Source organism: Rhodococcus sp. BS-15 (genome assembly GCF_000813105.1).
Taxonomy (GTDB): Bacteria; Actinomycetota; Actinomycetes; order Mycobacteriales; family Mycobacteriaceae; genus Rhodococcoides.
This window is the reverse complement of sequence record NZ_BAOX01000006.1, coordinates 1-49,296: the sequence shown is the minus strand read 5'-3', so window position 1 is coordinate 49,296 and position 49,296 is coordinate 1. Positions and strand designations below refer to the sequence as shown.

General features: G+C 63.5%; 47 protein-coding genes and 10 pseudogenes. 26 read left to right on the top strand and 31 right to left on the bottom strand.

Going from position 1 to position 49,296, the window contains the following annotated elements:
- Positions 1-145: 145 nt before the first annotated feature.
- From RHBS_RS01880 to RHBS_RS01870, 3 genes and pseudogenes are all read right to left on the bottom strand, one after another.
- Positions 146-1,111 (bottom strand): endonuclease/exonuclease/phosphatase family protein, encoded by a 966-nt coding sequence (locus tag RHBS_RS01880; RefSeq protein ID WP_128644709.1) that lies wholly within the window; start codon positions 1,109-1,111, stop codon positions 146-148.
- A 15-nt stretch (positions 1,112-1,126) separates the two neighbouring features.
- Positions 1,127-2,255, bottom strand: a pseudogene (locus tag RHBS_RS01875) (lipase family protein).
- Positions 2,256-2,482: 227 nt separating this feature from the next.
- Positions 2,483-3,721: an HNH endonuclease signature motif containing protein gene (locus RHBS_RS01870; protein ID WP_236745328.1), complete on the bottom strand. Its 1,239-nt coding sequence runs from the start codon at positions 3,719-3,721 to the stop codon at positions 2,483-2,485.
- Between the two features lie 172 nt (positions 3,722-3,893).
- On the opposite strand from RHBS_RS01870, the gene RHBS_RS01865 reads away from it, so the two are divergent.
- Both RHBS_RS01865 and RHBS_RS01860 read left to right on the top strand, forming a co-directional pair.
- Positions 3,894-5,138, top strand: a complete 1,245-nt coding sequence (locus tag RHBS_RS01865) for a molybdopterin-dependent oxidoreductase (protein ID WP_121872802.1) — start codon at positions 3,894-3,896, stop codon at positions 5,136-5,138.
- Between the two features lie 120 nt (positions 5,139-5,258).
- Entirely contained in the window at positions 5,259-5,870 is a 612-nt protein-coding gene (locus RHBS_RS01860; RefSeq protein WP_237668935.1) for a hypothetical protein, read from the top strand.
- On the opposite strand, the gene RHBS_RS01855 is transcribed toward RHBS_RS01860, so the two are convergent.
- A complete protein-coding gene (locus tag RHBS_RS01855; RefSeq protein ID WP_121871532.1) occupies positions 5,867-6,676 on the bottom strand; it encodes a class I SAM-dependent methyltransferase in 810 nt (269 codons plus the stop codon). The two genes, RHBS_RS01860 and RHBS_RS01855, sit on opposite strands and share 4 nt — an antisense overlap.
- 49 nt (positions 6,677-6,725) lie before the next feature.
- On the opposite strand from RHBS_RS01855, the gene RHBS_RS01850 reads away from it, so the two are divergent.
- On the top strand, positions 6,726-7,976 hold the full coding sequence (locus tag RHBS_RS01850) for an Nramp family divalent metal transporter (RefSeq protein ID WP_121871533.1): 1,251 nt from the start codon (positions 6,726-6,728) through the stop codon (positions 7,974-7,976).
- On the opposite strand, the gene RHBS_RS01845 is transcribed toward RHBS_RS01850, so the two are convergent.
- Together RHBS_RS01845 and RHBS_RS01840 are read right to left on the bottom strand one after the other, a co-directional pair.
- On the bottom strand, positions 7,973-8,416 hold the full coding sequence (locus RHBS_RS01845) for an SRPBCC family protein (protein ID WP_121871534.1): 444 nt from the start codon (positions 8,414-8,416) through the stop codon (positions 7,973-7,975). The two genes, RHBS_RS01850 and RHBS_RS01845, sit on opposite strands and share 4 nt — an antisense overlap.
- A 53-nt stretch (positions 8,417-8,469) precedes the next feature.
- Positions 8,470-9,423 carry a D-2-hydroxyacid dehydrogenase gene (locus RHBS_RS01840; protein WP_121871535.1) on the bottom strand — a complete coding sequence of 318 codons (954 nt, stop codon included), beginning with the start codon at positions 9,421-9,423 and terminating at the stop codon, positions 8,470-8,472.
- Between RHBS_RS01840 and RHBS_RS29610 the strand changes: the two are divergent.
- Positions 9,422-9,805, top strand: a pseudogene (locus RHBS_RS29610) (GNAT family N-acetyltransferase); the annotation flags it as partial. The gene RHBS_RS01840 and the pseudogene RHBS_RS29610 overlap by 2 nt on opposite strands.
- Positions 9,806-9,967: 162 nt before the next feature.
- Complete coding sequence (locus RHBS_RS29605; protein ID WP_121871537.1) at positions 9,968-10,528, top strand: sugar O-acetyltransferase; 561 nt, start codon at positions 9,968-9,970, stop codon at positions 10,526-10,528.
- A 2-nt stretch (positions 10,529-10,530) separates the two neighbouring features.
- Here the strand turns inward: RHBS_RS29605 and RHBS_RS01830 are convergent, their stop codons facing one another.
- Together RHBS_RS01830 and RHBS_RS01825 are read right to left on the bottom strand one after the other, a co-directional pair.
- Positions 10,531-12,102 carry an ABC transporter permease gene (locus RHBS_RS01830; protein WP_237668934.1) on the bottom strand — a complete coding sequence of 524 codons (1,572 nt, stop codon included), beginning with the start codon at positions 12,100-12,102 and terminating at the stop codon, positions 10,531-10,533.
- Complete coding sequence (locus RHBS_RS01825; RefSeq protein ID WP_121871539.1) at positions 12,099-12,899, bottom strand: ABC transporter ATP-binding protein; 801 nt, start codon at positions 12,897-12,899, stop codon at positions 12,099-12,101. Before RHBS_RS01825 ends, RHBS_RS01830 begins: the two co-directional genes overlap by 4 nt.
- A gap of 36 nt (positions 12,900-12,935) precedes the next feature.
- On the opposite strand from RHBS_RS01825, the gene RHBS_RS01820 reads away from it, so the two are divergent.
- Positions 12,936-13,739, top strand: a complete 804-nt coding sequence (locus RHBS_RS01820; protein WP_121871540.1) for an SDR family oxidoreductase — start codon at positions 12,936-12,938, stop codon at positions 13,737-13,739.
- A 6-nt stretch (positions 13,740-13,745) separates the two neighbouring features.
- On the opposite strand, the gene RHBS_RS01815 is transcribed toward RHBS_RS01820, so the two are convergent.
- Both RHBS_RS01815 and RHBS_RS01810 read right to left on the bottom strand, forming a co-directional pair.
- On the bottom strand, positions 13,746-14,528 hold the full coding sequence (locus tag RHBS_RS01815; RefSeq protein WP_121871541.1) for a pirin-like bicupin family protein: 783 nt from the start codon (positions 14,526-14,528) through the stop codon (positions 13,746-13,748).
- Between the two features lie 30 nt (positions 14,529-14,558).
- The gene (locus tag RHBS_RS01810; protein WP_121871542.1) at positions 14,559-15,077 is read right to left on the bottom strand and encodes a VOC family protein; all 519 of its coding nucleotides are present in this window, start codon (positions 15,075-15,077) and stop codon (positions 14,559-14,561) included.
- An 86-nt stretch (positions 15,078-15,163) separates the two neighbouring features.
- Between RHBS_RS01810 and RHBS_RS01805 the strand changes: the two genes are divergently transcribed.
- Both RHBS_RS01805 and RHBS_RS01800 read left to right on the top strand, forming a co-directional pair.
- Positions 15,164-15,616, top strand: coding sequence for a MarR family winged helix-turn-helix transcriptional regulator (locus RHBS_RS01805; protein ID WP_121871543.1), 453 nt, complete (start codon positions 15,164-15,166; stop codon positions 15,614-15,616).
- Entirely contained in the window at positions 15,613-16,335 is a 723-nt protein-coding gene (locus RHBS_RS01800) for a pirin family protein (RefSeq protein WP_121871544.1), read from the top strand. The genes RHBS_RS01805 and RHBS_RS01800 overlap by 4 nt, the downstream gene beginning before the upstream one ends.
- Before the next feature lie 76 nt (positions 16,336-16,411).
- Here RHBS_RS01800 and RHBS_RS01795 read toward each other — a convergent pair whose 3' ends face one another.
- The 5 genes and pseudogenes from RHBS_RS01795 to RHBS_RS01775 form a co-directional block, all read right to left on the bottom strand.
- A complete protein-coding gene (locus tag RHBS_RS01795) occupies positions 16,412-16,897 on the bottom strand; it encodes an N-acetyltransferase (protein WP_121871545.1) in 486 nt (161 codons plus the stop codon).
- On the bottom strand, positions 16,897-17,838 hold the full coding sequence (locus RHBS_RS01790; protein ID WP_121871546.1) for a DUF808 domain-containing protein: 942 nt from the start codon (positions 17,836-17,838) through the stop codon (positions 16,897-16,899). Before RHBS_RS01790 ends, RHBS_RS01795 begins: the two co-directional genes overlap by 1 nt.
- Before the next feature lie 109 nt (positions 17,839-17,947).
- Positions 17,948-19,050: pseudogene (locus RHBS_RS30045) on the bottom strand (NADH:flavin oxidoreductase/NADH oxidase).
- A gap of 287 nt (positions 19,051-19,337) precedes the next feature.
- Positions 19,338-20,557 (bottom strand): annotated as a pseudogene (locus tag RHBS_RS01780) (pyridoxal phosphate-dependent aminotransferase).
- Entirely contained in the window at positions 20,554-21,495 is a 942-nt protein-coding gene (locus RHBS_RS01775; protein WP_128644707.1) for a DMT family transporter, read from the bottom strand. The pseudogene RHBS_RS01780 and the gene RHBS_RS01775 overlap by 4 nt, the downstream one beginning before the upstream one ends.
- Between RHBS_RS01775 and RHBS_RS01770 the strand changes: the two genes are divergently transcribed.
- Positions 21,494-22,888 (top strand): PLP-dependent aminotransferase family protein, encoded by a 1,395-nt coding sequence (locus RHBS_RS01770; protein ID WP_121871549.1) that lies wholly within the window; start codon positions 21,494-21,496, stop codon positions 22,886-22,888. The genes RHBS_RS01775 and RHBS_RS01770 overlap by 2 nt on opposite strands.
- Here the strand turns inward: RHBS_RS01770 and RHBS_RS01765 are convergent.
- Positions 22,881-23,156, bottom strand: coding sequence for a PLD nuclease N-terminal domain-containing protein (locus RHBS_RS01765; protein WP_121871550.1), 276 nt, complete (start codon positions 23,154-23,156; stop codon positions 22,881-22,883). The genes RHBS_RS01770 and RHBS_RS01765 overlap by 8 nt on opposite strands.
- A 278-nt stretch (positions 23,157-23,434) precedes the next feature.
- Here RHBS_RS01765 and RHBS_RS01760 point away from each other — a divergent pair, with 278 nt between their 5' ends.
- Positions 23,435-23,686 (top strand): hypothetical protein, encoded by a 252-nt coding sequence (locus tag RHBS_RS01760; protein ID WP_121871551.1) that lies wholly within the window; start codon positions 23,435-23,437, stop codon positions 23,684-23,686.
- A gap of 29 nt (positions 23,687-23,715) precedes the next feature.
- Here the strand turns inward: RHBS_RS01760 and RHBS_RS01755 are convergent, their stop codons facing one another.
- Positions 23,716-24,441: an HD domain-containing protein gene (locus RHBS_RS01755; protein WP_128644706.1), complete on the bottom strand. Its 726-nt coding sequence runs from the start codon at positions 24,439-24,441 to the stop codon at positions 23,716-23,718.
- Positions 24,428-25,048, bottom strand: a complete 621-nt coding sequence (locus RHBS_RS01750; RefSeq protein ID WP_128644705.1) for a TetR/AcrR family transcriptional regulator — start codon at positions 25,046-25,048, stop codon at positions 24,428-24,430. The genes RHBS_RS01755 and RHBS_RS01750 overlap by 14 nt, the downstream gene beginning before the upstream one ends.
- 56 nt (positions 25,049-25,104) lie before the next feature.
- Between RHBS_RS01750 and RHBS_RS01745 the strand changes: the two genes are divergently transcribed.
- Positions 25,105-25,539, top strand: a complete 435-nt coding sequence (locus RHBS_RS01745) for a PaaI family thioesterase (RefSeq protein WP_121871554.1) — start codon at positions 25,105-25,107, stop codon at positions 25,537-25,539.
- Positions 25,540-25,579: 40 nt separating this feature from the next.
- Positions 25,580-26,037: pseudogene (locus RHBS_RS32035) on the top strand (DUF6194 family protein).
- Here the strand turns inward: RHBS_RS32035 and RHBS_RS01735 are convergent.
- The gene (locus RHBS_RS01735) at positions 26,038-26,937 is read right to left on the bottom strand and encodes a transketolase family protein (protein WP_128644704.1); all 900 of its coding nucleotides are present in this window, start codon (positions 26,935-26,937) and stop codon (positions 26,038-26,040) included.
- Positions 26,937-27,575 (bottom strand): transketolase, encoded by a 639-nt coding sequence (locus RHBS_RS01730; protein ID WP_237668933.1) that lies wholly within the window; start codon positions 27,573-27,575, stop codon positions 26,937-26,939. Before RHBS_RS01730 ends, RHBS_RS01735 begins: the two co-directional genes overlap by 1 nt.
- Positions 27,576-27,707: 132 nt before the next feature.
- Between RHBS_RS01730 and RHBS_RS01725 the strand changes: the two genes are divergently transcribed.
- The 8 genes from RHBS_RS01725 (at position 27,708) to RHBS_RS01690 (ending at position 33,150) form a co-directional block, all read left to right on the top strand.
- Positions 27,708-28,079: a VOC family protein gene (locus tag RHBS_RS01725; protein WP_128644702.1), complete on the top strand. Its 372-nt coding sequence runs from the start codon at positions 27,708-27,710 to the stop codon at positions 28,077-28,079.
- Positions 28,080-28,100: 21 nt separating this feature from the next.
- Positions 28,101-28,421, top strand: coding sequence for a hypothetical protein (locus tag RHBS_RS01720; RefSeq protein ID WP_128644701.1), 321 nt, complete (start codon positions 28,101-28,103; stop codon positions 28,419-28,421).
- A gap of 1 nt (position 28,422) precedes the next feature.
- On the top strand, positions 28,423-28,932 hold the full coding sequence (locus RHBS_RS01715; protein WP_128644700.1) for a putative immunity protein: 510 nt from the start codon (positions 28,423-28,425) through the stop codon (positions 28,930-28,932).
- Between the two features lie 39 nt (positions 28,933-28,971).
- Positions 28,972-29,307 carry a hypothetical protein gene (locus RHBS_RS01710; RefSeq protein ID WP_128644699.1) on the top strand — a complete coding sequence of 112 codons (336 nt, stop codon included), beginning with the start codon at positions 28,972-28,974 and terminating at the stop codon, positions 29,305-29,307.
- A 14-nt stretch (positions 29,308-29,321) separates the two neighbouring features.
- Positions 29,322-29,795 (top strand): N-acetyltransferase, encoded by a 474-nt coding sequence (locus RHBS_RS01705; RefSeq protein ID WP_128644698.1) that lies wholly within the window; start codon positions 29,322-29,324, stop codon positions 29,793-29,795.
- Between the two features lie 23 nt (positions 29,796-29,818).
- Positions 29,819-30,574, top strand: coding sequence for a class I SAM-dependent methyltransferase (locus tag RHBS_RS01700; protein ID WP_128644697.1), 756 nt, complete (start codon positions 29,819-29,821; stop codon positions 30,572-30,574).
- 92 nt (positions 30,575-30,666) lie between these two features.
- Positions 30,667-30,951: a DUF1490 family protein gene (locus tag RHBS_RS01695; protein WP_068049254.1), complete on the top strand. Its 285-nt coding sequence runs from the start codon at positions 30,667-30,669 to the stop codon at positions 30,949-30,951.
- A gap of 18 nt (positions 30,952-30,969) precedes the next feature.
- Positions 30,970-33,150, top strand: a complete 2,181-nt coding sequence (locus RHBS_RS01690; protein ID WP_128644696.1) for a cation-translocating P-type ATPase — start codon at positions 30,970-30,972, stop codon at positions 33,148-33,150.
- Here the strand turns inward: RHBS_RS01690 and RHBS_RS01685 are convergent, their stop codons facing one another.
- Positions 33,151-34,395, bottom strand: a complete 1,245-nt coding sequence (locus RHBS_RS01685) for a KasA/KasB family beta-ketoacyl-ACP synthase (protein WP_128644695.1) — start codon at positions 34,393-34,395, stop codon at positions 33,151-33,153. It abuts the gene before it with no gap.
- A 40-nt stretch (positions 34,396-34,435) separates the two neighbouring features.
- On the opposite strand from RHBS_RS01685, the gene RHBS_RS01680 reads away from it, so the two are divergent.
- Complete coding sequence (locus tag RHBS_RS01680; protein ID WP_128644694.1) at positions 34,436-35,014, top strand: TetR family transcriptional regulator; 579 nt, start codon at positions 34,436-34,438, stop codon at positions 35,012-35,014.
- On the opposite strand, the gene RHBS_RS01675 is transcribed toward RHBS_RS01680, so the two are convergent.
- On the bottom strand, positions 34,929-36,185 hold the full coding sequence (locus RHBS_RS01675) for an MFS transporter (protein ID WP_128644693.1): 1,257 nt from the start codon (positions 36,183-36,185) through the stop codon (positions 34,929-34,931). The genes RHBS_RS01680 and RHBS_RS01675 overlap by 86 nt on opposite strands.
- Before the next feature lie 113 nt (positions 36,186-36,298).
- On the opposite strand from RHBS_RS01675, the pseudogene RHBS_RS01670 reads away from it, so the two are divergent.
- Positions 36,299-36,707: pseudogene (locus RHBS_RS01670) on the top strand (winged helix-turn-helix transcriptional regulator).
- 243 nt (positions 36,708-36,950) lie between these two features.
- Here RHBS_RS01670 and RHBS_RS01660 read toward each other — a convergent pair.
- The 7 genes and pseudogenes from RHBS_RS01660 to rpsF all read right to left on the bottom strand — a co-directional run bounded on the left by RHBS_RS01660 (position 36,951) and on the right by rpsF (position 44,147).
- Positions 36,951-37,208, bottom strand: coding sequence for a DUF3297 family protein (locus tag RHBS_RS01660; protein ID WP_094611446.1), 258 nt, complete (start codon positions 37,206-37,208; stop codon positions 36,951-36,953).
- A 77-nt stretch (positions 37,209-37,285) separates the two neighbouring features.
- Positions 37,286-39,461: pseudogene (dnaB, locus tag RHBS_RS01655) on the bottom strand (replicative DNA helicase).
- A gap of 521 nt (positions 39,462-39,982) precedes the next feature.
- Positions 39,983-42,261: pseudogene (locus RHBS_RS01650) on the bottom strand (SulP family inorganic anion transporter).
- Positions 42,262-42,494: 233 nt separating this feature from the next.
- Positions 42,495-42,950 (bottom strand): 50S ribosomal protein L9, encoded by a 456-nt coding sequence (gene rplI, locus RHBS_RS01645; protein WP_032378698.1) that lies wholly within the window; start codon positions 42,948-42,950, stop codon positions 42,495-42,497.
- A 15-nt stretch (positions 42,951-42,965) separates the two neighbouring features.
- Positions 42,966-43,208 carry a 30S ribosomal protein S18 gene (rpsR, locus tag RHBS_RS01640; protein ID WP_032396926.1) on the bottom strand — a complete coding sequence of 81 codons (243 nt, stop codon included), beginning with the start codon at positions 43,206-43,208 and terminating at the stop codon, positions 42,966-42,968.
- Between the two features lie 42 nt (positions 43,209-43,250).
- Positions 43,251-43,802 carry a single-stranded DNA-binding protein gene (locus tag RHBS_RS01635; RefSeq protein ID WP_032378699.1) on the bottom strand — a complete coding sequence of 184 codons (552 nt, stop codon included), beginning with the start codon at positions 43,800-43,802 and terminating at the stop codon, positions 43,251-43,253.
- A 57-nt stretch (positions 43,803-43,859) separates the two neighbouring features.
- Positions 43,860-44,147: a 30S ribosomal protein S6 gene (gene rpsF, locus RHBS_RS01630; protein ID WP_008711385.1), complete on the bottom strand. Its 288-nt coding sequence runs from the start codon at positions 44,145-44,147 to the stop codon at positions 43,860-43,862.
- A gap of 161 nt (positions 44,148-44,308) precedes the next feature.
- Between rpsF and RHBS_RS01620 the strand changes: the two are divergent.
- The 3 genes and pseudogenes from RHBS_RS01620 to RHBS_RS01610 form a co-directional block, all read left to right on the top strand.
- Positions 44,309-45,670, top strand: a pseudogene (locus RHBS_RS01620) (hypothetical protein); the annotation flags it as partial.
- A 58-nt stretch (positions 45,671-45,728) separates the two neighbouring features.
- On the top strand, positions 45,729-46,409 hold the full coding sequence (locus RHBS_RS01615) for a response regulator (RefSeq protein ID WP_121872806.1): 681 nt from the start codon (positions 45,729-45,731) through the stop codon (positions 46,407-46,409).
- A 369-nt stretch (positions 46,410-46,778) separates the two neighbouring features.
- Positions 46,779-47,144, top strand: a complete 366-nt coding sequence (locus tag RHBS_RS01610) for a response regulator transcription factor (RefSeq protein ID WP_128644692.1) — start codon at positions 46,779-46,781, stop codon at positions 47,142-47,144.
- Between the two features lie 24 nt (positions 47,145-47,168).
- Here RHBS_RS01610 and RHBS_RS01605 read toward each other — a convergent pair whose 3' ends face one another.
- Together RHBS_RS01605 and RHBS_RS01600 are read right to left on the bottom strand one after the other, a co-directional pair.
- Positions 47,169-48,266 (bottom strand): DUF475 domain-containing protein, encoded by a 1,098-nt coding sequence (locus tag RHBS_RS01605; protein WP_128644691.1) that lies wholly within the window; start codon positions 48,264-48,266, stop codon positions 47,169-47,171.
- Positions 48,267-48,358: 92 nt separating this feature from the next.
- Positions 48,359-48,934, bottom strand: a complete 576-nt coding sequence (locus RHBS_RS01600; protein ID WP_128644690.1) for a TerD family protein — start codon at positions 48,932-48,934, stop codon at positions 48,359-48,361.
- Between the two features lie 52 nt (positions 48,935-48,986).
- Here RHBS_RS01600 and RHBS_RS01595 point away from each other — a divergent pair.
- Positions 48,987-49,296 (top strand): annotated as a pseudogene (locus tag RHBS_RS01595) (hypothetical protein); the annotation flags it as partial.

Sequence of the window (49,296 nt, the reverse complement as noted above, 5' to 3'; positions counted from 1 at the left end):
GGGGGACTTTGCAATCACGTACGTGGACGACTCGAGTCCTGGGTGGACAACCCTCAGCAGGTCGACCGGACACTCTCCGAGATAATCGGCGCTGCTACGACATTCGGGCAGTGGGCGCAGCGCAACGTCGATTTGTTCCGTTGATCTAGCGGGAGAACTCGATCTCCCCGATCAACCCGTGGTGGTCCGATCCGGGGAGATCGATTCGCTCCAGAGACCGAGCGTGGCCGGTGTTGGTGAGGATGTGGTCGATGCCGACGACTGCGGGTGTCCCTTTGTCCGTGGGATACGTGGGAATCAGTCCCTTCCCCAACTGCGCTGCGGCGTCGGAATATCCGGCATCGAGCAGGTTACGGAACTTCTTGTGCGAATACGTCGTGTTGAAGTCGCCGCTGACGATCACCGGCCCGCCGACCGACGCCGCCTCCAAATCGTTTCGGAGCGTGTCCAATTCGGCGGTCCAGATGTCGGCCGGGGTGATGTAGGCGGGACCGGGATGCACGGCCAGCAGCGTGACCGGTTCGGAACCGGGAATCTCTACCTCGGTGGCAAGATTCACCGGGCCGTATCCGTCGAGTTCACGGTTGCCCGAAATCGGGAGTCGGCTGTAGATTCCGGCTCCGCCGCCGCCGGTCACGTGCGGCTGCAGATAGCTGTAGGGGAAGAGTTCCTCCATGCCCGCGTCGCGGAGGCCGACCACCGACGCGTCGGTCAATTCCTGAATCGTGACGATATCGACGGCGCTGTCGCGAGCCTGACCGACCACGACAGTCGGATCGGCCAGCCCGATCATCAGATTCGCCTGCATCACGCGCAAACGCACGCCCTCCGACTCCTCGGGTGCCGCGTCCGCCACGTAGAGCGGTGCGTAGGCGAATGCGCCTGCAGCAAGCACCAGCGCGGACACTCCCGCCAGAACCCAGCGCCGACCGATCAACGCCACCAGGGCACCGACCACGACGGCGGCGAACATCAACGGAACGAACGACGCGAGCGCGATCAGGACATTGACCCCGGTGTCGGTGTAGTAGACGCCCAGAGCCACGAGCCCGGTGACGATGCCCAGAATGGCGATCGTGCCGGTGAGTATTCGTATCCAGGTTCGTTTCATCGGTCTTCAGGGTAGCTACGCCCGGATGCCGACGACCAACGCTGTGATGGTTGTCCAGGTCAGCGACAACAATCCGCGCACCGCCGAGAGCGAGAACGCTGTGGACCACACCGTTCGCGTCGACGGTTCTTCGACCGGCAGTCCGGCGAATCGATCGGCCAGCCAGTCCAATGTCAGCGGTGCACTGAGCGGGTGCAGCGACAGGTGTTCGCTCAGCCGATCCCGTAGATAGGTCACGTGGCTCCGGCCTCGATGTACCGATCCACCTGCCCGTCCACGTCGTCGACGGCGATGATCTGATCGTGCACCGACTGAACGACCAGCAGCGGTGCCGTCGGAGCCGTTTTTCCCGGCTGAATGTCCTGGAACACCTGCACGATCTCGGGCAGAGCCAGCAGATCGGCCAACGGAACGTCGATGTAGTGATCCAGATCGTGCCGCGCGAGGCGGGGGACAGCGCGGACGGTGGTCATCTTCTCGACGGAATCGAGAATGCGCATCCCGTCCTCGTTGACGTACTGGCGGATGACCCGGTCCAGCTCCGGATAGGTGCGCCGCAGACCCGCAACCACCAATGTCGCAGCGCCGAGTGGAACGTTGCGTTCAGCCTGGTGAACGCCGAGCCGGGATCTCCGACGGGGGAGCCGAGGGCGGCACCGACCACTTCGATCTCCGGTGCGTATTCCGGTGCCATCTCCGCCGCCCAGGACGTCGCGAGTCCGCCGCCCGAGTAGCCCCACAGCGCTACCGGCGTGCTCGAATGCAGGTCCAGCGGCTCGAACGACAACGCCGCGCGAACGGCGTCGAGCGTGCAGAACCCGGGTTCCTGCGGCGAACCCCAATGTCCGTCGGGACCCTCGTGATCGGGGATCGAGATGGTCCACCCACGGCGGAGGGCATGCAGGACAAGCAGGAACTCGAACTGCGGTACTGCACCGAACGCCCGCGAGCCACGCCGAAGCGCGTACGACGGGAAACACGAGGATGCGACGCCGTCGATCGCACACTGATATGACAGCAGTACCGGCTCGGCGTCCCGCGGGCGCAAGACCGTCGTGACGCTGGCCTGGGGAAAGCCACCGAGATCAGCGGTGCGGTAGAGCAGCTGCCACGCGTCGACTCGCTGGCGCACACGACCGAACATCGCGACCTCGACCGGCCGCACTCTGAGAATCGTCCCGGGTAGCGCTGCTTCGTACCCCTCGGGCGCGGCGTAGAAGGAGTCGTCCTCGGGCCTGGTCGCGTCGCTCCGGCTCGGTGCTCGTTCCACCGGCAGGGTGCTTCGTCCCCCAATGATCTGTCGACGCTCATGTCCCACCGCTTCTTGTCCGAGTCTCGTCGTCACACTAACTTGCCCGCGACGAGCCCATTTCATGCAGCCTGCTGCCAATTGGTGATCAGGACATCGGTCGCATAGCTGAGGTCGAGGCCTTCACCACCCCAGTTCGGGACGATGGCGTCGGGTGCGATCCCGTCGTATCGTCGCCTGATCTCGTCTGCGTCTCCCGACACTGCGGGAGCATGGATGATCTCGGTTCCCGATGGATGGTGAAACGAGAAGCGTTGGTATCCAAGGGCTTCGATGAAGAAGTAGCCGTCGTGCAACGCTCGATGGTGTTCGCCGCAGAGCAGGACCAGGTTGTCCAGTGACGTCGCCCCGCCCCGTGAGCGGTAGGTGACGTGGTGCGCATGCAGAAATCGGGTGCGCCCGCACCCGGGCACCGTGCAGCATCGATCCCGAATGATCAACTGACGCATCTGGGTTCGGCTCGGGGCTTTCGCAGTTGGACTCCACCGCACGGTCTTACCCAGCCGGCCGTGGCCGACAGTCCGCATGACCGCAGAGCACAGCACCTGAGCGAGAGTCTCGTCGTCGAGGCCGGGCCCGTCGTCGAAATGAGCATGATCGCATCCGGCTTCGGTGCTGTTGCCGAGATGGACCAGCACTTCCGCGGCCGGTGAGACGACCGGTGAATCGACGGCAGCGCACACCATCTCGGCCATCGCGATGATCGCCGGCACCGGGTTGGGCGGGGCCGGGGCGGCCCGGTCACCCTCGGATTCGCCCTCGACTCGGGTCCGCTCGTACTCCGCCCTCGTCAATGCAGCGAGAAACCGCTTGCCGTCCTCGGGCCGAAAGCGTGCCGTCAGCACGAGCGAGCCGTCGTTCTCGTCCCAGCGCCACCGCCCCGTGCACGGATCGACGTCGACGCCGTTACCCCTGGTCGGACGCATCGCCTTCTTCAGACCACGGCAGAGACGTTCGATGTGCGCAGCGGGTGCATCGAGCGCCTTTTGCAGCAGCGACGCCTCGTTCTCGGCCGTGACCACCCGAGTCATGGCACGCACCTTCGAGTACGAGATAGTGCCGCTCAGGTACGCCGAGGTGATCAGCGGCAGCTCTCTCATCGCTTTGGCCACCCGCACCTGCTCACGAGCGGTGTGCAGATCGACTCCCGCACGCCAGGACAACCAGTGCGCACAGGACCGCACTTCCCAGGCCGCCCATCCGCGTCGAGCATCGAACTCACCCACCAGAATCAGATACTGCGCCGACGCCGCAGCGATCTGACCGGCCAGAGCACAGATTTCGGTCTCGATATCTTTCATGTCCATCATGAACGCCCCCATTCATCGAATACATGTTCGATAAATGTACGACGAGGCACCGACAGGAACGTCCCCACGATGCCAGACGCGTCCCCGCGGGGACGTTTTCCACGAGGCGATACGTCGGGCAGGAGAGTCGGCCGAGACACATCCGGCACTGACTGGGCAGCGAATGCCCTACATGGCCGACGCACCCAACCCTCTGGCGCGCTCTCGCAGTCCGCTGCGAAGCACATGGTTGACGTCGCTGTTCGGCGCGGTTCTGCTCGTTGCGCTGCCGATCATCACGGTGACGGGTTTGCTCTCGTACAGCGCCTACGGACCGCAGTTCGGCCAGGCCCGGCCCGGTGCCGTGGGGTGGTTGCGGTTGCCGTACTTCGACTGGCCCACCAACCCCGCCTGGCTGTTCCAGCTCACACAGGGCCTGCACGTCGGGCTCGGCCTGATCATCGTGCCGCTCGTCATCGCCAAACTGTGGTCGGTGATGCCCAAGCTCGTCGAACTACCACCGGTGCGATCGCCGGCGCATGCGCTCGAACGGTTGTCGCTGTTGGCGCTGGTCGGTGGCTTGCTGTTCGAGATCGTCACCGGTGTTCTCAACATCCAGTACGACTACGTGTTCGGTTTCGACTTCTACGCCGCCCACTACTTCGGTGCCTGGGTGTTCATCTCCGGATTCCTCGTACACCTCGGGCTCAAGGTCCCGCTGATGTGGCGAACCCTGAGGTCGGAGTCGTTGATGGACGTGTTGCGCGCCAGGAACGAAGCTCCGGACAAGCAGAACGACGACAACCCTCCGGCGACCATGACTCGACGCGGTGCCATCGGATTGGTCGCTGCCGGAATGGGTTTCGTTGCCGTGTTGACGGTCGGACAGACGCTCGGCGGAGTGATGCGCAAGGCCGCGATTCTGCTGCCCCGCGGACGCTCGTACGGTGACGGCCCCAACGACTTCCAGATCAACCGAACGGCCGAAGCTGCGGGGATCACCGAGGCGCAGACCGGGGCCGACTGGCAACTGACGATCAGCAGCGCAGCCGAGGACGCCGTTCCGATCGTGTTGTCCCGAGGCAGGCTGCTGTCGATGTCGCAGCGCACTGCCGAACTTCCGATCGCGTGCGTCGAAGGATGGTCCACCACGCAGACGTGGACCGGTGTCCAGTTGGCCGAACTAGCCGCGCTGGCAGGCGTGCCCGCACCGCGTTCGGCCGAGGTGAGCTCGCTGGAGCAGAACGGAGCCTTCACCCGTGCGGTACTGCAGGGAAATCAAGCGGCGCATCCGAATTCGTTGCTGGCCTTGAAAGTCAACGGTGTCGACCTCTCGCTCGATCACGGATTTCCCGCGCGCGTGATCGTCCCCGCACTTCCTGGCGTCCACAACACCAAATGGGTTGCTCGCATCGTGTTCCGTTCGTGACTTCCGGCTGTGCACTTTTCAAAGCCCCTTGAATGGTAAAGAATCTTTCTTCGGTGGCCCGCGGGGCCGCCGACGAGGGTGTGCTCCCTCGCCTGGATGATTTCCGAAGGTCATGCCACGATGCTTGCTTTGTCCAGAGGCCTGCTCGCCGCAAGCGCAGCTCTCACGCTGCTGTTCGCTGCAGGCTGTTCGTCGTCCGAAGCCGGCAACGCCGTCGCCGCAGACACCACCACCGCCTCCTCGATCTCCGCCGCTCCCAGCACCACCGACGACGTCTCGGGCCAAGAGGGAATCGACGCCGGTGGTTCCACCGACATCGATGTCGAGATCGGTCAATGCGTTCGGCTCGGCGGGACGATGACGGCCGCCACCATCGAGAACGCCGAATGCGGCAGCATGGAATCGAACTACAAGGTCATCGCCAAGGCCGAGCAGAACGAGCAGAACGAGCAGTGCCCCACCGACGTGAATCAGACCTACTACGAAACGCTCGACGGTGTCGAGCAGGGCGCATTGTGCCTCGACGTCGACTGGGTTGTCGACGGCTGCATGAGCGTACCCACCGTGGGCATGGACGAGCCCGCACGAGTCGACTGTAGCGACCCCAGTGCGACCGACGTCGAACAGGTCACCGAGATCAAGACCGGTACCGCCGATCCCAACGAATGCCCCCAGGGCGGATTCGCTTACGACGCCAGGCAATTCGTCGTCTGCACCACGACGATCTCCTAGTCGAGCCGCGCCGTCACCATCTGCGTGACGTAGCGGTAATCCACATAGCTGTGGCGGGCGATGGCCGCGTGCACTGCGCCCAGGACCTCGCCGCGGCGCCCGTCGTCCAGGGCGAGATGGCTCGAGTACGTGGCGGCCATGGCGCAGAACTCGCCTGCGGAGTAGCGCTGGACCCACTTGTACGTCGAGGTCGTCCACGGACCGAAGCCTTCAGCGCGGGGCACGTTCGACTCCGGTTGCGCACCGAGAGAACACACCAACAGGTGTGCCGCTTCGGGCTCGGTTGCGTCGTAGGCCGCCCTGACCGCTTCCCATGCCGGGCCCTCGAGGTCGCCCGGCATGTTCCACCACAACCGAAGGGCACCGCCGGGGACCAACGCGCGGGCCGCCACTGCAGCTCCTTGCTCGTGGTTCACCCAATGCCAGGATTGGGCGGCAACGACTAGATCGAACGCCGCCGCCGGGGCTGCACAATCCTCGAACCGCGACACCTGCACTTCGACGTCGAGGTTCTCGGTGCGCCGCCGAACCAGCTCTGCCATAGCCGAATCCGGTTCCACCGCAACAACGGACGCGCCGAGTTCAGCCAACGCAACAGTGGCTTTGCCGGTACCTGCCCCCGCCTCGAGCACTCGCAGCCCGTCGCCTACAGCGATGTCCGCGTACAGCTCGGCCGGGTAGCCGGGACGGGCCCGGTCGTAGTTCTCGGCAACCTTGCCGAAGCTCAATGCACGCGATGACTGCTGTCCGTCGGTCACCGCATCGACGGTACCGAGCGTCGACTTGCCAGGAACCGTGCGTTTCATAAAGAGTGAGACAGGTCACTGAGCAGCCCCCGGCACGCGAGGAGAATCGATGACCGAGACCACTGCACCTCCGAAGTGGAAGGTGGTCGGCCCCGGATTGGTGGTCGCCGCAACCGGTATCGGAGCCGCGGACCTCGTCGCGACATTGGTGGCAGGTTCACGCTACGGCTACGCACTGCTCTGGGTCATCATCGTCGGTGTCGTCATGAAAGTCGTTCTGGTGGAAGGTGCCGGCCGCTACACGTTGGCGTCGGGCAACACGATCTTTCAGGGCTGGCGTTCGCTGGGCAAGTGGACGACGGTGTATTTCGCGCCCTACATCGTGATCTGGGGATTCGTCTACGGCGCTGCGGCGATGTCGTCGAGCGCGCTGCCGATCGTCGCGTTGTTCCCCGCGTTGGAACTCAAGGTCGTCGCCATCGCATCCGGGCTCCTCGGGTTCGCGTTGATCTGGCTGGGTAGCTACGGGTTCTTCGAGAAGATCATCACCGTCTTCGTCGGCATCATGTTCGTGACCGTGATCGGTGCTGCAGTCGTGGCGGTTCCGAACGTTCCCGCGATCGTCAAGGGCATCGTCCCCACCATTCCCGACGGCTCGATCGTGTACGTCCTCGGCCTCGCCGGTGGCGTCGGTGGCACCATCACGCTCGCTGCCTACGGTTACTGGTTACGCGAGAAGGGCTGGATCACACCGAAATTCATGCGCGTCATGCGTATCGACAATTCGATGGCCTACGTCATCTCGGGCATCTTCGTCCTCGCGATGCTCATCGTCGGTGCCGAACTGCTGTACTCGTCGCAGATCGCGATCTCCACCGGCGATCAGGGCTTGATTCAACTCTCCGACGTGCTGGCCGAACGCTACGGCACGGTGTTCGGCTACGTGTTCCTCATCGGATTCTGGTCCGCGTCGTTCTCGTCGCTGATCGGGGTGTGGAACGGCGTGAGCCTGATGTTCGCGGACTTCGTCGGCAATCTGAAGGGGCTCGAACAGGGTCACCCGGAAACGCGCGTCGGCGGCAAGTACTTCCGTTGGTACGTTGCGTGGCTGACGTTCCCGCCCATGGCGTTGCTGTGGCTGGACCAACCGATCGGGCTCGTCCTGACATACGGCGTCCTCGGGGCGGTGTTCATGCCGTTCCTGGCGGTGACGCTGCTGATAATGCTCAACAGCGATCGGGTGCCGAAGCAGTGGCGAAACGGCTGGTTCACCAACCTCACGCTTGGTGTCTGCGCATTCCTGTTCGCGTGGCTCGCCGTCGACCAGGTGTTGGATGCCCTCGACAAGTACGTGTACTAGTCGGCCGCTTCCAGGCGGGCCCGCAGCGTCGACTCCGTATGCTTGATCGCCTGACCCACAACGGGTTCCACTACAGCGCCGAGCACCTTGCCCGCGATTCCGCCGGGCAGGCTGTAGCGGAACACCACATCCAGACGGGTACCGCCGTCTGCGGTATCGGAGAACGACCACGTGGACGAGTTGGACAGGCCCTCGACCGATTCGAGCGTCAGCCTCTCGTTGTGGACCCATTCGGTGACGTGCACAACGGAGGTAAGGGCCTTCGGACCGATCTGCATCGTCGCGTCGTACCTGGCACCGAGCCCCGAAGTGACCTCGCTCGTCGGCTCGAAACGGGTGATGCCGAACATCCACTGCGGGACATTCCTGAAGTCGTCCATGTAGGCGAACGCCGCGTCGCGACTGGTCGACGCCACGGCCGAACGATTGATTTCACGCACTCTTGCACCCTAGTACATGCTACGGAGTGTTACGCATACTTTGCCGGTCCGTTTCAGCGCCGTACGTATCCCGCCTGTTTGTCCACCAGGTTCACCAGTGCCGAACCACGGACGTATCGCTGCAAGTTGTCCTCGAACAACGCCCACAGACGCTCGGCGAAGTCGTCGGCGTCGCCCGCCAGATGCGCGGTCAGGATGACGTTGTCCATGCCCCACAGCGGGCTCGTGTCCGGCAGTGGTTCGACCTCGAACACGTCGAGCACGGCCCACCCGACGGCTCCGGCAGCCAGGGCGTCGCACAGGGCTCGTTCGTCGACGACGGGTCCGCGGGCGATGTTGACCAGGCCTGCATCGGAACGCATGGCCGAGAGAACCTCCGCGTCGACCAGTCCGCGTGTGGCGTCGGTCAACGGTGTCGCCAGCACGATCACGTCGTACTCGCCTGCATACGACGGCAATTGTCGGACGTTTCGGATTCGCGAGAACTCCGAGTCACCGGCCCGCTCGGACGTTGCCGCGGCCTCGACGCGCATACCGAGTGCGCCGAGGACCCGGCCGATCTCGCGTCCGATCGAACCGGGACCGACAACGAGAGCGGCGCGACCGTGAATACCGGTGGTACCTCTGTGCTCCCAGACTCGCTCGCGCTGTCGAGCAAGCGCCCGGGGCAGCTTCTTGACCGACGCCAGAATGCCGGCGGCGACGTACTCGGCGATCGCACGATCGAGGATCCCACCGGAGTTCGTCAGCGTCCACGACCCCTCGCGCAGAACCGGATCCAGCAGTCGATCGACGCCGGCACTCGACGAGTGGATCCACCGAAGATTCTCGGCCTTCGGCCACACCGCCCGCAGATCGGCGGTCTCGAACGTCCGGAACAGCAGCACCTCGGCCCACGGCACCGCGTCGGCGAGTTCGGCGATCGTGCAACTCCGAAACTCGGCACCGTTCAACCGGGGAAGGACCTTCCGGTCCGAATCGTTCTCGACCACAAGCACGTTGACCATGACAGCTACTCTTTCCGTACCATGCACCGTGCTCACCGTGGAACCCGCAACTGCCGCCGACGCGACAACGATACTCGCCCTCCGGCACGCTGCCGAGGACTGGCTGTTCGCTCGGGGAATCGATCAGTGGACTCCACGCGAGGTACCTCTCACCACGATCGCCGCGCAGATCGACGCGGGAGAGTTCCATGTCGCCCGATACGGTCACAGCGGCCCGATCGTCGCCGCACTACGGTTGATCGACTCCGATCCGGCCATCTGGCCCGACCAGGACGAATCGGCCTGCTACGTCCACGGATTGGTGATCGACAGAAGAGAGGCCGGCACCGGCCTCGGCACGTTGCTGCTCGAGTGGGCGTCGGAGCAGACCCGTCGGGAGGGGCGATCCCTGCTGCGACTCGACTGCGCGGAGACCAACGGCGCACTACGCAGTTACTACCTGAGCCAGGCTTTCGCTACGTCGGCCGCCGCGAGTTCGCCGAGGGCAGTTCGTGGTTCAGCGTCGCACTGTTCGAGAAGACCACCGATCGGTAGCCTGTCATCCATGAGCGAGAACCGGGATCGGATGCTGGGCGGCGAGCTCTACCGAGACAGTGATCCGGACCTGGTGGCGTCTCGGGTGCGGTGCGGGAAGCTGCTCGACCGATTCAACGCAACCGAGGCGGACCAGACCGACGCACGGCGCGAGATTCTCGGCAAGTTGCTCGGATCCATCGGACCGGATTCGTGGATCATGCCCCGGTTCCAATGCGACTACGGCACATACATTTCGATCGGATCCAACAGCTTCCTCAACTACGACGCGATTCTGTTGGACTGCGCACCCATCACCATCGGTGACGACGTGTCGATCGGGCCACGGGCGCAACTGCTGACGGCGCTGCACCCGATGGAGGATCACGAGGCGCGCCGAACACGCTTAGAGAGCGCTCTTCCCATCACCATAGGAAACAACGTGTGGTTGGGTGGCGGGGTCATCGTCTGCCCGGGAGTCACGATCGGCGACAACTCGGTGATCGGTGCAGGCAGCGTCGTCACCCGGGACGTGCCGTCGCACACCTTCGCGGCCGGCAACCCGTGTCGGGCCATTCGCGCTCTACCGTGAGATCACCTCGTGCAGGATCTTGTCGGAGTCACGGACCAGCGTGTCGACGGCCACCCGCGCACCCCACCACATCCCCAGCCACCCGACGGCCACGGCCGCGGGAACGGACAGATACGCGAAGGCACCGGGAGAAGCAATGCCAGCAGCAGAGCGGGCACTACCGACAGCCCGAGTACGACCATCGACAGCAAGACCAAGGCGAACGAACCTCCGTTGAACGACCCTCGGGTGTTCAACGAAAAGGCCTTGGTGGGTTCGGGAACCGGATAGGCGGCACGGACGGAGACCATGACGATGAGTCCGGCGCTGACCCCGAGCATCGACAGCGTGACCGAGATGGGGATTGCCAATCGGTCGAGTCCGAGGTCACCGAATACGCGGACGACCGCCGTCGGCACGATCGCGAAGGGTGCAGCCACGATCAGCCAGGCGAGCTGCCGGCCACGAACGTCGTCGCGCAGAGCTTGCGGAATCATCACCAGGTGCCACATCGAACCGCCGTCGAGGCCGTACAGATTCGATCCCGCGCCCATCGCCATGAAGATCACGATCCACGCGCCCCATGCTGCACTGAACGGAATCGAGTCGGTCACCAAAGGACCGACGCCTCCGAGCACCGCGAAGATGAGGACCGACAGCAGCTGACTTCGACGACGCATATCGCCGCGCCACAGGGACAGCTCTCGCATCACCACCGCACCGATCCGCGATGCCCGCCAGCCGGTATCGCCGTTACGACCCTCTGCCTCCACCTGCTTCCGCGACGCGCCGTACGAGGCGGACACCCGTCCCTCGAAGAGCCGCAGCACAAGTCGCTGCCACGACCACACCACTACACCGTCGAGCAGCAGCAGTCCCGCCACGGCGCCGATCGCCAGCAGCCAGTTCCCGTCCAGCGCAGCGTCCACCCCGGTGATTCCCCAGCTGAACGGAATCGAATGTGCCAGTGTCAGCGGCCATGTCACTTCACCCGACAGCACCCGAGGGAAGTTCTGGGTGATGGGGAACTGCAGGAAGTACAGGCTGCCGAACACCGCACCGAACGCCAGCAGAGCGAACTCTCGACTGCGCCGACTCTTCAGTAGCTGAGACATCGCCACGGTGACCACTCTGGACAGCGACACGAAGAGCACCACGGTCGCAGGCCAGGCCACCAGAGCAACCGGAAGCGCTGCGAGAGAACGGGACACGGCATAGATCGGGATCGACGCAGTCGCAATGGCCGTCAACGGCACCACCATGCCGAACGCCGACGTGCCCAACAACGCACGAGCCAGGCGTGCGGGTTCGACCGACAGCATCTGGAAGTGGCGGGGCTGGATGTTGTCATCGGAGATTCCGGAGAGCACCGGGAACAGCACCCAGCTCAGGCCGATCAGGGTCAGCCCGAGGCTCGCGGTGCCGCCGACCAACACCTGCGAGTCTCCACTGCGCGCAGACAACACACACGCCACGACCGCGAATACCAGTCCCAGCAACCCGAACACGGCTTTCACTACTGCTTGCCCGCCCTTGAACTGCCTGCGGTAGAGCGTGATTCGCATCTGCAGGACGGTCCGGCCGAGGGACGTCACGAGCGCATCCAGGACAGGCCGTCGGGGTTCTGCTCGCGAGTACCGACCAGGCGAACGAAGGCGTCGTCCAGGCTTCCGCCCGCACGGACCTCGTCCACCGTTCCCGCGGCCACGACGCGGCCGCCGGTGATGACGCCGACGTGGGTGCAGAGCTGCTCGACGAGGGCCATCACGTGGCTCGACAGAATCACCGAGCCGCCGGACCGGACGAATTGAACCAGAATGTTGCGAATGGTGGTGGAGGAGATGGGGTCGACCGCCTCGAACGGTTCGTCCAGCACCAGCAGCCGTGGACCGTGCAGCAATGCCGAGGCCAGTCCGATCTTCTTGGTCATGCCTGCGGAGTAATCGGCGATGACGGTTCCCCCGGCATCTGCCAGATCCAGCGCGTCCAGCAGCTCGTCTCGACGCTGTGCGATCACGTCCTCCGGCATCGCGCGCAGTCGTCCGAAGTAGGTGAGCAGCTCGTGGCCGGTGAACTGCGAGGGCAGAGCGAGCCCGTCGGGGAGCACGCCCAGCAGTTCTTTCGCGGCGATGGGATCGGCCCAGACATCTCGTCCGAACACCAGACTTCGGCCGTACTGCGGCCTGAGCAGACCGACCGCCATGGACAGACACGTCGTCTTGCCTGCGCCGTTCGGGCCGACGAGGCCGAACATCGAACCGGGTGGAACCATCAGCGAGAGGTCGTCGACGGCAACCTTGGGGCCGAAGGCCATACACAGGTGCTCGATCAGCAGGGCGGCAGAGTTCGTTTGCACGGGTAACAGACTAACCGGTATGAGCTGATTCGTCATGCGGTACGAACCGACTGCACCGGTACCATTCCGGACATGAATCGCACCGCAGTGGTCACCGGAGCTTCGTCGGGTATCGGACGCGCGGTCGCGCAGGCGCTCGTCGCCCAGGGCTATCGAGTGATCGGCACGTCCCGCAATCCGGCATCGATGACCGACGCCCAGCGGGCCACCGGCGTCGAGTATCGCGCGCTCGATCTCACCGACGCCGACTCGATCCGCACCTTCGTCGCCGATCTCGGCGACGTCGACGTCCTGGTCAACAACGCCGGTGAAAGTCAGTCCGGTCCGTTCGAGGAACTGCAGACCGACGCCATCGAGCGACTGTTCCAGTTGAACGTCTTCGGCGCGGTGACGCTGTCGCAGAGCGTCATTCCCGGAATGCGTGAGCGCGGGTACGGGCGCATCGTCATGGTCGGCTCGATGCTGGCCAGCTTCCCGCTCGCCTACCGCTCGTCCTACGCCTCGACGAAGGCCGCCATCAAGGGCTTCTCCGACGCCGCGCGCCTGGAACTCTCACCCTTCGGCGTGTGGATGACCACCGTCGAGCCGGGATCGATCAACACCGGAATCAGCGAGCGGCGAACCAAGTACATCGCACCGGATTCGGTCCACCGAGACGACTTCCACACCGCGATCTCTTCCCTGGACCGCAAAGAAGGAACCGGCATCTCCGCCGAGGATGTCGCCGAGGTGGTGCTGAAGGCCATCGATGCGGACAAGCCGAAACCGTTGTACTCCAGGGGCAGCAACGCACCTGTCGTATTTCTTGCGCGGCGGTTGCTGCCTGCGACGTTCATGGAGAAGACGATCGCGAAGATGTTCGGTCTGAAGAGGTAGCAGACCTCACCCGGCGATCGCGGCGTGCATCTCCCACACGATCACTTCGGCTCCGGTTGCGGTGCTCAGCTTCTGCCCGCCGCCTCCGGAGATCCGTACCGCGTCGCCCTGGGCGAGTACGCCGACTCCCTCGAGCATCGCTTCACCCCGGGCAACGAAGATGTGCACGAACGGCGCGTCGGGCACATCGACCGGAGCTTGTCCGGGCTGGAGACGAGCAGCGTGCATGGCGGCGTACTTGTTCTTGATGCGGATCGCCGCGTGGTCGGCGTGATGAGCCATGCCTGACGCCACGGGAACCAAACCGCCACTGAGTAATTCGCCGTCGATCTCGAGCTGCTCGTAGCCCGGGGTGATGCCCTGCTCGTCCGGGACCACCCACATCTGCACGAAGCGAACGGGATCGCCGTGCTTGCCCGAGTACGAGCCGGCGGTCTCACCGAGTCGCCACGAATCGTTCTTCTCGGAGTGCAGGATTCCCGTACCTGCGCTCATCCGCTGCGCGAGACCGGGGTAGATGACGCCGGTATGGCCCATCGAATCCTGGTGCACCAGCGAACCCTGCAGGACCCAGGTGACGATTTCCATGTCGCGGTGCGGATGGGTGTCGAATCCCTGACCGGGAGTGACGATGTCGTCGTTGTTGACCATCAGGACACCGTGGTGGGTGTTGCCACGGTCGAAGTGGTTGCCGAAGGAGAAGGAGTGCTTGGAGTCAAGCCAGCCGATCCTGGTCTTGAATCGGTCGTCGGCTCGACGGACGTCGAGTGTGGTTGCTGCAGAGGTCATGTCATTGCCTCGGATCTCGGAGTGTGGGGGTCAGAGAACGTGCGAGCCGTACATCTCACCGAGTGGATCGGCGATCAGTTCCAGGCGGGCACCGTCGGGGTCGCGGAAGTACAGGGAGACCTCGCTGTGCTCAATCAGTTCGACTCCCGCGTCGATCAGCTTGGAACGCAGGTGTTCCCACCTGGTGGGCTCGACACTGATCGCCACGTGATGGAGACCGCCGAGCACCTCTGCGTAGGGTCCGACATCGAGGCCGGGAAAATCGAAGAACGCCAACAGATTGCTGTTGCCGATATCGAAGAAGAAGTGCGAAGACCCAGGATAGTCACGGTTCTCGATGAGCTCGGTGAGCGGAAACTCAAGCAGATCCTGGTAGAAACGGACCGTTGCTTCGACGTCGCTACTGACCAATGCGGTGTGATGGAGGCCGCGAGCCGAGGAAGCAGGCCGTTCACCGGCAGGCTTCAGGTGCTGCCGACGAATGCGTTCCCGCTGCTCTTCGTGTTCCTGCGCGCGGCGTGTCTCTTCGGCAGTCAGTTCGTTGGTCATCGCTCCACCCTCCGGGTCAAGTAGTTGCTTCGTCAACTACTGAGAACAGTACACCCGCTAGTTGCGTTGTCAACTACTATGGCTGCATGGATTCACCACGGTGGCTCAGCAAGGACGAACAGCAGGCCTGGCGCGCATACCTCGACGCAACGCGGCTGTTGCTTCGGGATCTCGACAATCAGCTCACGCGCGACTCCGGCATCTCGTTCACCGACTTCGAGTTGCTGGTGGTGCTTTCCGAAGCGCCCTATCGCCGACGCCGCATGAGCGAACTCGCCGACGCCGTCACCACCACTCGCAGCGGCGTGACAAGGGCAATCAGTCGACTGGTCGAATGCGGCTGGGTCCGGCGCGTCAAATGCGACGACGACAAGCGAGGAATGTCCGCCGAACTCACCGAGGCCGGCATGAACACCCTCGCCGCCGCCAGCCCCGGGCACGTCGAAGCGGTACGGAAGAACATGTTCGATCTGATCGACCCCAACGATCTCGCGGCCGTCACACGTACGTTCTCGGCAATGCGGGACAACGCGTCGTGACCCTCACCCACATTCCCAGCGAACAACGGCATCACTGGTGGAACGAATGGCTCGATTCCCAGCAGTCTTTCCCCGCCACCGGAAACTATGATCTGGCGGCCAATGCGCATGGACTGTTGATGGTGCACAACGAGGACACGGTGTCCCCGGGCGAGGGGTTCGACTCCCATCAGCACGAGAACATGGAGATCCTCACCTGGGTACGCGAGGGAACGCTCGAACACACGGATTCCGAGGGTCATTCCGGACTGATCCGCCCCGGGCTGATTCAGCGAATGAGTGCGGGCACCGGTATTCGCCACACCGAACGCAACGCATCGAGCCTGACCGGCCGCGACAAGCTACGCGTCGTGCAGATGTGGATCCCACCCGATACCGACGGGAGGGTGCCGTCGTACGACGAGCGCGACGTTCGAGACGAGTTGGCAAAGGGCGAGCTCGTCTGCGTGGCATCGGGAATCCCAGGAAGAAGTGGAGTGAACATCGGCAATCGCTTTGCGGCACTCCACGTTGCGCGGCTCGAGCCCGGACAGTCGATCACCGTTCCCGACGCGCCGTTCGGTCACGTCTTCGTCGCCGACGGTTCGGCGGTGTTCGAGGACATCGGCAACCTGGCCCAGGGCGACGCGGTGCGACTGACCTCGACCGGCGGGCACCGTGCGACAGCATCGACCGCGAGCGAAATCATGATCTGGGAAATGCACGCCACGTTCGCCTGAGGGAGTTTCGACCATGCCGATGTCTCCTAGTCGGAACGAAAGGTGCTCGAGCTGACCCATCGATGAGGACATCGGTTCAGTACAAACGCTTTTCGAGCCAGACCTCGGCGTAGGGTTCCGCATTGAAGGCTGGTACCTCCCGATAGCCCAGCTTCGAGTACAACCGCCGCGCTTCTACGAGGTCCGCTCTGGTGTCCAGACGAATCTTCGTACGGTTGGACTGCTGGACGAATCCTTCGAGAAACTCGACTATCGACACTCCCACGCCGCTGCCCCGTGCCGAGGCATCGACGAACAACCGCGTCAGCTCTGCGGTGTCGTCGGACACGAAACGAATGCCCCCGCAACCAACCACATCCACACCGACATACGCGACGACTAGGAGACCCGAATTCCCGGTGAGGTCATCGCTCGGTTCGTCGATCATGGCTCGAAGCACTTCGTCGTCCGACGCTTCTCGACCGTGGAAGCGCCCGACGACATCGGCGTAATAGCGAAACAGGATCTCGGATGCCGGCTCCGAGGCTGGATGAACAACGGCGAATGTGGCGGCGAGAGCCACTACTTCGCGGCAGCGCGCGTGGCGAGCACCTTCGAGATGCCCAGCTGCGCAGCGACGATGATGCCGCCCACGATCGCGCCGATGACCGCAGATGCGAGGGTGTTGACGATCCACGCCAGCACTCCGCCGACACCCGCGACTCCTCGCACTGCGTCTTCGCCGTGGTGCACGAGTTCGTAGATCGGATGGAATCCGAGCTCGTCGATGCCGACGAGCAGGATGTGTCCACCGACCCACAGCATCGCTGCGGTGCCGACGACCGACAGCACCGACATCACGTGGGGCATGCCCCTGACCAGGCTGCGGCCGAACTTCTCGACGAATCCGGTGGAGCCGTCGGCCAGTTTCAGACCGATATCGTCCATCTTCACGATCAGCGCGACGACTCCGTACACGACGATCGTGATGACCACGGCGACGACAGCCAGGATGATGAGCCGGCTCCAGAAGCCCTCTGCAGCAATGGTGTCCAGCGCGATGACCATGATCTCGGCGGACAGAATCAGATCGGTACGCACTGCTCCGGAGACAACGGTGTCCTCGTCGCGTGGCTCGTCCTCGGCGGCGGCGTGATGGTCGCCGTGGCCGAAGAGTGCGCCCCAGATCTTGTGCGCGGCCTCGTAGCTGAGATAGCAGCCGCCGAGCATGAGGATCGGCGTCAACAGCCACGGCACGAACTGACTGAGCAGCAGCGCGATCGGCAGGATGATCAGCAGCTTGTTGCGTAGCGAACCCACGGCGATGCGCTTGATGATCGGCAATTCACGTTCGGCCGCAAGACCGCGGACGTACTGCGGCGTCACCGCTGCGTCGTCGATCACGACGCCTGCTGCCTTCGCCGTCGCCTTACCGGTAGCGGCACCGACATCATCGATGGATGCAGCTGCCAGACGAGCCAGCGCTGCCACGTCGTCGAGCAGGGCTACGAGTCCGCCGGCCATCACAAACCTCCGCTTCGATACGAGAACACCGCTGGGCTCCTCATGATGCGAGCCCTTGGAACCCTACCGTCCGCGGATGGTCCGTGATCGCCGTCCGGCCCTTCCTCTGCTACGCGATCTTCCTCTCCTGCTCCTCGTCGAGAACTTTCGCCGGCGGCAGTCCGATGCTCGGGTCGTGGCCGCGGAAGTTCTTCAGCCACCAGCTCCAGTCCTCGGGCACCAGCGAGAACGGGTCCCCGTGGCCGAGTTCACGCGCCGCCCAGACCGGCCAGTGCGGATTGGCAAGTGCCGGACGACCGAGCAACACCACGTCGATCTTGCCGTCGCGGATCACGGCGTCCGCATTTTCCGGAACTCCCAGATTCCAGCTGCAGGTCACCGGGATATCCAGCTCACGCTTGACCCGTGCGGCCCGCTCGACCATGAACCCCATGTCGCCGAACGGCGGGTCCACCATGTCGTCGGTATTGAAGCCCAGGCTGACATCGGCCATGTCCAGGCCGTGTTCCTTCATCCAACCGATGGCGATCATGGATTCGTCGAACTGAACCCCATCCGGGTGGTGGTCGTCCGAGCCCAATCGCATGGTGAGCGGAAACTTCTCGGGCCACACCTCGCGCACCGCATCGAGTGCCTCGAGGTGGAACCGTGCCCTGTTCTCCAGCTTCCGCCGTACTGGTCGGTGCGCTGGTTCGCCAGCGGAGAGAAGAAGCTGGCCCCGAGGTAGCCGTGCGCGTAGTGCATTTCGAGCCATTCGTAGCCCGCCCCCGCGGCTCGGACGGCTGCGTCGGCGTAGCTCTGGTGGATGGCCTTGATCTCGGGCACGGTGAGTTCGTGGACGGGAAACGAGTGGTCGCCGCCGTAGGGAATCGCCGACGGCGCAACACATTCCCAACCGTCGGGATGGTCTGCCGGAAGCTGGTATCCGCCCTGCCACGGCGGCACTTCGCTGCCTTTGCGTCCGGTGTGACCCAACTGAATCGCCGGCACCGAACCCATCTGCTTGATCATCGACGCCACGCGAGCGTGACCCTCGATTTGATCGTCGTCGTAGATTCCGGCGCACCCGGGAGTGGTGCGTCCGTCGGGCGTGATCGCCACCTGTTCCGGGAACACCATCCCGAACCCGCCGGCTGCGCGCGCACCGAGATACATGAGATGAAAGTCGTTCATCTTTCCGTCGACGGCGCGATACATCGTCATCGGCGACATGGCGATTCGATTTCGAAGCGTCACCCCTTTGAGGGTGAACGGGCTGAAGAGATCCGGCATGACGGTGGTCCTTTCCTGAGTGACACCACCTCATCACCTGGCACGTTTCGATCGACTACATCGATGCTGCACCTCGGTGACAGCTTTCTCACCGTCCAACTCACCTGAGTGTGAGGGCCAGTCTGTAGTTTCCTGTACGCACAGTGCTGCTGATGATCGGCCTACCTCTCGCCGCCGCCTTCGACTGCTCGATCGAGGAACTGTTCGAGCCGAATCAGAGCTGATCGCTACTGCCTGTACGAGCTCATGAAATTACCCAGACGCTCGAGCGCCGTTCCGAGATCGTCCACGTTGGGCAAGGTCACGAGCCGGAAGTGGTCGGGCACATCCCAATTGAACGCACGGCCGTGGCTGACGAGGATCTTCTCGGATTCCAGGAGGTCGAGTACGAACTTCTCGTCGTCGACGATCCCGAAACGTTCGGTGTCGAGTTTCGGGAACATGTAGAGCGCACCCCCCGCCTGCACGCAGCTGATTCCGTTGATCGAGTTCAGCATGCGATGCGCCAGGTCACGCTGCGCGGTCAGCCTGCCTGCCGGGAGCAGCAGATCCTCGATCGACTGTCGGCCGCCGAGCGCAGTTTGTATTGCATGTTGCGCCGGCACATTCGCGCACATGCGCATGTTGGACAGCAGCGTGATGCCTTCGATGAAGCTTGCCGCGCGTCGACGAGGGCCGGTGATCGCCAACCATCCGGCCCGAAATCCACAGACCCGGTACGCCTTCGACAGACCCGAATATGTCAGACACAGAACATCTTTCCCGGTCAGCGTAGCAAGATTGGTCATCACCGATCCGTCGTAGACGATCTTCTCGTAGATCTCGTCGGCGAGCAGAACCAGATCGTGCTCTCGTGCCAGGTCGACGAACCGCTGCAGTACATCGCGTGAGTACACCGCGCCGGTCGGGTTGTTCGGGTTGATCACCACGATTGCGCGGGTGCGGGGCGTGATCTTGGCTTCGAGATCCTCGAAGTCCGGGGCCCAATCCTGCTTTCGTCGGCCAGATAATGGACGGGTACGCCACCGGCCAGGGCCACCGAGCCGGTCCACAGTGGATAGTCGGGCGACGGGATCAGTATCTCGTCTTCCGGATTGCACAGCGCCTGCATCGTCATCGTGATCAATTCCGATACCCCGTTGCCGAGGTAGACGTCGCCGACATCGAGATCGGTCAGGCCTTTGGTCTGGTAGTACTGGACCACCGCGGTGCGGGCGGAGAACAGGCCCCGTGAATCCGAATAACCCTGTGCGGTGGGAAGGTTGCGGATCATCGCCATCATGATCTCGTCCGGTGCCTCGAAACCGAACGGGGCAGGATTACCGACGTTCAGTCGCAGGATCGCGTGCCCCTGCTCCTCGAGTTCTTCGGTCTTGTCAAGAATTCGTCCACGAATGTCGTAGCGCACGTTCTCGAGCTTGCGCGCCTGATCGATCGATTTCGTCATTTCGAAAACTCCTCCTGCCGAACGGTCGGCGACATCCGGGTCCGGACCGCCACTGTTGCACACACGATGACCGCCGCTCCACCCACGAGCACCAGCCACGTCAAGCCCTCGCGCAGGATGATCGCTGCCCAGCAGATGGTCAGCACAGGTTGGATCAACTGGACCTGGCTGACGCTGGACATCGGGCCGATCGCCAGTCCCCGGTACCAGGCGAAGAACCCGAGGTACATGCTCACCACCGCCAGGTATCCGAAGGCGGCCCACTCGGATGCCCCTGCTGCCGAAGGTTGCTGCCACCACGCGAGCGCGGCCAACGCGCCGGTGACCGGCACGGACACCACCAGGGCCCACGACACCGTCTGCCACGCACCGAGTTCTCGCGACAGCAGGCCGCCCTCGGCGTATCCCACCGCTGCGGCGACCACTGCTCCGAGGAGCAACAGATCCGACCACTGCAACCCGGTCAACTGTCCGCCTTGCACGGCAGCGAACCCGACCGCGACGGCAGCCCCCAGGCCTGCGACCACCCAGAACATCGGCCGGACCGGTTGCCGTTCGCGGACAACCGCAGTGGCGGCGGTGGCCGCCGGAAGCAACGCGATCACGACGGCGCTGTGACCCGCCGATGCAGTGGTGAGCGCATATGAGGTGAGCACCGGGAAACCGACGACGACACCGGCCGCGATCACTGCGAGCCGAATCCACTGCCGCCCCTGCGGGAGCCGTTGCCCAGTGGCGGCGAGCGCTACCGCAGCCAGTGCGGCTGCGACCACAGCGCGGCCGCAGCCGACGAAGAGCGGCGACAGGCCTCCGGTGACGGCAACGCGGGTCAATGGCACCGTGAACGAGAACGCCGTGACGCCTGCCAGGCCCCAGAGCAGTCCGGCGCGGGATAGCAGACCCGCGCCAGACGCAGTAGCGCTACTATGCTGTGTCATGTCCGACGATAGCAGCTCGCGGATCGTGTCTGCACTGAGAACCTGGATTGCGACTGCGGCTCCTGAAGCCCGGCTGCCGTCCACCCGCGCACTGGTTGCCGAGCATTCGGCCAGTCCGGTCACGGTGCAGAAGGCACTGCGGACGCTCATCGCGCAAGGCGTCATCGAAAGCCGGCCTGGCGTCGGCACATTCATCAGGACGGTGCGTACCGCCCGCCCCAACGATTACGGATGGCAGACCGCTGCACTGGGAGCGCCGGACAATCGACTGCAACTACCAGCGGCTCTGCAGTCGACCTCGAGCGATGTGATCGCGTTGCATTCTGGCTACCCGGCCCGGGAGTTGTTGCCGGAAAGGCTTGTTCACGCCGCCTTCACCCGCGCCTCCCGCACCGACTCGGTGATCGCCCGACCACCCACCGCAGGTCTGCCGGAACTGCGGGCATGGTTCGCGGCCGAGTTGGGCGCGTCGACACCGTTGGGCATCACGCCACCGTCGGCCAGTGACGTCGTCATCATCCCCGGCAGCCAGACCGGACTCAGTACGGCATTTCGGGCACTCGTCGGTGCCGGCCGGCCGTTGCTCATGGAGTCCCCGACGTACTGGGGTGCGATCCTTGCTGCCACGCAGGCCGGCGTCCGCGTCGTACCGATACCCAGTGGCGTCGACGGTCCGGACCCCGACGCGCTCGCTCGGGCATTCGCGCACACCGGCGCGCGAGCGTTCTACGCCCAACCCACATTCGCCAGCCCCACCGGAGCACAGTGGTCGCCTGCATTGTCCGAGCAGGTCCTCGACACTGTTCGACGCCACGGCGCGTTCCTGATCGAGGACGACTCGGCCCACGATTTCGGCATCACCTCCGAGCCGAATCCGCTGGCCGCACGCGACGACGCCGGACATGTCGTCTATCTTCGCTCGCTCACCAAGACAGTGTCACCCTCGGTTCGGTTGGCGGGCTTGATCGCTCGCGGACCCGCGCACGAGCGCATCCTCGCCGATACGGGAGCCGAGTCGATGTATGTCAGCGGGATTCTGCAATCCGTTGCATTGGACGTCGTCACTCAACCCGCCTGGCGAACCCACCTGCGGCGGCTGCGAACTCAGTTGGCTTCACGTCGGGACTTGCTGGCGAACAGCCTCATCGAGTTCGCGCCGCGTGGCCATCTCGACGCAGTTCCTCGCGGTGGACTCAATCTCTGGATGCGTCTGCGCGACGATGTCGATCTGGAACGGATTGTGCAGGAATGCAAGTCGGCGGGTGTCATCGTCGGAGCCGGCGACGACTACTTTCCCGCCGAACCCACCGGAAAGTTCCTTCGACTCAACTACGCGGGCCCCAACCCCGGCGAGTTCGCCGACGCGGCGCGCACGATCGGGTCGATCATCTGAGTCCGTTGGCGGCATCGACGGCGAAAGTCGACTTCCGACCCCACACGAACCAGACCAGGGGACCGAGGAACGGGAACGCCAGTACGACGAAGATCCACACTGCCCGGCCGGCGACGGTGTAGTTGGGCGACCGGATGATGCTGACCAGCGCAGCGACGAACAGCACGACTGCGCCGAGCGCCGCCACCAGAACGATGGTTCCCAACCCCCACCCCAGCGCCTGCTCGGTGGTGGACGGTTGCTGAGACAGAAGTGTTGCGGCGTGCATGACGGTTCCTCCGATATCGATGTGTCTTGACCTGGCCAACATTACGAATCAGCGGGCCGCGCCACATCGGTCTGCGTGAGTATCTCGTCGTACATCGGTGGATGTACGTCCGGCTGCTGCGGCCACAGTCGCCGTTGAGTCGAATGAATAACAGTAGCCTTTGGGGCACAGCGTCTTCGGCCCTGGATGATCATCCGCCCAAGGGATACTCGACGCGCGATCACTGTGTCACCATCGCTGAGACGGACAGCCCGTCAAGTACTTTCGTTGGAGGATTTGTGTCGAGCAAGAGTGGAATTCGCAAGAACCTGGTTCGTCGTTCGGTTGCAGCTACGACAGTGAACGTGCACGATCAGATCGAAGTGTTCTACCAGGACGCCCTGATCCACAACACCGGCTACGTGGGTGGCAGCACCGGCGTCGGGTCCGTTGTGGTCTCGATTCCTGCGGGTACCGCTACCGCTGTCCTGGTCCGCGTCACCGGACCGGTCGGCACAGTCTGGACCTACACCGTGAGCTGCCCGGCCTGACGGGCTGTCACCAGTCCGTCGCGGAACAGCTACTTCGATGATGTGACCATTCGCTCCAGGGGATTCACCTTTATCGCCGGATACATTCCTGCGCGCCACAACGTCGCCGCCGTCGACCGCGGTCGCATTCTCGATTCGATCTTCATCCTGCATGCGAAGTCTGCGGCGAAACTTTCACGCGTATAGCGGGATTCGATCACATCGATGCAGTGCGGATCGAGTTCACGAATCCGACGGCCACTGACGTCCAGGTATGCGGCATCGTTCAACAGGGCAGCTTCCGGTCCCTCTGGCCTCGCTGTGTCCATGTGCCTGGCTATTGCCTCGTGGACGATCTGTGCCGTTCGGTCGTCGCCTTCGTATCTACGGACGAACTTCTCGGCTCGATCAGCACCGATCAACGCAAAGCATCCGACCGCGATGTCCGGTTCGCCGCCGAGCGCGATGTCGTGCAACAGGCACGACACGTAGAGCGCCTCCGGATCCGGACACACATCGTCCACGGCCGCAAACGCCGACGCGTACTGCCAACATCGCTGACTGTGCAGCAACATGGGCTCACTCAGACACTCCCTCGCCTCCTCCAGTGCGTCCCGGCACAACCGTGAATCCGGTACATCGACAATCGCCCACACCGTGTTCGACGATCTCCTACGGGGACCGAGCAGCGTACCGGGCAGCATCGACAGTTGCTGCCCCAGTGCATATCCCACGGTCCGTACGCGGTCTCCGGCACCGAGTTCACCGGGCCTCATCGGATGTCCCATTCAGGTGACGGAGCATATCTGCCCGCGTAATGGCCAGCATCGCGTCGAGCATCGGTTGGTCGACGATGCGTCGTTGCCTCAGTGACACAGCACCGTTCATCGCTGCCCAGGCGTTCAAGACCAGAGCGCGAGGATCGACGTCGGACCCTGCGTCCGTCACTGCGTGCGTCACCGAATCGATGAGCCCACCGAGCGCCCTGTCGATCTTGGCCTTGGCCGCGCCGACCGTTTCGGACTCGGACTTGTCCACGTCGGTCAACCCCAGCAGTCGCAGCGCCAGCGGACTACCGCGATGGAATGCGATGTATCGATCGAGGAACTCGGCGACCACACGGACGGGGTCAACCGCGTCGACGGGTGCAGACATTTGCTCGACATGGGCCAGCGCCGTTCGCCACGCCAGTGCCGCATAGACGTCGACCTTGCCTGCGCCGAAGTTGGCGTAGATCGAGCTCACTGCCACATCTGCTGTTGCAGCAAGCATCTCGATCGTCGTTCCGCGATAACCGTGCTCGAGGAAGAGTGTCTGACCGGCGTCGAGCACAGCGTTGTGCGTTCGACGCTTCCGCTTGTCGGTGGGGGTTTCCAAGACCATGAACTTATCGTACTCTGATTCCGATATCGGAATCCAATTACGATAGAGGGGTAGCGATGACAACCAACGAAGTACAGGCACCGGCCAGCGGAAGCGCGGCCATGGCCATGTTTCTTCCGCAATCACCGTTCGTGCAGCAATTGGGAATCGAGCTCATCGACATCGACGAGGGCACAGCTCGACTGCGGCTGCCGTATCGCGACGAGCTGTCCACCGTCGGCCAGATGCTGCACGGTGGCGTGATCGCCGGCTGCATCGATATCGGGATCATGACCGCCGCATGGGCCGGATCCGCTGTCCCCGAGAAACTTCGGGGCGTCACGGTCTCCATGTCCGTTCAGTTCATGGAGCCGGTATATGCAGAGGGGATCGATATCGTCGGCACTCGGATGCACGCCGGCCGGAGCCTCAAGACGTGTCGAGTCGACATCATCGGGACCGAATCCGGCCGCCTCGTCGCGACCGGAACCGGTACGTACAAAGTCGGCTGAACACTGCGACAGATGCTGCCGACCGTGTGACGATCGGTGCATGACACTCGACGACATCGTGAATCTGGTCGGCAGCTTCGAGGGCACGGTGACGCAACGGCCTCGAGAAGGAGACGGAACCCCCGAGCTCGCGTGGGGCGACGCGTTCTTCTACTACTCGCCCGACGGCACGATCCCGACAATTCAGCCGTTTGCCACGATCGTGACCAAGAACTACCCGGGCGACGAATTGTCCCAGCTGGACAGAACGGATGCGTTCCGCGTCAATATCGTTGCAGGAAAACAAGAATTCGAGAGGATCCTGGGAGTGCCGCCCCGCGAGGCGGCCAACGCACCCCAGGCCGACGTCGACGACGTCCTCGCTGCCCACCCTCAGTACGGCACCGCAGGCTGCTGTCGGTGGTCAACCCGTCTTCGCAGACCGAAATGCACATTCGGGAACTACTCGACTCCGCCTACAGCATTGCCAGGAGCAGATACGAGCGACGCCAGGGCTGATCACCCGAAGAATTCGCTCATCGATCGGGACAGCCCATCGACATCCAACCCGTTGGCCCGATCGTGTTCGGCCACCGTGCCGTACTTGCGACGCTCTCCTGGTTCGACCCCGACTCCCGACACTCGATGACGCACATCGGCCAAGGCCCGATCGACCTGCAGCACTGACGTTCCCGCGAGATAGGGCTCGACGATCATGACGTCCGGCTCAGTCAACGTCACCCGCAGCGTTCGACTGTCGAACGGCCTGATCGTCGACGCATGCAGCACCGTCACGTCGCGCCCCGAGGCTGCGGCCAGAACCCGGTCCGTCATCGGACCAATGGAGATTACCGTTCCCGAATTACCCTGTTGCAGAACGGTGAACGTCCCATCGGGCCGACCGTGCGGACGTTCGTTGCACACCCCGTCGAGCCTGATGTAGACGCGATCGTCGGTTGCCGCCGCACTGTGCAGCATCCACTCGACCTCGTCTACGTGCCCGGGAACGTGGACCGTCCACCCGCTCAGGGTGTCGAGGAGTGCGACATCTCGCTGACCGAAGTGTGTCTCGCCGCCCTGCGGCCACCCGTAGGACCCGCCCGAGCTCACCAGGATTGCGCCGACACCCTGGTGCCCCAGGTCGAGCTTCACCTGCTCGAACGGTCGCTCGATCAGGAACGGCGGGAAGGTATGCACGATCGGACGCATTCCGGCCAGGGCCAAGCCACCGGCGACACCGATCATGGCCTGCTCTCGAATCCCGACGTTGATCACCCGCGATCGAACATCGGGGGTGAGGTGCGGTTCGACATATCCGACTCCGATTTCCGCCAGCACCAACGCCGTTCGCTCGTTCCGCGCCAACAGTGCGGGCACCAGACGGTAGAAGTGCTCGCGTTGGTCCAGCGTTGCGCTCATCAGCTCTCCTTCTTTTCGACATGAGCAACCACCACGTGCGGCCGATCCGCATGATCGAGGCGAAACGCGCGCCTGAGAGCACTCTGATCTCGACCGTCGACGTCGGATGTGGACCACCCCTCGACCTCGAACCGCGACGCGATCCCGCCGGGCCACCCGAGGCCGGCCGAGTCGTTGTCGATCACCACGGCGCTCAGATTGCCCAATTTGGATCGCGCAGCGAACTGAATGGCTTCCATATTGCTGCCCTCGTCGAGCTCGGCGTCTCCGATCAGTACGAAGACTCGGGCAATGCTCCTCTGAATCCGCAGGGCAACAGCAGTTCCGGCGGCCAGCGCCAGACCGTGTCCGAGCGATCCCGATCCGATGTCCACCCCGGGAACCAACGTGCGATCCGGATGATTGCCCAGCGGAGAGTCGTAGCCGCCGAACGACTCGAGCTCGCTCGGCGTCAAAAAGCCCCGTGCCGCAAGCACTGCGTAATACGCCATGGGCCCGTGCCCCTTGGAGAGGTAGAACCGGTCGCGCTCGGGGTTCTCGGGATTCTCCGCGTCGAGCCGAAGAATGTCGGAATACAACACCCACAACACATCGAGTGTCGAAGTGGCACTGGTGCTGTGCTTTTCATCGCCAGTCATCAGTGTCATGAGTCGCGGCAACTCGTCGAAAGTCATTTGCATGACCCCACCTTGCAACCTCGAGTGCACTCGAGGTCAAGCGCGCTGCGAGGGAGGTGATGTGGGTGTCACCACCGACAGTATTGTCATGGCATGCCGCGAAACCACCTCGCTATAGCGGGAGCGTCCATCGACTGCGCCGATCCGGCGCAACTCGCGCACTTCTATCTGGCGGTTCTCGGCGGCGAGTTGTTATGGGAGAGCTCCGAGAGCGTTGGGCTTCGCACACAATCCGGCCTGTCCATCGTTGCGCAGAAAGTTGCGAATTACGTCCCTCCGGTCTGGCCATCGACTTCGATCGTGCACTTCGACATGGATGCGGGAGGGGACCTTGCCGGATCCGTCGCCTACGCAGTCGAATGCGGCGCCAGGGAAGCAGCAGAGCAACCCGACCCCCGATGGCGAGTTCTCCTCGACCCCGCCGGCCACCCCTTCTGCATCACCACAGAGGTATACGACGGTTGACGGGGGCAATAGCCTGAGGCAGTGCGCAACCTCGTCATCGTCCTGCTGCTGTTTGGATTCGTCGTCGGATTGGCTCCGTTGGGCTGGTATCTGATCGGCGAAATGACCACCAACACGAGTGGCGTCGTATACCAAGGCGCCTACGAGCCCTTGGAGGGCGTATCGATGAGCAGCGAAACAATGGAACGCTTCGACCGAGCATTCGATCGCAGGTCGCAAGGACCATCCACTCTGTGGTTGTACGTGCTGCCCGCAGTGTCTGCAGCAACCGGCGCGCTGATTGGGGCAATACTGGGCAAGTTGGGATTCGTGCTCAGCCGTAACAGAACCCGAGAGGGTTGAGTTGCCCGAGCCTGCTGAAGTAGCGCTGAGTCAAGACGACATTCAAAGCGTGGTCGGCTTCGCCGCTACCTGCGCCCGACGGGCATTGCCCTCTTTCGAGGCAGCGCATCCAGGCGATCTCCGTCCGCGTTCGGCGATCGACAGTGCCGCGTCGTTCGCCGAGACCGGCCACCGGACGGCGGAGTTACGCAGGCTCGCCTGGGACGCGCACAAGGCTGCCCGCGAGGTGCCGGCTTCAGCGGCCACGGACGCTGCTCTGTCCGCAATGCACGCGGCGGGTGCTGCCTTTCTCCATCCGCTGTACAGCCCGCATCAGGTCAAACACATTCTCGGATCTGCAGTGCATCTGATGCTCACGGAATCCAATGCTGTTGCAGAGCAGATCGAATGGATCGAGGCAGAGGCCGGCGCGACGGTGCGAGCGGTCTTGCGCCGGTTTCCGCCACCGATCGCCGGGCGTACGAGGTTCGGCGTGCTCATGGTTCGTCTCGATACCGAATTGCGTCGTTGACGCATTGTCTCGACCGAGCGTCGGTGACACCATGGGAACATGAACGACCGTCAACGCCGGTGGACCCGGTATCTGCTCGGTATTTGGCTGACCTTGCTCGTGTTCTCGACGATCGCCGACATCGTGACCGAACCATCGTTGTGGAACTGGACAAAGCTGGCAGTGTTGGCGATAGCCGCTCCGTGGCTCTGGCACCGACACGGCCGGGCCTGGCTGATGCCCAACAAGATCGAACCCGAAGCCGTACCCGCCGAGGATGTCGAAGCGGTGGTCGCAGAATCCGGCAGAACTGTCCACGCCATCAAAGCGTTGCGAGAGATGCATCCCGGTCTCGGTCTGCTCGATGCGAAGAATCTCGTTCAACCGGAACACTGACGGAGAAGAAGGCGATGACATCAGTCAGCGGTACACGTGCCGTGCAGGATCGCGCTGGATTCACCGAGGCCGCAACCCTGTTGATCGACTTCAATCGCGAGTACGACTACCCGGTGCCCGAGTCGGATTGGCTTGCAGCACATCTCGACACTCTGGTGAAATCCGGCGACACCAGCGTGCTGACGTTCGGGACTCCCGCCATCGGTGTGGCCGTTCTTCGATTCAGGGCCGGCACTCTGAGTGCGGATATCGAGGCCTACCTCGCCGAGTTCTACATCCAGCCCGGGCTACGCGGGAAGGGCTACGGCACAACCTTTCTCGACGACGTCATCGGGCACGCACGCGGCAGGGGTGCCACCTACATGGACCTCAACACCTCTGAGGACGACGAGGCGGCGCGACACGTGTACGAAAAGCGTGGCTTCGACTGCCACGAAGGCCGTGGCGAGGGACCCAAAGCTCTGTATTACGAACTCGAGCTGAACTGACGCACGCGATGCAGCCTGGCTATATGGTTAGCCGAGATAACAGCTCGACGTCGTTCGGGACCGTCGCCGACGTGTACGAATCTGCTCGCCCCGACTACCCGTCGGCCGCGGTCGAATGGCTGCTTGAACCCGTACTCGAATCCGGTGATCGTCCTCTCGTCACCGACGTCGGTGCCGGGACCGGCAAGCTCACCCGCATCATCGCCGCCGCCGGGTGCGATGCCGTCGCGGTCGATCCTGATCCCGCCATGCTCGACGCCCTGCGCGTTGCAGTTCCCGGAGTTCCGGCCCACGTCGGCGCTGCCGAGTCCCTGCCGCTGGAGGATGAGAGCGTCGATGCCGTCCTGCTCGGACAGGCCTGGCACTGGGTCGAGCCGGTGGCCGCGTCACGCGAGATCGGCCGGGTTCTCCGCCCGGGCGGCACGCTGGGACTGATCTGGAACATCCGCGACGAATCGCAATCGTGGGTTCGGCGACTGAACTCGGTGGTCTCGCGCGGTGGAGCTCTGACCATGTTCGATGACGGTCCACCGCCGATCGCAGAACCGTTCCGTCGGCTCGACGAGGAGCGGTGGACGTGGTCGCGCACGGTGAGTCGGTCTCAACTGACCGACCTGGTTCGGTCACGCAGCTTCTACATCACCGCGTCCGCCGATGATCGCTACCGCATCGATCGGGATCTCAACGCGCTGTTCGACGAACTGGGGCTGAAGGGATCGACGACGATCGAGCTGCCCTACGTGACCAGAGCGTTCCGCACCACGATGCCGATCCGCTGACACTTCTCGCGCCCCCGGAAGTCGCCACAGCCGAACAAAACGAATACGATTCCCAATAAGTGGGTACAGGTTCGATTTCGAGGAGCTACAACATGGCGTTTCCGATCATCGTCGCGAAGGCAGTATCGACGGTCGTAACAGGCGCAGTCGGCGTCGCCGCGTACAACGGTGCCAAGAAGCTGTACGACAAGGCTCCCGTCCGCAAGGCTGCGGTATCGGCAACCGAGCTCGGGCTCCGCGCCGCACGAAAGGCCGAAATCCACGCCGAATCAGCACGTTTGGCTGTGTCCGATGTTGTTGCGGAGGCGCGCGACCGGCTCGGCGAAGAAGTGCCGCCACCCTCGGCGACCGAAGTCGGCCACGGCCACTCGCACTGATCACGCAGCCGGCCGAATATGACGACGCTCGTCGAAGACACCATCGACACGGCTCCCGACCGCGCGGATGGCATCGAGATCCTCTCCGATGCCGCCGGCCGCATGCGGCTTCGCGTCGACTGGCTGCGGTCGAGTCCGGGTCGCGCGGTCGCCGTCGAAGATCACGTCGACAAGATTCGCGGCGTTCGCGCCGTCCACGCGTACCCCCGCACCGCATCGGTGGTGGTCTGGTACTCCCGCTCGCGGATCGACCGGTCCGAGCTGTTCGAGGCGCTGAACGCGGGTCGCACGACCGACTGGGCGTTGGTACCCGTCCGTAGCCCACGGTCTGCGGACGTCACCAGCGGCGACGTCCTACGCATGACCATCGGCGGGGCGGCGCTGGTCCTGCTCGGCTTCCGTCGCTACGCCTTCCGACGGCCACCCATCCTCGGCCCCACCAGCCGTGTCGTGGCCACCGGAGCCACCATCTTCACCGGCTATCCGTTCCTGAAGGGAGCGCTGCGTTCGCTGGCCGGAAACCGGACCGCCGGCACCGACGCGCTCGTCAGCGCCGCCACTGTGGCAAGTCTCGTACTCCGCGAGAATGTCGTGGCCCTGACCGTGCTGTGGCTGCTCAACATCGGCGAGTACCTGCAGGAGCTGACGCTCAAGCGCACTCGTCGCGCAATCTCCGATCTCCTGACCGGTACGCAGGACACCGCATGGATTCGGCTACCCGACGGTTCCGAGATCTCCGTCGACGTCGATCGGCTGGAGATCGGCGACGACGTCGTCGTGCACGATCACGTGGGAGTTCCTGTGGACGGCATCGTCGTCGACGGTGATGCAGTGGTCGATCAATCCGCAATCACCGGCGAGACCCTCCCCGTCTCGATCGTGACCGGAGACCGGATTCACGCCGGGTCCGTTGTCGTCCGTGGACGTATCGTCATCCGCGCGTCTGCGGTAGGCCGCGATACGACGATCGGTCGCATCATCTCCCGCGTCGAGGAAGCACAAGAAGATCGCGCCCCGATTCAGACTGTGGGAGAGAACTTCTCACGACGCTTCGTACCCGCGTCGTTCATCCTGTCGGGCCTCACCCTCCTGGTCACCCGGGATGTCCGACGAGCGATGACCATGCTGCTCGTCGCGTGCCCGTGTGCGGTGGGTCTGTCGACTCCGACGGCCATCAGCGCTGCCATCGGAAACGGCGCTCGCCGAGGGATTCTCATCAAGGGTGGGTCTCATCTGGAACAAGCAGGCAGGGTCGATGCCTTCGTGTTCGACAAGACCGGAACCCTCACCGTCGGACGCCCCGTCGTCACCAATGTCGTGTCTTTCCAGGACGACTGGGAGCCGGAGCAGGTTCTGGCGTATGCCGCGAGTTCCGAGATCCACTCTCGGCATCCGCTGGCCGAGGCCGTGATTCGCAGCACCGAGGAACGCCACATCGTGATTCCGCCGCACGAGGAGTGCGAAGTGCTCGTCGGCCTCGGCATGCGAACAGTCGCAGACGGTCGGACTCTGCTGCTGGGCAGTCCTTCGCTGCTGCGCGGCGAGAGCGTGGACGTGTCCGAGTATGCGGCCGATTGGGTTTCGCGACTTCAGCGTCAAGCCGAGACACCGTTGCTGCTGGCAGTGGACGGAGTGTTGGTCGGATTGATCAGCCTGCGTGACGAGGTCCGATCCAATGCTCTGGAAGTCTTGAATGCGCTCCGCGCAGACGGTGTGGAACGGATCGTCATGCTCACCGGAGATCACCCCGAGACCGCCGCGGCCGTCGCCGCCGAACTGGGCATCGCCGAGTGGCGAGCGGAGGTGATGCCCGATGACAAACTCGAAGCCGTCCGCAAGCTCCAAGAAGAGGGATACGTCGTCGCAATGGTCGGAGACGGCACCAACGACGCACCCGCACTCGCCGTCGCGGACATCGGAATCGCAATGGGGTTGGCGGGCACCGATGTTGCCGTCGAAACGGCCGATGTCGCTCTCGCCAGCGACGACCTGACACGGCTGCTCGACGTTCGCGATCTCGGTCGACACTCGGTATCGGTCATCCGGCAGAACTACGGAATGTCCATCGCAGTGAACGCACTGGGCCTCGTGGTCAGCGCCGGTGGAGCACTGTCGCCGGTGCTCGCGGCGATCCTGCACAACGCGTCCTCGGTTGCAGTTGTCGGCAACAGCTCGCGACTGATCCGGTACCGAATCTGATCAGTAGCGCCCCAGTACGAGGGCGACGTTGTGCCCGCCGAACCCGATCGACGTGCTCAACGCAAAGTCGATCTCCTGACTGCGCCTCGAACGGACGACATCGAGATCGATAGCAGGGTCCTGGTTGTCGAGGTTCAGCGTGGGCGGCACCACCGAATCGCGGATCGACAGCATCGTCAGGATCGCCTCCAATGCGCCGACCGCACCTATGGAATGACCGAGTGCGGACTTCGGCGCGTAGACGCTCGCGTGGCCGACAGTTTCGGCGATGGCCTTGGCCTCCGACAGATCACCTATCGGAGTCGCGGTTGCATGTGCGTTGACGTGACCGATGTCCCGAGCACTCAAACCCGCTGTGCCGATAGCCTTTTCCATTGCCTTGCGAATACCCCGCCCCTCCGGATCCGGTGCCACGATATGAAACCCGTCCGAGGTGATGCCGGCACCGAGGAGGCGGCCGTGAATGTGCGCACCGCGAGCTACCGCATGCCGCTCCGACTCCACGATCAGCAATGCCCCGGCTTCACCGAACACAAAACCGTCACGATCACGATCGAAGGGCCTCGAAGCGCGCGTCGGCTCGTCGTTGCGGGTGCTCATCGCGCGCATCATCGAGAAGCCGGCTATCGGCACCGCATCGATATTTCCTTCGACGCCTCCAGCGATAACGACGTCCGCCTCACCCGTCACGATCAGTCTCCATGCGTGAGCCAACGCCTCCGAACCCGACGAGCATGCCGACACCGGAGTGAACACCCCCGCCCGCGCGCCGACTTCGAGTCCGATATGCGCGGCAGGTCCGTTGGGCATCACCATCGGTACCGACATCGGCGACACCTTTCGGTAGCCACCCGCCCTCATGGCGTCGACTGCACCGATCAGAGCGTCGCCGCCGCCCAATCCGGTGCCCACTGCCACGGCAAGTCGATCCGGGTCCATATCGGCGAGCCCGGAATCACTCCACAGTCGCCGTCCGAGCACTACCGCCAACTGCTCGACGAAGGACATTCTCCGCTGCTCCACGCGGCTCAAATGATCGGAGAGCGCCATCTGCAAAACGCCTCCGATGCGAACCGGCAGATCGTATTCCGATACGAAGTCGCTCTCGAGGCGGCCGATGCCGCTCTGCCCGTCGAGCAGACGTTTCCAGGTTTCGTCGGCGTCGTCGGCCAGTGCCGTGGAGGCTACGTACCCGGTCACGACCGCATTGCGTTGATGAGTTTGTGTAGCGATCGGTTCACTCATACTCACTATCAGTACATGTAGCGACCGGTACAGTCAACTCATGGCTCGTCCCCTCGATCACGACAAGCGTGCCGAACTGCTCGGCCGCGTCGTCGACTACATCGGCACCCATGGTCTCGACGATCTGACTCTTCGCCCCCTCGCCGCCGAACTCGGCACGAGCTCGCGAATGCTGATCTACTACTTCGACTCACGAGAGAACCTGATCGTGCAGGCCTTGACCAGCCAGCGGCCGGCATTCACCGAAATGTTCGGCGACGTCGACACTGCCGATCAGCTGGAGAAGCGATTGCTCGAATTGTGGAAGTCGATGTCCGAGGGTGACGACGCGGTCAGCTCACGAATCCTCATGCAGGTCATCGGCATCGCGTCCATCAAGTCCGGCGTACTCGCGGACTTCGCGCGCGACAGCGTTCGGGCACTGACCGACGCTCTGGCCCATGCGATGGCGCGCTGCGGGATGGACTCGACCACGGCCTCGATACAGGCGACAACAGTGGGGGCCGGATTCCGGGGACTACTGCTCGACCGCTTCACCACGGGGGATTCCGAACGCACCGACGTGGCCGCCGCCATGCTCTTTCGCACTGCAGCGCAACGCTGTTCGATCGGAGATTGAGCAGGACCACAGACGCGGCGGCCGCGCAGAGAATTGCACCGAGAACTACCGGTCCTGTGACTCCGAACCGTTCGATCGCCAGACCGCCCGCAGCAGCACCGACGGCAATCGACAAGTTGAACACCATGACGTACAACGACGTGGCCTGCTCTTTCGCACCGGACGCCACTCTGAACACTGCGGTCTGCAAGACCACGGGAAGCGCCGAGTACGACAGACCCCATAGGACGACGAGCACAACGGTCGCCCACACACCCGCGGTCGGTAAGGCCGACACGGCAAGTGTGATTGCGAGAAGAACCAGGAACACGAGTTGGACCACCCCGAGTGGCGATTCGCGCGCCGCGGCCGCACCGCCGACGAAGTTGCCCAGCACACCGGCGATCCCGAACGCCAGCAACAGGGCACCGAGTAGCGGTAGTGGAATTGCATTGTGTTGCAGGAGAAGTGGGGCTACATACGTATAGGCGGCATAGTGGCCGACCACAACCAGCGCCGTCACCCCGAGCACTGCGCGCAATCCAGACCACCGATGAAAAGTGGACAACGCGGAGCCCGAACGACTGGCCATCTGCGGTGGCAACGCAGATACCGATGCGAATACCGCACACGCTGCTCCGGCACTGAGAACGGCCAATCCGACGAAAGGCGCACTCCAGCCCCACTTCTCACCCATGGCGGTTCCAATCGGTAATCCCAGAACGAGCGCAGTAGCAATACCGGACAGGACTATCGCAGTAGCCCTCTCCGCGAATTGTGGAGACACCGACCTGACGGCAATGGTCGCCGCGATCGACCACATCAGTCCGTGTCCGAAGCCCATCAGTACCCGAACCCCGATGAGCTGCCAGTAGGAATCGACGAGGACCGTTGCGGTGTTGCCCAGGACAAAGATTCCCAGTATCGACAGCACCAGCACCCGCCGATCCACGGTCTTGGTCCACGAGGTGACGGCCGGAGCCGTAAGACCCGCGGCGAGTCCGAATGCTGTGACCGTCAGTCCAGCGAGCCCGGTGGTGACACCGAACTCCGAACTGATGGCCGGTAGTAGCCCGACGGGCACCATTTCCGTTGCTGTGACGGCGAACACCGCGACCGACATTGCCCAGACACCCGCCCACTGGCGGTGGGATGTCGGCAGGGCATCTTCGGGCAACGTGGTGTCGGGCATCGGGCTCCTATCGGTCCAGCGGATCACGTGCTGACAGCATCACCGAAGAAGTATCCAGTAGGAAGTAGGTACCTTGAAGTGCCTATCCGAGACCCAGGTGAAGGGGCACAACAGTGATCGAACACGACGACGCAGGTGCGACAGTCGGCACCGCCGAACACGACGCCTTTCTGGTGACATGCAGCAGCCGCCAGCTGCTGGCACGGCTGGCCGACAAATGGGTCACGCTCGTGCTGTGTGCGCTGATGAACGGGCCGATGAGACATTCGGCGCTGGCACGACGAGTATCGGGCGTCACGCAAAAAAATGCTGACTCAAACTCTGCGCAATCTCGAGCGCGACGGACTGGTGACCCGAACGGTGACGCCGACCGTTCCGCTGACCGTGGAATACGAACTGACAGAACTCGGCCGCTCGTTGGTCGGAGTGTTTCTCCAGCTCAAGGAATGGGCGGATCTGAACATGGACCAGGTCGCTCTCGCGCGAGAGAAGTACGACTCGATCCACCAGACGAGTGTGTGATCGTGGCCGATTTCGGCTTGCGTTGGAGTGCACTCGAAGACGTAGCGTTTGGTCCATGACCGCAGCACCGCATTCACCGGCCGCGACCGACACCGAGGACGTGAGTATCGGAATTGCCGAGATGGCCGAGTCCTCGGGATCAGCAACCCGTAGTCGGTCGTCTGGTGGCGTCGGGTCCGGACTACCTCGAGATCTATGTGACTGCGGTTGGCCGACAGCCGCAGACCTGAACGCCGAAGTCCGCTATTTCGCGTCGCGGAAGTACGGTTCGACCGTGCCCTTGAGCTTGACGAGCATGGGGTTACCGTAGCGATCCTTCGCGGTAGGGACTTCCACACGCACCCAACCCTCGGTCACGTTGTATTCGCGAACACTGGTCTTCTCGACGCCGTTGAAGCGAATACCGACGTCCCGGCGAAGAACCTCTTCGTTGTAGAAGGGGCTCCGCGGATCGATCGCGAGGTGATTCGGTGGAACGTCTGTGTTCTGATCCTCTGGCATGGATTTCTTTCGTCGAATGCTGCGTCAGGTGCTTGGTTGGATCCACAAAGAGAATACGCGACCCAGCGCTCTCGGCCTTAGCCCCGCGCCATGTCCACGAATCTCGACAGGTGCAGCTGGTGTGCCACAGTGATTGTCGCGGTCGGGCCGTTACGGTGCTTGCCGAGGATCAGGTCGGCTTCGCCGCCGCGGGGGTCGTCACGCTCGATCGCGTCGGGGCGATGCAGCAGAATCACCATGTCGGCGTCCTGCTCCAGTGAGCCGGACTCACGAAGGTCGGACACCATCGGCTTCTTGTCGGTTCGCTGCTCCGGACCACGGTTGAGCTGGCACACCGCGACCACCGGGCATTCGAGTTCCTTGGCCAACAGCTTGAGCTGACGGGAGAAGTCCGAGACCTCCTGCTGACGGGATTCGACCTTTTTGCCGGACGACATCAGCTGAAGGTAGTCCACCACAATGAGTTTGAGTCCGTTGCGCTGCTTGAGTCGACGGGCCTTGGCGCGGATCTCCATCATCGTAAGGTTAGGAGAATCGTCGACGAACAGCGGCGCTTCGCTGATCTCACTCATACGACGGGCCAGCTTGGTCCAGTCGTCGTCGGTCATCTTTCCCGAACGCATGTCACCGAGCTTGATCTTCGCCTCGGCGGACAACAGTCGCATGACGATCTCGGTGCGACTCATCTCCAGAGAGAAGATGACACTGGGCATGCCGTGTTTGATGGAGCACGAACGCATGAAATCCATTGACAGCGTCGAATTGTGGGTAGGAATCATCGACTCGCTGGCGAGATACAGGTGCTCCGAGTTGTCGACCTCCACACAGCGAACTGGAACCGAATCGACCCGGCGGACGTCGACGATGAACCGCGAACCCGATCGGACAGTGGATCCCGCAGCTCGACGTTCCTTGTGCAGCAACTGCTTACGCGCCACATTGAATACAACCTCATCCGTCACGACCGACGAGCCTGTCCACACGAGACCGAGCCCCACAACCAACTCGCTCAGGCCGCCGAACGGAGCCACATCGATGGAGCCATCCGACGCAACCGAACCCGCAGTGTCGAGAATGCCAGCCAGCAGCTCTCGTCGTTGCCGCTCCGAGGCGCGCAGGTAGAGCTGCGGGACTGCATCGAATTCAGCCTCCACACGCGCTGCGATATCGGCGTCCGCTCCCGACAGTCCACCACCCAGCGCTACGCCCGCAGCATAGGGCGGCACGGGAAGGTCGGCAGCCGGTAGCCGAATGGCCGCAGAGTTCCGAACAGAATGGTCGCCTGTCGCGAGAATGTGCTCGGTAGTGCATACAGCAGAGACACACTCACGCTCGGTCAACCACTGATGCTGTGCATCCGCCACAATGACTGTGCCGTCGGAGAATTCGACTTCGTAGCACGGTCGATCGAGCATGACGTCCGTGGCCGCCACGACCCTGGTCGGCATGCCATGGGCGTCGATGAGGTGATCTCCCACAGCCACCTCGCCCATAGTGGTCCAGCCGTCGGGCGTCGGAAGCTGTGTGTCGAGGGCAAGCGCCTTGCCCACACCAGGCCTCGCCGCCACGATGATCATCTGTCCCGGGTGCAGGCCGTTGGTGATTTCGTCGAGTTCGGCGAATCCTGTTGGTACGCCCAGGGATATGCCGCCACGGCTGGCGATGGAGTCGATTTCGTCCATCGTGGGCTGCAGCAGCTCCTCGAGCGGGAGGAAGTCCTCGGAGGTGCGGCGTTCGGTGACCTCGTACACCTCGGCCTGCGCGCGGTCGACCACCTCGGCGACGTCCTGACCGTCCGCTCCGGCGTAACCGAACTGCACGATGCGAGTACCGGCCTGTACGAGCCGGCGCAGGATCGACTTCTCCGCGACGATCTCTGCGTAGTACCCGGCATTGGCTGCCGTCGGCGTCGTCTGCGTCAGAGTGATCAGGTACGGGGGGGCCGCCGATGCGCTTGAGCTCACCGCGACGATCCAGCTCGGCCGACACGGTCACCGGGTCGGCAGGCTCACCGCGGCTGTAGAGGTCGAGGATGGCGTCGTACACGTTCTGGTGGGCCGGCCGATAGAAATCGCCGGGACGAAGCACCTCGAGCACGTCGGCGATGGCGTCCTTGCTCAGCAGCATGCCGCCCAGTACGGACTGCTCTGCGGCCATGTCCTGTGGGGGCTGGCGACCGAAATCCTCGCCGGGCCCCTCGCTGGACGAGGGGCCGGAGTAGTCGGACTGTCCTCGATCGTCCACAACTGCCACGCGAACCGGCCGTCCTCTCCCCATTGTCGTCGGCACCGTCGACTATCACCCGGCGGTGCTGTGTAGCAAGTTCTACCCCCGGGCACCGACAAGCTTTTTCGGCACCGGATTCGCACTGTCCCGTCGCCGCTGCACGGCATCGAGAGAGACGCTGCACGGACGTTAAGCGCTATCGGCAGGAGTAACAACATGGCCTGGGGACGAATCTGTGCATGAAATGTGGATGGTGTTGAACAACCGTGTTGACCGTCTGGGGATAACCTGGGTATAACTTTCCGAGTTTCGGCCTTTTCAGCAGGTCAGAGCGTGTACATAAAGTTTTCTTCCTGTGCATCGATTCTGGATCGGCGTGTCGGCCGAATTGACAGCTCGGGCGTGTTGAGTAAATACCAGGTGAACCCGAGGGTGAACTAGGTCACAACGGCTGGGATGACTCACAGAAACAGACCAGGCTCCCGTTTCAGCGCGAGGGGCCCGATTCCGGGCTAGGAATCGGGCCCCTCGACACTGCCGAAGAAAGCTCAGCCGCCGATCTCCTGCGGGCACTTCGCCGGGTCCAGCACGGTGACCTCCTTGGTACCGATCTGGAGCACTCGTGCCGTGGGAATGTCGAAGAACAGTCCGGTGATTCGCAACCGCCCCTCGGCGTTGGCTCGGCCTACGACGCGGTGACGAGTGAGCGTCTGCAACTGCACCGCCACGTTCACCATCGCGAGTTGATCCGCCTCACCGAAGCCGAGCTCCGCCGCCTGACGACCCACCACGTGCCCGCTGCGGTACGCGTCGAGGCTTGCCATCCCGTAACCCAACCACTCCGCGACAGACGCGTCCGCGGCGTTCTCCGGCCCGCTCAAGACCGCCTTCATGGCACCGCAGCCAGAGTGTCCGCACACCACCACCGACGAGGTGCCCAACTGATCGACTCCGAACGCGAGCGCCGCCTCCACCGAACAATCCTGCCCCTGAGCGGGAACGAGGTTGCCCATGTTTCGGACGGTGAACAGATCTCCTGGACCGCTGCTGGTGATCGTGTTCGGCATGACCCGCGAATCCACACAGCACAGAAAGAGTGTGTCCGGATCCTGGTTGTCGGTCAGGCCCTCGAGGTGCGGACGTATGTTGGGGGCGTGCGTGCGGTGATACTCGGCAACACCGCTCAGCACCGCTCGCAGGGCGACAGGCGAATCCTCCTGCGCAACATCGTTCTTGAGCTGCCACGCGCGCCACGGCGCCAACGAGCTGCGTACCGTCGCGGATCCGCGCTTCGGCGGACCCTCGGCAGCAGCCGCCATCGAGGCGGTGCCCACCTCTTCGACCTTCACTGTGCCGCCGCCGAGTTCGTGCTGACGCATCCACTCGTTCAGGGCGTCGTGCACGGCGTGATCGAGGAAGTCCACGCCCAGGTGCACGGTGACGGCGGTGCCTGCGGGGACGGTGGACAGCACGTGCGTCAATCGAGGGAGCGCAAGGAAGCTCAGCGAACCCTCGGTGGTGACGCGCCAGGTGCCGTCGACCGCTTCCTCGGCCCTGACCTTGGCCCACACCACTCGACGCAACACGAGGATGATCGACAGTGCCAAACCGATCAACACACCCTCGAGCAGGTTGAGCGCCACCACTCCGACGACCGTGACCGCGTAGACCGCGATATCTCCGGTCTTGTTGGCAATCTTGATGTCCGCCAGCTTGATCAGCTGTACACCGATCATCACCAGCAGCCCGGCCAGAGCGGCGAACGGAACCAGTTCGACGATCGAGATGAACAGCACCGAGAAGATCAGAATCCACACGCCGTGCAGAATCGCCGATGCACGAGACTTTGCCCCGACCTTGACATTGGTGGCACTGCGCACGATCACGCCGGTGATCGGCAGACCGCCGATGGCACCGGAGGCCATGTTGCCTGCGCCCTGAGCCATCAATTCACGGTCGAAGTTGGTGCGCTCACCGCTGTGCATCTTGTCGACGGCCACCGCGGAAAGCAGACTCTCGACACTGGCGATCAACGCGATCGTGATGACGCCGGTCGCGAAGGCACTCCACTGCCCGTCGGGCATGACGGGCAGGCTTGAGGACTCGATCAGGTTGCCGGGCAATTCGATTCGCTCGACATCGAGGGAGAAGAAGATCGAGACCGCGGTGGCGGTGACCACTGCGACCAGAGCAGCCGGCACCTTGGTGACCTTGGCCAGCACGCCGGACAACTCACCCAACCGTGGCCAGGCGAACATCAGCACGACCACGATTCCGCCGACGACGATCGACGGCCACTGGCCGTTCGCGACGGACGTGGGGATGGCCAGGACGTTCTGAACCGCGGAGCTTTCGGACTCACCGCCGAGGAGAACGTGAATCTGTTGCAGCGCATGGTGATACCGATTCCGGCGAGCATCGCATGCACCACGACGGGTGAGATGGCCAGCGCACTGCGCGCAATCCGGCTCATTCCCAGCAGAACCTGCACGGCACCCGCCAGGACCGTGATGGCGCAGGTTACGCCCCAACCGAATTGATTGACCAGCTCGGCGACCACGACGGTCAGGCCTGCCGCCGGGCCGCTGACCTGCAGCGGTGAGCCGCCGAGGATCCCGGCGAGGATTCCGCCGACCACCGCGGCGATGAGACCGGCCATGATCGGCGCACCCGACGCGACGGCGATACCGATCGAAAGTGGCACTGCAACAAGGAAAACGACCAACGAGGCCGGTACGTCGTATTTCAGGATCGACCCGACGCGAGACTGTGGCTCGGGTCGGGTCTCGGGACTGGGGTCGGAATCAGGTTCCACGGTCGTGGTCACGGCAGCGTTCCTCCGGGCGTCTAGGCGTCAGGTCGGGTGGATGAAGTTGGTGATGATGTTCGATGTCGCCCCGCCCGAAGAATACGCAAAGCTTTGCTCACGAACGTCCGAGGAGAGATGCTTCACAAATCGGAACCCATTGCGACAGTTGATCTTTGTGAGAAGACACGAAAAAGCCCCACGAACCGAGGTTCGTGGGGCTTTGTTCGACCGAAACGGGCCGAAAGCTGAAATCAGCTTCCGACGACCTCCAGCTTGAACTTGGCGGTCACGTCGGGGTGCAGGTTCACAACGATGTCGTGCTTACCCGTGCTCTTGACGTGAGCCTTCGGCAGATCGATGCTGCGCTTGTCGACGACCGGGCCACCGGCAGCCTTCAGAGCAGAAGCGACGTCCGACGCGGTGACCGAGCCGAACAGCTTGCCCGAGTCGCCTGCGGTCTTCACGGACAGCGTGACGGCCTCGAGGCCTTCGATGGCCTGCTTGAGCTCGTTGGCATGCTCGAGGCCGCGGACGGCACGAGCTTCCTGAGCGCGGCGGATGCCGTCGACCTGCTTCTGAGCTCCACGGGTGGCCTGGATGGCCAATCCGCGGGGCAGCAGGAAGTTACGGCCGTAGCCGTCCTTGACCTCTACGGTGTCGCCAGGCGCACCGAGGTTGTCCACATCAGCGGTGAGGATCAGTTTCATACCAATCGCCCCTTTCTATCGAGCCGTCGCGGCGTAAGGCAGCAGTGCTACCTCACGCGAGTTCTTCACGGCAACGGCCACGTCACGCTGATGCTGGACGCAGTTGCCGGTGACACGGCGAGCGCGGATCTTTCCGCGATCGCTGACGTACTTACGCAGCAACGTCGTGTCCTTGTAATCGATCGACGTGTTCTTTTCCTTGCAGAAGGAACACGCCTTCTTCTTGAGCACCTTGTCGCGCAATGGCGGTTTGGGCATGGGTCTTTCTCCGTTACATCTGGTTGTTCTCGATCGAAGGATCTAGAACGGTGGCTCTTCGTCTCCGCCACGTCCGCCGAAGGAGCCCGACGCCGCCGGGGCACTGCCCCAGGGATCGTCTCCACCGGAACCGGAGTTGGACGAGGAGTTCGAGCGGCCGCCGCTCGATCCGCCGGAGGAACCGGAGCCGGAGCCGGAGTTGAAGCCGCCTCCGCCGCCACCTCCACCGCGATTGGCCTTGTTGACCTTCGCGGTGGCGTAGCGGAGTGAAGGTCCGATCTCGTCGACTTCGAGCTCGACGACTGTCCGCTTCTCACCTTCACGCGTCTCGTACGAGCGCTGCCGCAGCCGTCCGCTCACGATCACTCGCGAGCCTCGGGTCAAGCTCTCGGCAACGTTCTCCGCTGCCTCGCGCCAGATGTTGCAGCGCATGAAGAGCGCGTCGCCGTCTTTCCACTCGTTCGTCTGACGATCGAATGTGCGCGGGGTGGATGCAACCGTGAAGTTGGCAACCGCCGCACCGGCGGGGGTGAATCGAAGTTCTGGATCAGCCGTCAAGTTTCCGATGACGGTGATGACGGTCTCGCCTGCCATGGTTCCTCTTTCAGTAGTAAGCGTTGTAGATGCCAGCCTAGAGGCGGGCAACGACAATTACTTGCCCTGTCGCAGGACCTTCGTGCGCAGAACGGACTCGTTGAGTCCGAGCTGACGATCCAGCTCGCTGACGGTGGCAGGCTCGGCGTTGAGGTTCACAACGGCGTAGATGCCCTCGGCATGCTTGAGGATTTCGTAGGCCAGACGACGCTTGCCCCACACATCGACCTTGTCGACGGTGCCGCCATCCTTGCGAACGACGTTGAGGAACGTATCGAGCGACGGAGCGACAGTGCGCTCGTCCAGATTGGGGTCGAGAATGACCATCAATTCGTAATGACGCATAAGACCTCATCACCTCCTGTGGACTAGTGAAAACGGCCACGGACTATCCGTGGCAGGAGGGTCGTTGCGTCAGCAACCCCTCGAAGATACACGACAGGGCCCTGACCTGCTAATTCGCGTCGGGCGCACGGTCCGGCGTTCGCGCGTCATAGTCTTGCACCATGCGATCCGGGGTCCGCGCCAATCCGATGACGGTCGTCGTGGTCGTCGCGATGGCTGCGGTGGGATTGATTCTGGGATATCTCAACAAGGCCCGATGCGCGGTCGCGCCGTTCGACGCGTCCGGTCGCAGCACGGTGTTCGACGCCATCAAGGATTCCTCGGTCTGCTACTCCGACATCCAATTCCTGTGGCTCGGCCGAGACATCGACAATCACATCTTTCCCTACATCCACGGAGCCATCACCAGCGACGGGATCCTCACCGGCGGGACGGTGGAGTACCCCGTCCTCAGTGGGTTGCTGATGTGGCTCGGAGCCATTCCAGCCCACACCGATGCACAGTTCCTGTTGACCTCGGCGTTGATTCTCGCGCCGTTCGGTCTGCTCACCGCCTGGATGCTCGGCCGCATGGCCGGCTGGTCCGCCTTGCTGTGGTCGATCGGCCCGCCACTGGTGATGTACGCCTTCCACAACTGGGAGCTACCCGTCGTGGCCGCCGCCGTCGGCGCGATCTTCGTCATGACGCTGCCGATGCCGCTGCGGCGCAAAGCGATTCTCGCGTCGGTGCTGCTGGCCGTCGGCTTCTGCCTCAAGCTCTATCCGGGAGCATTCGTGTTGCCCCTGATCGCGTACGTGGTCACCGGCGGCATCGACGGGCGCGAGTCCGCAGACACCATCCGAGGTCGCTGGGACATCCGCGGCGGCCTGATGGTTGCCGGCGCGGCGATCGGCACGGTCGTCGCTGTGAACCTGCCGTTCGCAGTGCTCGGCTACGAGGGGTGGCGTGCATCCTTCACGTTCCAGTCGCTGCGGCAGGCAGACCTGACGACCAACTCCATCTGGTACTGGGGACTGCGCCACTTCTACATCGGCGACCAGATGACTCCCGATGCCTACGCGGAGGCCGAGGCGTCCTTCCAGGATGTGGTCGACGTCGCGTCGCCGCTGCTGGTGTTCGCCGCGTTCGCTCTCGCGCTGTGGCTCGGCTGGCGTCGCGCAAAGGTGCTCGGAACGTACCCGTGGGTCGCGGTGAGCGGATCGATGCTGTGCGGATTCATGCTGCTGCACAAGGTGCACTCGCCGCAGTACACGCTGTGGCTGCTGCCCTTCCTGGTGCTGCTTCGGGTCCCGTGGGGACTCGTCGCCGCATACCTGGTCGTCGATCTGTCGATGGGAATCGGCGTCTTCAAGTACTTCGCCGCGTTGGCCTCGGGTGCCGACGCCAACGACGAGGAGTTCTTCGTTCTCGTCGGGGTGTGGGGACGAGCTCTGCTGCTGGTCGTGCTGTTCGTGTTGTTCGTCAGGTCCGAGGCGCGAGTGCCGGCCCGACGCGCATCTGCGTCGAACCCCGAGAAGCCGAGAACCTGGTACAAAACAGGTAACACGGTACGCAACGGGTGGGGGCGGGGATATGGCAGAGATGTCGAAGGCGCACGAAGGATCTGCTGCGGGGGGGCGGCGCATAGGCCTGGTGGAGGACCACGAATCGGTAGCGCTCGGACTCAAAGCGATGCTCGCAGACGAACCCGACCTGGAACTGGTGTCCACCGCCGCCACCGTCGCAGAGTTGCTCGCCCAGCAGCAGACCCTCGATCTGGTGGTTCTCGATCTTCGGCTGGGTGACGGATCCTCGCCCCGCTCGAACGTGGAGCAACTGCACGCCGCCGGTGCGCGCGTGCTCGTCTACACCGGTGCCGAGAACGCGTTTCTGGTTCGCTCGGCTGCCCGTGCAGGCGTACTGGGTGTGGTCCGAAAGTCCGCACCCGCGGCGGCGATCGTCTCCGCGATCCGGCGCGCAGCGAGCGGCGGACAAGTCGTCACAACGGACTGGGCTGCCGCGATCGACGGCGATCCGCAACTTCCCGACGTCGGACTCAGTCCACGCCAGCGCGAGGTACTCGCCCTCTACGCGTCGGGCGAGAAGGCCGGACGCGTCGCCCGCCTGGCCGGACTGTCCGAGCAGACCGTCAACGACTACCTGGTCCGGATCCGCAACAAATACGCCGAGGCGGGGCGTCCGGCACCGACGAAGACCGATCTGTACAAGCGAGCGGTCGAGGACGGCTGGCTCCCGATGCCCGAGCTACCTCCGCAGGATTGACTCACAGCGCACCGCAATGCAGGTGGTTCTGCTCGACGAGGCTGTGGTTCATCCCACAATTTCCGCGCGAGTGAGCACTGCGGTTTCCGAGACGTTCCTGGGTGCATCAGGCGGGGTGGTGACCGCGCGAATACTGCCATCCCGCCGCACGAAGAACTGCATTCACCCTGGTCAGCGACTCGAGCGCCGATGTGCGGATCGAACTCGATGGCGACGGTCGGCAGACTGTCGTAGCTCTGTGACACGCTGACGGGACGGTTGACGGTTCAATGCCCCTAATAGTCAGGGCAGAAAACCTGCGAATTACCTGTGAGAATCGTCGCCATTGGTTTAGTTGGTCTCAACCCACCTCAGCGCCCGGGAGATCCGATGTCCGCTCTGCTCGAACCCTTGCCCTCCGCTGACGACTCGGGAGCCCCGACGACGCGCCGTTCACGTGGGACCATCAGCCTGGTTCCGCCTGCACTGCAGATTCACCCCGTTCCCGCCGCCGCGGGCCCTTTCCCGCCGCGACCGGATCTGACCGGCCGCGAGATCGAGGTGCTGCTCTGCTGGATTCGACACGACTCGAAGACCGAAGTGGCGAAGGCACTGTTTCTCTCGCTCGGCACGGTCAACACCCACCTCACCCGAATTCGGGCCAAGTACACCTCGGTCGGGCGCCCGGCACCGACCAAAGCGGCCCTGGTCGCGCGGGCCCTGCAGGACGGGCTCGTCGATATCTCGGAGCTGTGAGTCTCGCGGCTCCGAGCCCGGCGGTCAGACGCTGACTGCGGTCTCCACGCCTTCGTTCTCCAGACGCTTGTTGCGTCGGATGCTGCTCAGCAGGGCAGCTCCGATGAACAGGATTCCCACGAAGCCGGTGATCAGCTCGTTGATGTGCACACCGATCGAGACCAGCAGGATGATGGACAACGCACCGATCGCCCAGTGCGCACCGTGCTCGAGGTACACGTAGTCCGACAACGTTCCCTTGCGAACCAGGAACACCGTGATCGAGCGAACGAACATCGCGCCGATGAAGCCGAGGCCGAGCGCGATGATGATGGGGTCCGCGGTGATGGCGAACGCACCGATGACACCGTCGAACGAGAAGGACGCGTCGAGCACCTCGAGGTAGAGGAACAGGAAGAACCCGGCCTTACCCGTCGCCTTCGCCAGTTCGCTCGGTCCGTGCGAGGACTCCTCGCCTTCTTCTTCGACGTGGAAGAGCTCACCGAGTCCGTTGACCGCGATGTAGGTGATCATGCCGAGCACGCCGGAGACCATGACGGTGGAGATCTTGTCGTCGTCGGCGAGGAACTCGGCGCTCAGGACCAGCAGCAGGCCCGCGACGACCACGGAGAGCTGATCGAGGCGGCCGATGCGGGCGAGGGGCTTCTCGAGCCAGCTCAGCCAAGTGATGTCGCGGTCCTCGAAGATGAAGCCGAGGAAGAGCATCAGCAGGAACATGCCGCCGAATGCAGCGATCTGCGGATGCGCATCGGTGAGGAGCGTCTCGTAGCTGGGCGAACCGTCCGGGAAGGTCGCGGCACCGTCTGCCGGCGGGTTGAGCGCCAGGTCGAGGGCGGCGACCGGACCGAGGCCCGACGCAGCCCAGACGATGACCAGCGGGAACAGCAGCCGCATGCCGAACACGGCGATGATGATGCCGATGGTGAGGAAGATCTTCTGCCAGAACTCGCTCATGCGTCGCAGCACGGTGGCGTTGATGACGGCATTGTCGAAGGACAGCGACACCTCGAGCACGCCGAGGATGAGGACGAGGATCATCGCCTCGATCCCGCCGTACAGGAAAGCCACGATGACGGACACGATGGTGACCGCGATCGACCATCCGAAGATCTTCACAACCACTGGCGTGGCCCTTCTCGAGACTAAAGACGGAAAAACCCCCGCCCATCATGAATGACGAGGCGGGGGTACTCCCAATCTTGAGAGGGCCTTTACTACACGTTTACTCCGAAGTCGCGAGCGATTCCGGCGAGTCCGGAGGCGTAGCCCTGACCGACCGCGCGGAACTTCCACTCCGCGCCGTTGCGGTACAGCTCACCGAAGACCATGGCGGTCTCGGTGGAGGCATCCTCGCTGAGGTCGTAGCGCGCGAGCTCCGAGTTGTCGGCTTGATTCACGACGCGAATGAACGCGTTGCGCACCTGACCGAACGACTGCGAGCGGGCGTCCGCATCGTAGATCGACACGGGGAAGACGATGGTCTCGATCTCCGGCGGTACCGCGGCGAGATCGACCTTGATCTGCTCGTCGTCTCCGTCGCCCTCACCGGTGGTGTTGTCCCCGGTGTGCTCGATGGAGCCGTCGGGAGACTTCAGGTTGTTGAAGAACACGAAGTGCCCGTCGCTCAAGGCCTTCTTCGTCGAGTTCAGAGCGATGGCGCTGGCGTCGAGGTCGAAGTCGGTGCCGGTCGTCGTGCGGATGTCCCATCCGAGACCGACCACGACCGCGGTCAGGTTCGGAGCTGCCTTGGTGAGCGAGACATTGCCACCCTTGCTGAGGCTGACGCCCATTGAGAGGTCCTTTCGCAATTGGTTTCCCGTTACGGGTTCAACCGTAGTGGGAATGTCCGGTTCTTGGACGTACTCCGCCAACGACTGCGACATCGCCAGGGTTCCCGTCGGTACTATCGAGCAGGTGACAAGTCGCTGGCCTGGGGTGTTCCGCCGGGGTGCCGAATCGGACGCCGCCGCGCGTCGTTCCCAGGACAACGCTGTCGCCGCGTTTCTCGACATGGACAAGCGTCAGTCCATCGCCTCGGCGGGCGTCGAGGCCTCCACCGCACTGCGACCCCAGGATCGACTCGCCGGCCGATGGGCCGACACCGAGAAGCAATGTTTCGACGCCGGAGCCGCCTACCTCGCCGCCGTCGATC

Excerpts from the sequence above, each read along its gene's own strand:
- RHBS_RS01880 (WP_128644709.1), bottom strand. The coding sequence starts at position 1,111 with ATGAAACGAACCTGGATACGAATACTCACCGGCACGATCGCCATTCTG.
- RHBS_RS01870 (WP_236745328.1), bottom strand. The coding sequence starts at position 3,721 with ATGAAAGATATCGAGACCGAAATCTGTGCTCTGGCCGGTCAGATCGCT.
- RHBS_RS01865 (WP_121872802.1), top strand. The coding sequence starts at position 3,894 with ATGCCCTACATGGCCGACGCACCCAACCCTCTGGCGCGCTCTCGCAGT.
- RHBS_RS01860 (WP_237668935.1), top strand. The coding sequence starts at position 5,259 with ATGCTTGCTTTGTCCAGAGGCCTGCTCGCCGCAAGCGCAGCTCTCACG.
- RHBS_RS01855 (WP_121871532.1), bottom strand. The coding sequence starts at position 6,676 with ATGAAACGCACGGTTCCTGGCAAGTCGACGCTCGGTACCGTCGATGCG.
- RHBS_RS01850 (WP_121871533.1), top strand. The coding sequence starts at position 6,726 with ATGACCGAGACCACTGCACCTCCGAAGTGGAAGGTGGTCGGCCCCGGA.
- RHBS_RS01840 (WP_121871535.1), bottom strand. The coding sequence starts at position 9,423 with ATGGTCAACGTGCTTGTGGTCGAGAACGATTCGGACCGGAAGGTCCTT.
- RHBS_RS29605 (WP_121871537.1), top strand. The coding sequence starts at position 9,968 with ATGAGCGAGAACCGGGATCGGATGCTGGGCGGCGAGCTCTACCGAGAC.
- RHBS_RS01825 (WP_121871539.1), bottom strand. The coding sequence starts at position 12,899 with ATGACGAATCAGCTCATACCGGTTAGTCTGTTACCCGTGCAAACGAAC.
- RHBS_RS01820 (WP_121871540.1), top strand. The coding sequence starts at position 12,936 with ATGAATCGCACCGCAGTGGTCACCGGAGCTTCGTCGGGTATCGGACGC.
- RHBS_RS01815 (WP_121871541.1), bottom strand. The coding sequence starts at position 14,528 with ATGACCTCTGCAGCAACCACACTCGACGTCCGTCGAGCCGACGACCGA.
- RHBS_RS01810 (WP_121871542.1), bottom strand. The coding sequence starts at position 15,077 with ATGACCAACGAACTGACTGCCGAAGAGACACGCCGCGCGCAGGAACAC.
- RHBS_RS01805 (WP_121871543.1), top strand. The coding sequence starts at position 15,164 with ATGGATTCACCACGGTGGCTCAGCAAGGACGAACAGCAGGCCTGGCGC.
- RHBS_RS01790 (WP_121871546.1), bottom strand. The coding sequence starts at position 17,838 with ATGGCCGGCGGACTCGTAGCCCTGCTCGACGACGTGGCAGCGCTGGCT.
- RHBS_RS01770 (WP_121871549.1), top strand. The coding sequence starts at position 21,494 with ATGTCCGACGATAGCAGCTCGCGGATCGTGTCTGCACTGAGAACCTGG.
- RHBS_RS01775 (WP_128644707.1), bottom strand. The coding sequence starts at position 21,495 with ATGACACAGCATAGTAGCGCTACTGCGTCTGGCGCGGGTCTGCTATCC.
- RHBS_RS01765 (WP_121871550.1), bottom strand. The coding sequence starts at position 23,156 with ATGCACGCCGCAACACTTCTGTCTCAGCAACCGTCCACCACCGAGCAG.
- RHBS_RS01755 (WP_128644706.1), bottom strand. The coding sequence starts at position 24,441 with ATGAGGCCCGGTGAACTCGGTGCCGGAGACCGCGTACGGACCGTGGGA.
- RHBS_RS01750 (WP_128644705.1), bottom strand. The coding sequence starts at position 25,048 with ATGGTCTTGGAAACCCCCACCGACAAGCGGAAGCGTCGAACGCACAAC.
- RHBS_RS01745 (WP_121871554.1), top strand. The coding sequence starts at position 25,105 with ATGACAACCAACGAAGTACAGGCACCGGCCAGCGGAAGCGCGGCCATG.
- RHBS_RS01735 (WP_128644704.1), bottom strand. The coding sequence starts at position 26,937 with ATGAGCGCAACGCTGGACCAACGCGAGCACTTCTACCGTCTGGTGCCC.
- RHBS_RS01730 (WP_237668933.1), bottom strand. The coding sequence starts at position 27,575 with ATGACTGGCGATGAAAAGCACAGCACCAGTGCCACTTCGACACTCGAT.
- RHBS_RS01725 (WP_128644702.1), top strand. The coding sequence starts at position 27,708 with ATGCCGCGAAACCACCTCGCTATAGCGGGAGCGTCCATCGACTGCGCC.
- RHBS_RS01710 (WP_128644699.1), top strand. The coding sequence starts at position 28,972 with ATGAACGACCGTCAACGCCGGTGGACCCGGTATCTGCTCGGTATTTGG.
- RHBS_RS01705 (WP_128644698.1), top strand. The coding sequence starts at position 29,322 with ATGACATCAGTCAGCGGTACACGTGCCGTGCAGGATCGCGCTGGATTC.
- RHBS_RS01700 (WP_128644697.1), top strand. The coding sequence starts at position 29,819 with ATGGTTAGCCGAGATAACAGCTCGACGTCGTTCGGGACCGTCGCCGAC.
- RHBS_RS01695 (WP_068049254.1), top strand. The coding sequence starts at position 30,667 with ATGGCGTTTCCGATCATCGTCGCGAAGGCAGTATCGACGGTCGTAACA.
- RHBS_RS01690 (WP_128644696.1), top strand. The coding sequence starts at position 30,970 with ATGACGACGCTCGTCGAAGACACCATCGACACGGCTCCCGACCGCGCG.
- RHBS_RS01685 (WP_128644695.1), bottom strand. The coding sequence starts at position 34,395 with ATGAGTGAACCGATCGCTACACAAACTCATCAACGCAATGCGGTCGTG.
- RHBS_RS01680 (WP_128644694.1), top strand. The coding sequence starts at position 34,436 with ATGGCTCGTCCCCTCGATCACGACAAGCGTGCCGAACTGCTCGGCCGC.
- RHBS_RS01675 (WP_128644693.1), bottom strand. The coding sequence starts at position 36,185 with ATGCCCGACACCACGTTGCCCGAAGATGCCCTGCCGACATCCCACCGC.
- RHBS_RS01660 (WP_094611446.1), bottom strand. The coding sequence starts at position 37,208 with ATGCCAGAGGATCAGAACACAGACGTTCCACCGAATCACCTCGCGATC.
- rplI (WP_032378698.1), bottom strand. The coding sequence starts at position 42,950 with ATGAAACTGATCCTCACCGCTGATGTGGACAACCTCGGTGCGCCTGGC.
- rpsR (WP_032396926.1), bottom strand. The coding sequence starts at position 43,208 with ATGCCCAAACCGCCATTGCGCGACAAGGTGCTCAAGAAGAAGGCGTGT.
- RHBS_RS01635 (WP_032378699.1), bottom strand. The coding sequence starts at position 43,802 with ATGGCAGGCGAGACCGTCATCACCGTCATCGGAAACTTGACGGCTGAT.
- rpsF (WP_008711385.1), bottom strand. The coding sequence starts at position 44,147 with ATGCGTCATTACGAATTGATGGTCATTCTCGACCCCAATCTGGACGAG.
- RHBS_RS01615 (WP_121872806.1), top strand. The coding sequence starts at position 45,729 with ATGTCGAAGGCGCACGAAGGATCTGCTGCGGGGGGGCGGCGCATAGGC.
- RHBS_RS01610 (WP_128644692.1), top strand. The coding sequence starts at position 46,779 with ATGTCCGCTCTGCTCGAACCCTTGCCCTCCGCTGACGACTCGGGAGCC.
- RHBS_RS01600 (WP_128644690.1), bottom strand. The coding sequence starts at position 48,934 with ATGGGCGTCAGCCTCAGCAAGGGTGGCAATGTCTCGCTCACCAAGGCA.